Below are 55,272 nucleotides of genomic sequence, written 5' to 3' on the forward strand. Positions count from 1 at the left end.
GTTGTTTTTATTATTCATGATCTGCTCCGATCACATTGGCTAATGGGGCGGCAGCCCTTCCGGCATAGCGGACAAATGTTCGTGACAGGCCAGCCACAGGCCTTGTTGTTCTGCGCCAGACCCTTGCCGTTTGAAGACAATGGTCTCGCGTTCCTGGCTATGAAATTGCTCCCCGTTCATGCGCAACTCGGTGGCCACGTCATGAATAAATATCGCCACGTCACCCTGCAGGCTGACGAAGGCATTGCTCGAGGTGCAGGACAGCACCTCGAATCCCTCGTCCCGACGCCAGCTGTCCCACAACGCCTGGTAGGCATCGCGACTGAGCAGCGGCTGGGGGAGGGTGTAGAACACAAAGCTGGCATCGTGGGTGAACGCGCCGAAATAGGCCTCGCGGTCATTGCGCGCGAAGGCCGCCACCAGATCGGCGGCGGCAGTCAGTACCTCGGCTTGCGCGCTCATCAGCGGTGCGCCACGCCGGGCAGTACGCAGAGCATCTCGTACAGCAGGTTGGCGCCCAGCAACGAGGTGTTGCCGGTGGTGTCGTAGGGCGGCGAAACTTCTACCAGATCGCAACCAATCAGGTCGAGGCCCTGGCAGCCACGGATGATCTCGATGGCCTGGATGGTGGTCAGCCCGCCGATTTCCGGGGTGCCGGTGCCGGGCGCCCAGGCCGGGTCGATGCCGTCGATATCGAAGCTCAGGTACACCGGGCCGCCGCCGACTTTCTCACGCACTTCGGCCATCAATGGCGCGAGGGAGTGGTGCCAGCATTCTTCGGCCTGGACCACACGGAAGCCCTGTTTGCGGCTCCAGTTGAAGTCTTCGGCGGTGTAGCCCTGGGCACGCAGGCCGATCTGCACCACGCGGTCGCAATCGAGCAGGCCTTCTTCCACGGCGCGGCGGAAAGTGGTGCCGTGGGCGATTTTCTCGCCGAACATATGGTCGTTGACGTCCGCGTGGGCATCGATATGCACCAGCCCGACCTTGCCGTGTTTCTTGTGGATCGCCCGCAGGATCGGCAGGGTGATGGTGTGGTCGCCGCCCAGCGTCAGCGGGATCACGTCGTGCTCGAGGATCTCATCGTAGGCTTCTTCGATGATGCGCACGGCGTCGAGCAGGTTGAAGGTGTTGATCGCCACATCACCGATATCCGCCACCGACAGCGAGTCGAACGGTGCGGCGCCGGTGGCCATGTTGTACGGGCGGATCATCACGGACTCGGCGCGGATTTCACGCGGCCCGAAGCGGGTGCCGGCGCGCAGCGAGGTGCCGATGTCCAGGGGCACGCCAACGAAGGCGGCATCCAGGCCCTTGGCCGTTTGCAGGTGGGGAAGACGCATCATGGTGGCGATGCCGGCGAAGCGCGGCATTTCGTTGCCGCCCAGTGGTTGGTGGAAAATCTTGTCCACGGGATTGCCTCATCGTTGTTTTGTTTATTAGAGACCGATTCTGCGAAAAGCCCGGGACGGGAAGAATCGGCAGGGGCAAATACTTAGTTCAGATTTTTCTAAACTAATGCCAGCAGGTAGACTGTGATGAACGGGTTCCCTGTGGTGAGCAGGCTTTCTATGGTGATCAGGTTTTCTGTGGTGAGCAGGCTTGTTGTGGTGAGCAGGCTTGCCCTGCGTTGGGGTGCGAAGCAGCCCCCAAAACACACTGCGGTTTTCCAGAAGTAATGAGTCGTCAGGTTTCGGGGCCGCTGCGCGGCCCAACGCAGGGCAAGCCTGCTCGCCACAACAAGCCTGTGCAACACAGCAAGCTTCTGTAACCAGCAGGCTTGTGCAACACAACAAGCCTCTGCAACCAGCAGGCTTGTGCAACACAGCAAGCCTCTGTAACCAGCAGGCTTGTGCAACACAGCAAGCCTCTGCAACCTGCAGGCTTGCGCAACACAAACAAACCTCTGCAACACGACAAGCCTGTGCACCACAACTAGCCCGCTTGCCACGAAACACCCGGAGACCCGATGGCCAACGCCTTGCCCGACCTGAAACTCCTGCGCATCTTTGTCAGCGTCGTGCGCCACCAGGGGTTTGCCAACGCGCAGCACGAACTCAACCTGTCCACCTCGGCCATCTCGACGTATATGAGCCAGTTGGAAAGCGCACTGGGCCTGGTGCTGTGCCATCGCGGCCGGGGCGGGTTCAGCCTGACCAGCAAAGGCGAGTTGTTTCATCAGGAAACCTTGCGTCTATTGGGCGAGCTGGAAGGCTTCGAGCAATACGCCGCCGCGCTCAAGGGCGAGCTGCGCGGTACGCTCAAGCTGGGCGTGCTCGACTCCACCGTCAGCGACAAGGCCTTGCCGTTCGCCGAAGTGATCGGCGCCTACAGCCTCGAGCACCCGGCGGTGCACCTGCACCTGTCGGTGATGAGCCCGTACGAACTGCAGCTCGGCGTGCAGGACAACCGCCTGGACCTGGCCATCGGCGCCTTTTCCAACCGCATGAGCGGGCTGATCTACATGCCGCTGTACCGTGAGCAGCACTGGTTGTATTGCAGTACCCGGCATCCGCTGTTCAACGAGCGACGCATCCCGGAACAGGTGATCACCCAGCAACGCATGGTCGGACGCGGCTACTGGAGTCAGGCCGAGCTGGCGCGCCATGGCTTCAAGCACAGCGCGGCGACCGTGGAAAGTATGGAGGCGCAACTGATCCTGGTGCTGTCCGGTGCCTACATCGGCTACCTGCCCGAGCACTACGCGCAGGCCTGGGCCGACAAGGGCGACCTGCGCGTCCTGTTGCCGGCCACCTTCGGCTACCAGGCGCCGTTCTCGATGATCATGCGCCGCGGTCGCAGCCGCGAACCGCTGATCCAGACTTTCCGCGATCTGCTCAAAGCTCAGCTCAACCAGGCCTGATAATCATGTCCAGACCCCAATGCCCCCGCTGCCTGAGGCCCGCCACTCACTGCCTGTGTGCGCTGATCCCGAGCCTCGACAGCCGCACGCGGGTGTTGCTTTTGCAGCATCCGAGTGAGGTCAACCACGCGCTGAACACTGCGCGACTGGCTGCTTTGGGGTTGAACAACGCGCAGTTGGTCGTGGGTGAGGTATTCGACGACCTGCCGACATTATTGAACCCGCCCGGCTATCAGGCGCGGTTGCTGTTTCCGGCTGACGATGCCCGGCCGTTGCACGCCTACGCGTCTGGGGATCAACCGCTGTTGCTGGTAGTTCCCGACGGCACGTGGCGCAAGGCGCGCAAGCTGCTGCACCTCAATCCGTTGCTGGCGGCGTTGCCACGGGTGACGCTGGCCGAAGGCGCGGTTTCCCGCTATCGATTGCGCAAGGCGCCGGGGCCGGGTGCGCTGTCGACGGTCGAGGCGATTGTGCGGGCGTTACAGGTACTGGAGGCGCCGACTTCCTTCGAGCCGTTGCTCAAACCTTTTGAAGCATTGATCGAGGGGCAGATTGCGGCGATGGGGGAGGAGGTGTTTCGCAAGAATCATGGCGACGGACAGGTCGGGTAGGCTATTGACCGGGGGGCGGCCATCGCCGGCAAGCCCGCACATTTCCTGTAGGCGCGCGTCCACACAGTGCGTGCTTATTCCTTTACGCCATAAGCACCGCACTTTGCGTGATATGGCCCGCCAGCCTTTCCCGGTATGATGTTCGCCCCCGCAGTCTGGATTGCGAATACGCCATGACCTTGCAGTACCCTACAATCGCCGATTGCGTCGGCAACACGCCCCTGGTCCGCTTGCAACGCATGGCGGGTGAAACCAGCAATACCCTGTTGCTCAAGCTCGAAGGCAACAACCCGGCCGGGTCGGTAAAAGACCGCCCGGCGCTGTCGATGATCACCCGCGCCGAGTTGCGTGGGCAGATCCAGCCCGGCGACACCCTGATCGAAGCCACTTCCGGCAACACCGGGATCGCCTTGGCCATGGCCGCTGCGATCAAGGGCTACAAGATGGTCCTGATCATGCCCGACAACGGCAGCGCGGAGCGCAAGGCAGCGATGACCGCCTATGGCGCCGAGCTGATCCTGGTCACCCAGGAAGAAGGCATGGAAGGCGCGCGTGACCTCGCCGAGCGCATGGCCGCCGAAGGCCGTGGCCTGGTGCTGGACCAGTTTGCCAACGGCGATAACCCCGAGGCGCACTACACCACCACCGGTCCGGAAATCTGGCGCCAGACCCAGGGCACCATCACCCATTTCGTCAGTTCGATGGGCACCACCGGCACCATCATGGGCAATTCGCGCTACCTCAAGGAGCAGAACCCCGACATCCAGATCATCGGCCTGCAACCGATGGAAGGCTCGGCCATCCCCGGCATCCGCCGCTGGCCCGAAGAGTACCTGCCGAAGATCTACAACTCGACGCGCGTGGATCGCATCATCGACATGGCCCAGCGTGAAGCCGAAGACACCACCCGCCGCCTGGCGCGTGAAGAAGGCATCTTCTGCGGCGTGTCCTCCGGTGGCGCAGTGGCGGGCATGTTGCGCCTGTCCAGGGAAGTGGAAAACGCGGTGATCGTCGCGATCATCTGTGACCGAGGCGACCGCTACCTGTCGACCGGCATCTTCGACGCGCCCAACTGATGGCCAAGCACGAGAGAGGCCTGCGCTTCCAACCGACGGGCGGCAGCCGGGCCCCACAGATTCCCGTGGGCAAGAAACAGCGCCTGACCATTGAGCGCCTGGCCAACGATGGCCGTGGCATCGTGTTCTTTGAAGGTCGCACCTGGTTCGTCAACGGCGCGCTCGCCGGTGAAGAGGTTGAAGCGCGGGTGTTGGGCGCCCATGGCAAAGTGGTCGAGGCGCGCACCGAAAGAGTCTTCAAGGCCAGCGAACTGCGCCGCCCTGCGCCGTGCGCGCACTTCGGCCGCTGCGGTGGCTGCAGCGTGCAGCACCTGCCCCATGACGAACAACTTGCCCTGAAACAGCGCATGCTCGCCGAGCAGCTGTCCCGCGTGGCGGCGGTCGAACCGCTGGAGTGGGCAGCCCCGTTGAGCGGGCCGGAATTCGGCTACCGGCGCCGCGCCCGTGTGGCTGTGCGCTGGGATGCCAAGGCGAAAAAACTCGAAGTGGGTTTTCGCGCCGTGGCCAGCCAGGACATCATTGCCATCGATGATTGCCCGGTGCTGGTACAGGCCTTGCAACCGATCATGCAGCGCCTGCCCAACATGCTGCGCCGCCTGAGCAAGCCACAGGCCCTGGGCCATGTGGAGCTGTTCAGTGGCTCGTCCGTCGCCGTGCTGCTGCGGCATATGGCGCCGTTGTCGGATGCGGATCTGCTGATCCTGAAAGAATTCTGCGCGTTCCATGAAGCCCAATTGTGGCTGCATGGCGCGGGCCAGCCGGAACCCGTCGAGGCTGATCTGCCACTAGGTTTTCGACTCGACGCATGGGACTTGGAGCTGGCGTACCGGCCAGGGGATTTTGTCCAGGTCAACGCCGGCGTCAACGAGGCGATGGTCGCCCAGGCCCTGGAATGGCTGGCGCCACAACCCGACGAGCGGGTGCTGGATCTGTTTTGCGGCCTGGGCAACTTCGCCCTGCCACTGGCGCGCCAGGTGCGTGAAGTGGTGGCGGTGGAAGGCGTGCAGACCATGGTGGACCGCGCGGCTCTAAACGCCGTCAGCAACAATTTGCATAATGTGCAGTTTTTTCAGGCCGATTTGTCCCAGCCTTTGACTGACGCGGAATGGGCCAAACAGGGCTTTTCTGCGGTACTCTTGGACCCACCCCGTGACGGTGCCCTGGAGGTTGTGCGCAAGCTCGCCACCCTCGGGGCCAAGCGCCTGGTGTATGTGTCCTGCAACCCGGCCACGCTGGCGCGGGACACGGTTGAGTTGGTCAAGCAAGGCTACCGGCTAAAACGTGCCGGGATCCTCGACATGTTTCCGCAAACAGCGCATGTCGAGGCCATGGCGTTATTTGAAGCGGGCTAGGATGCCCGTTTAATCCGACTGGCCTGCATTCTCCAAGGCCTGTGATCTGCCAGGGAGTCTGCAGTAAAAGGTCGGCGATGATATTGGCGCACCGAAGGTGCGTCGTAGGGAAGGTAAGCAAGATGGTACAGGTGAGAGCACACCAGCCGATCAACACCGACGGCAGTATCAATCTCGAGGCATGGCTGGATCATGCCATCAGTGTCGACCCGGCACTGGACCGTGAAGCCTTGAAAGCAGCCTGCGAGTTCGCTCGTGAGTCTGAACAGCAAGACAATGCGGCCAAGAACCTGTGGGCCGAAGGCACTTCAAGCTTTCGCACCGGGTTGGAAATCGCCGAGATCCTCGCCGATCTCAAGCTGGACCAGGATTCGCTGATCGCCGCCGTGCTCTATCGCGGCGTGCGTGAAGGGCACATTCCGTTGCCGACGGTCAGCCAGCGCTTCGGCGCGGTGGTGGCCAAACTGATCGACGGCGTGCTGCGCATGGCTGCCATCAGTGCCAGCCTGAGCCCGCGCCAGTCGATGGTGCTGGGCACCCAGGGCCAGGTCGAAAACCTGCGCAAGATGCTGGTGGCGATGGTCGACGACGTGCGCGTCGCCCTGATCAAGCTGGCTGAACGCACCTGCGCGATCCGTGCGGTAAAGACCGCTGACGACGAAAAGCGCAACCGTGTGGCCCGCGAGGTGTTCGACATCTACGCGCCGCTGGCGCACCGCCTGGGCATCGGCCATATCAAGTGGGAGCTGGAGGACCTGTCCTTCCGCTACCTCGAACCCGATCAATACAAACAGATCGCCACCCTGCTGCACGAGCGGCGCCTCGACCGTGAGCGCTTCATCACCGACGTGATGGGCCAGCTGCGTTCCGAGCTGCAGGCCACCGGTGTGGATGCCGACATCAGCGGCCGCGCCAAACACATCTATTCCATCTGGCGCAAAATGCAGCGCAAGGGCCTGGCCTTCAGCCAGATCTACGACGTGCGTGCGGTGCGCGTGCTGGTGCCGGAAATGCGCGATTGCTACACCGCGCTCGGCATCGTCCACACCCTGTGGCGGCACATTCCCAAGGAATTCGACGACTACATCGCCAACCCCAAGGAAAACGGCTATCGCTCGCTGCACACGGCGGTGATCGGCCCCGAGGGCAAGGTGCTGGAAGTGCAGATCCGCACCCACGCCATGCACGAAGAGGCGGAGCTGGGGGTGTGCGCGCACTGGCGCTACAAGGGCACCGACGTCAAGGCCGGGTCCAACCAGTACGAAGAGAAAATCTCCTGGCTGCGCCAGGTGCTGGAATGGCACGAAGAGCTTGGCGACATCGGCGGCCTGGCGGAACAGCTGCGGGTGGATATCGAGCCGGACCGGGTCTACATCTTCACTCCCGACGGCCACGCCATCGACCTGCCCAAGGGCGCCACGCCGCTGGACTTTGCGTACCGCGTACACACCGAGATCGGCCACAACTGCCGTGGCGCCAAGATCAACGGGCGTATCGTGCCGCTCAACTACAGCCTGCAGACCGGCGAACAGGTCGAGATCATCACCAGCAAGCATGGCACGCCGAGCCGCGACTGGTTGAACCCGAACCTGGGCTACATCACCACGTCGCGGGCGCGGGCGAAGATCGTCCACTGGTTTAAGCTGCAGGCGCGCGACCAGAACGTCGCCGCCGGCAAGACCCTGCTCGAACGCGAACTGGCGCGCCTGGGCCTGCCGCAGGTGGACTTCGACAAGTTGGCCGAAAAAGCCAACATGAAGATCGCCGAAGACATGTTCGCCGCCCTCGGTGCCGGCGACCTGCGCCTGGCGCAGCTGGTCAACCTGGCCCAGCAACTGGTCGAGCCGGAACGCGGCAACGAGCAGCTGGAGCTGATCCCGCGCAAGGCCACGGGCTACAAGCCGGGCAAGCGCGGCGATATCCAGATCCAGGGCGTGGGCAACCTGCTGACCCAGATGGCCGGCTGCTGCCAGCCTCTGCCAGGCGATGCCATTGTCGGCTACATCACCCAGGGCCGTGGCGTGAGCATTCACCGCCAGGACTGCGCCTCGGTGCTGCAGTTGGGCGGGCGCGAGCCGGAGCGGATCATCCAGGTCAGCTGGGGCCCGGTGCCGGTGCTCACCTACCCGGTGGACATCGTCATCCGCGCCTACGACCGGTCCGGCCTGCTGCGTGACGTCTCGCAAGTGCTGCTCAACGAGCGGATCAACGTATTGGCCGTCAACACCCGCTCGAATAAAGAGGACAACACCGCGTTGATGTCCCTGACCATCGAGATCCCGGGACTGGATGCGCTGGGGCGGTTGCTGGGGCGGATTTCCCAGTTGCCGAACATCATTGAAACCCGGCGGAATCGCACCCCGTGATGCGGTCTGAAAATGTATAAGGGCTGCTTTCTGTGGGAGCCGGGCTTGCCCGCGATGCAGGCGACTCGGTCTGACTGACAGACCGAGTGGAGGCCATCGCAGGCAAGCCAGCTCCCACATTAGATTTTCAGCGGTTCCAGACAATGGGCAGAGATTGACTGATGTATTCACTTGAAGACCTGCTGCACCTCATGAAGCGCCTGCGGGACCCGCAATACGGCTGCCCGTGGGACCTCAAGCAAACCTACGCGACCATCGTCCCGCACACCCTGGAAGAAGCTTACGAAGTCGCCGACGCCATCGAGCGCGGGGATTTCGATCACCTGCAGGGCGAGCTGGGCGACCTGTTGTTCCAGGTGGTGTATTACAGCCAGCTGGCGCGCGAAGAAGGGCGCTTCGAATTTGCCGGGGTGATCGACAGCATCACCCGCAAGTTGATCCGTCGCCATCCGCATGTGTTCCCGACCGGTGATTTGTACGCGCCGCTGGATATTCCGCAGTTAAGCGAGGAGCAGGTCAAGGCGCGCTGGGAGCAGATCAAGGCCGAGGAGCGCGCGGAAAAATCCGACGCACCGGAGCAGCTCTCGCTGCTGGACGATGTGCCGACCGCGTTGCCATCGTTGTCGCGTGCCGCCAAATTGCAGAAGCGCGCCAGCCAGGTCGGGTTCGATTGGCCATCGGCCTTGCCGGTGGTCGACAACGTGCGCGAAGAGCTGGATGAAGTGCTCGAAGCCATGGCCGATAACGACCCGGTGGCTATCGCCGACGAGGTCGGTGACCTGCTGTTTGCGGCAGTCAACCTGGCCCGTCATCTCAAGGTCGACCCCGAAACCGCGCTGCGTGGCGCCAACGCCAAGTTCGAACGCCGTTTCCGATTTATCGAACAGGCATTGCGCGACACGCACCAACCCATAGAAGATTGCACCCTCGAAGAGTTGGACGCCCTGTGGGGCGAAGCCAAACGTCAGGAAAAGAATGTGTCCAGCTGCGGTTGAGCAGTTGCCTAAGTGAGTAAGCACCATGAGCCTTTCCCTTCGCGACCAGTTGCTCAAAGCAGGTCTGGTCAACCAAAAGCAGGCCAAGCAGGTCGGCAAAGAGAAACAGAAACAGCAGCGCCTGGTCCACAAGGGCCAGATCGAGGCCGATGATACCCAGGCTCGCCTGGCTGCCGAGGCGCAGGCCGAGAAGGTCAAGCGCGACCAGGAGCTGAACCGTCAGCAGCAGGAAAAAGCCGAGGCCAAGGCCCGCACGGCCCAGGTCAAGCAACTGATCGAGACCTCGCGCCTGCCCAAGCTGACCACCGAGGACTACTACAACTTCGTGGATGACAAGAAGGTCAAGCGCCTGTCGGTCAACACATTGATGCGCAACAAGCTGAGCAACGGTTCCCTGGCCATCGTGCACCACGGCGGCGGCTACGAGGTGATCCCGCGCGAGGCCGCCCTGAAGATCCAGGAACGCGCCCCGGAGCGTATCGTGCAGCTCAACATCCTCACCGAAAGCCAGGTGCCGGACGAGGATGATCCGTACGCCGCGTACCAGATCCCTGACGATCTGATGTGGTAAGGCGTCAAAGCATTGCAATGACCCGATTGTGAGGAGCAGCAGCGTCGCCGTGGCACACAGGCTTGTGAGAATGGCAGGTGTGTCGTGGCAAGCAGGCTTGTGAGGATGGCAGGTGTGTCGTGGCAAGCAGGCTTGTCAGGGTGACAGGTGTGTCGTGGCAAGCAGGCTTGTGAGGATGGCAGGCGTGTCGTGGCAAGCAGGCTTGTGAGGGTGACAGGTGTGTCGTGGCAAGCAGGCTTGTCAGAGTGACAGGTGTGTCGTGGCAAGCAGACTTGTCAGGGTGACAGGTGTGTCGTGGCAAGCAGGCTTGTGAGGATGGCAGGCGTGTCGTGGCAAGCAGGCTTGTCAGGGTGACAGGCGTGTCGTGGCGAGCAGGCTTGCCCTGCGTTGGGGTGCGAAGCGCCCCCAAAAAAACCAAGCCAACAAAACACAAACCCCGCTCAAAAGGCGGGGTTTTTGTTTATCGGCACCCCAGCTGCGTGGGGCTGGGATGCCTACCGGATTTCAGAGTCTCAGGAGCCTTGCGCCTGGCTTCTCATTTCAAGGGCTTCAAGCTCGTTTTTATAATTATGAGCGTCGCTCTCATTGTGAAACATGCCGACCAACATATCTTGTTGGTGTACATCCCAGATGTGAATCCCATGGCCCAGTGCTTCGTGGGACATATGTTCGTCGTCGCGTTCAGTTACTTTTACAGTCATCTGCTTGCTCCAATCTCTGGTGGATCTGCGGCAAGTCGTCGCAGGCCTTTGTTATATGTTTTGTTAGCTTGCTAAGTAAACCGATTTTGCACGCAACAAATCATTGCGCAAAACGCAACAGTGCTGCAGGCCGCGAAAACCGCGACATTGCGCCGCAGGGTGCTGAGTTATATGACAAAAGTTTCATGTTCGAGTAAGGCTTTTCAGCCCTGTATTGGCCTCTCCGGCGATGGCGTTCTACGAGCCGCCACACATCCAAGGCGAAAAAAAGCCCCGCATGCGCGAGGCTCTTTGTTCCATCTACCGATCAGCTACCTTTGACAGCCTTGCCGTCAACGGTACCGTCCTGCAGCATGATGTTGTATTCCTTGCCGTCGGTCTCGACCTGGCGCAGGGCAACGAGGATGCCGCCCTGGTCCTTGGCAAACCACATCTGGGTGATGCGCTTGCTCTGAGTCGGGTCACGCACGCGCTCGACCTTGATCGCGTCGATGGAGCCGACCTTGGTCTGGACCTTTTCCGGGCCGATCACGCGGAAGTCGTAGGTGTCGACGTCAGTGCCTTCCACCACGTTGTAGCTCATGCTCTTCTTGCCCGCAGCCACGTCGCGCTGCAGCGCCAACTGGTAGGTGGACTTGTCGAGCATGCCGCTTTGCAGGGGCACATTGACCGGGTCCTTGTTTTCGAAACCGGTGACTTTCTTGGCCGCCTGGTCGAAGTCCAGGTTGATCTTCTTGGCCTTGCCCAGGCCGCCGCGCTCGAAGGTGTAGCTCTTCGGTTGCAGGGCATCCTTGTCAAACTGGATCACGCTGGTTTCGGTCAGGCTGGCGATCATCATGGAAGCCTTGAAATTCAAGGTCCAGGTGCCGTCGCCGTTCTTGGTCAGGCTGCGCTCAGCCGAACCACTCATGGGCAACTGTTTCCAGTCGGCGGTGTAGCTCGCGGAGAAAGGGTGAAGGTCTGCTGCTTGCACGGCAGGCAAGGCGAACAGCGCAAAAGCGAAGAGCAAGGCGCGACGCATAAAATCTCCTAGGTTCGAATCAAGTGGCCGCTGGCCGCAAGTAACTGACCGTCCAATAATGCACCCTGGTCGCCAAGAATCAACCGCCCCTCGGCAAACCAGCGAACCGCCAGCGGGTAAATCCTGTGTTCCTGGGTGTGAACCCGTTGCGCAAGCGTCTGCGCCGAGTCGTCAGACTCTACCGGAACCACTGCCTGTACGACCAGAGGCCCGCCATCGAGTTCCTCGGTGACGAAGTGCACACTGCAGCCATGCTCGCTGTCACCGGCGTCGAGTGCGCGCTGGTGCGTGTGCATGCCTTTGTACTTGGGGAGCAGGGAAGGGTGGATATTGAGCAGGCGCCCTTCGTAGTGCCGCACGAAATTCGCGCTGAGGATGCGCATGAAGCCGGCGAGTACCACAAGTTTGGGGTTGAAAGCGTCGATCAGGTCGACCAGGGCACTGTCGAAGGCCTCGCGGCCTTCGAAAGCCTTGTGATCCAGGGAGCGGGTTTCGATGCCCGCGTCCCTGGCGCGTTGCAGGCCGTAGGCGTCGCTGCGGTTGGAGATCACCGCAGCGATGCGCACCGGGCTGTCGCCGGTGCGCGTGCTGTCGATCAGGGCCTGCAAGTTACTGCCGGTGCCGGAAAGCAGCACCACGACATCACAGGTCTGGGACATCAATGCGCCTTGAGGTTCTTCAGTTCAACCTGGGCTGCGCCTTCCGGGGCAGTGGCGATCTGGCCGATGACCCATGGCTGCTCGCCGGCTTCACGCAGTACATTCAGCGCGGTTTCCACGTGCTCTTGCGCCACGCAGATGACCATGCCTACGCCGCAGTTCAGCACGCGGTGCATTTCGGTTTCGTTGACGTTGCCTTTCTCTTGCAGCCAGTCGAACACTGCAGGACGCTGCCAGCTGGCCACGTCGACGATTGCCTGGGCACCTTTTGGCAGCACGCGCGGGATGTTGTCCAGCAGGCCGCCGCCGGTGATGTGGGCCATGGCCTTGACCGCGCCAGTGTCCTTGATCAGCTTGAGCAGTGGCTTGACGTAGATGCGCGTCGGGGCCATCAGCAGGTCGGTCAGTGGCTTGCCGTCGAGCTGGATGTTCTCGATATCGGCGCCGGACACTTCGATGATCTTGCGGATCAGCGAGTAGCCGTTGGAGTGCGGGCCGGAAGAAGGCAGGGCGAGCAGGGCGTCACCCGCGGCGACTTTGGAGCCGTCGATGATCTCGGCTTTTTCCACGACGCCGACGCAGAAGCCGGCCAGGTCGTAGTCTTCGCCTTCGTACATGCCTGGCATTTCAGCGGTTTCGCCGCCGACCAGGGAGCAACCCGACAGTTCGCAGCCGGCGCCGATGCCGGTGACTACCTGGGTGGCGGTCTCGACGTTGAGCTTGCCGGTGGCGTAGTAGTCCAGGAAGAACAACGGCTCGGCGCCGCACACCACCAGGTCGTTGACGCACATGGCCACCAGGTCGATGCCGATGCTGTCGTGCTTGTTCAGGTTCAGCGCCAGGCGCAGCTTGGTGCCCACGCCGTCGGTGCCGGAAACCAGCACAGGCTGCTTGTAGCCGGCCGGGATTTCGCAGAGGGCGCCAAAACCGCCCAGGCCGCCCATGACTTCGGGGCGCGCAGTGCGCTTGGCGACGCTCTTGATGCGTTCGACCAATGCTTCACCGGCGTCGATGTCTACACCGGCGTCCTTGTAGCTCAGGGAGGGTTGCTTGCTCATGATCCAGGCCTTTAGGGGGGATTTCTGGGTAACGACCGAGCGGGCAGGGGCTTTTGAACAGCGGCCCAGCCGTTGACGGTCTGCGAAGGCGCGCGATTTTATCAGGCTTGAGGGGCAGCGGCCATCCTCGGGCCGACGGGCAGGGCTGCATATCTGAAAAAAGCCGGTTAAAAAAATGCTAATCGGGTCTGCCATGGCGCGTATTAAGGTATAGCCTTTAATCCGCTATCGTTATGACAGTACGAAAACTTACCGAGACCCTGTGAATGTTTTACCGGTCGCTGTGGTCACAGCCTTGCCAAGCCGAGTTCACGCGGTCTGTTCCAGCCGCTAAATTTGTCGTTCGGGAATCTTCCATGCGTCTGTGTAAATTCTTTTTTGTGGGCTGCCTGTCTTGGGTCAGCCTGGCGAGTCATGCCGAAACCCTCAATGGTCTTTATCAAGTACTTGAACCGGTCAGCAGTCAGTCCCCGCAGGAGCGCGACCAAGCCACCCAGCGCGCCGTGCAGACGCTGGTGATCCGCCTCACCGGCGATGCCAAGGCCGCCGATGGCCCGGGCCTGGCGGCGGTGCGCAAGGATCCGCAGCAAATCATCAGTCAATACGGCTACGACGCCGGCCCGCCGGAAAGCCTGCAAGTGGATTTCGATCCAGTCAGCACCGATCGCGCCCTGCGTGACGCCGGCTTGTCGATCTGGGGCAGCAACCGGCCGTCGATCCTCGGTTGGTGGCTGAACGACTCCACCGAAGGCAGCAGCCTGGTGGGCGATGGTCAGACCGTCGCCCAGGCGCTGCGCCGTGCGGCACAACACCGTGGCTTGCCGTTGCGCCTGCCGCTGGGTGATCTGGATGAACAGGTCGTTGCTACCGCGCCGAACCTTGAAAACGCCGATGCCACGCCATTGCGCGCCGCTTCCGAACGCTACGGCGCCGATGCCTTGCTCGCCGTGCACGCGCGCCAGGAAGGAAGCCAGTGGCAGGCCAAATGGCGCCTGTGGCTGGGCGACAAGAGCGATCAGGGCACCGCGCAAGGCGCCGACACTGCCGCCGTGGCCGATGCGGTGATGTTGGCCGTCAGCCAGAAGCTGGCGCCGCGTTTTGCGGTCAAGCCCGGTGCGAGCGCCGAACAACTGCTGGAAGTGCAGGGCATGAACCTGGAGCGCTACGCGGCACTGGGGCATCTGCTCGAGCCGTTTGGTGGCCATCCGCTGCGGGTGGATGGCAATCGCATTGTGTATCGCGTCAACGGCAGCGCCGACCAGTTGCGTACCCAGTTGAGCCTGGCCAAGTTGCAGGAGGTGCCGGCCGGCGAGGCGCCTGTCCAGCAGCCAGTGGGTGATGGCACCCAGCCGGCGCCCACTCCTGAGCCGCAGGCGCAGCTGCGTTTTCGCTGGTAAACGTTCTTCCTTTATATAGAAGCAAAGACAGATGGAGTGGTTTATGGCGGATACGCGTCGTTGGGTGTGGCTTGGCGGACTTGTCCTGCTGTGCGCTTTTGTATTCTTGCTGCATTCGATCCTGACGCCGTTCCTGGTGGCGTTGCTGCTCGCCTATCTGTTCGATCCCGTGGTGGATCGCCTGGAAAAAGCCGGACTGTCGCGGACCCTGGGCGTGGTGACGGTGTTTGCCCTGTTCACGTTGATCATCACTGCATTGGTGCTGGTGCTGGTGCCGATGCTGGCCAAGCAACTGTTTCGCTTGTACGAGCTGGCGCCGCAAATGCTTGACTGGCTGCAACACACGGCGATGCCGTGGGTGCAGACCAAGCTGGGGTTGGCGGATGGCTTCTGGAAGTTCGACAAGGTCAAGGCTGCGATCAGCGAGCACATGGGCCAGACCACCGACATTGTCGGGGTGGTGCTCAGTCAGGCCACCGCATCCAGCCTGGCGCTGATCGGCTGGCTGACCAACCTGGTGTTGATCCCGGTGGTGGCGTTCTACCTGCTGCGCGACTGGGACATCATGATGGCCAAGATCCGCAGCCTGCTGCCACGCAACCGCGAAGAGCGCATCGTGGCCCTGGCTGGCGAATGCCATGAGGTGCTGGGCGCCTTCGTGCGGGGGCAGTTGCTGGTGATGCTGGCCCTGGGGATCATCTACGCGGCAGGCTTGATGGCGATCGGCCTGGAGCTGGGCCTGTTGATCGGCCTGATCGCCGGCCTGGCGGCTATCGTGCCGTACATGGGCTTTGTGATCGGGATCGGCGCGGCGCTGGTTGCCGGGTTGTTCCAGTTTGGCGGCGACCTGTACCCGATGCTGGGGATTGTCGCGGTGTTCATGGTTGGCCAGGCCCTGGAAGGCATGGTGCTCACGCCGTTGCTGGTGGGCGACCGGATCGGCCTGCACCCGGTGGCGGTGATCTTTGCGATCCTGGCGGGCGGTGAGCTGTTCGGCTTTACCGGCATCCTGCTGGCGCTGCCGGTGGCGGCGGTGATCATGGTGCTGGTGCGCCATGTGCACGATCTGTACAAGGATTCGGATGCGTATACCGGGGTCGAAGACCCGGACCTGTAACCGTTTCATCACAAACCCGGCCTGAGCCGGGTTTGTTGTTTCTGGGGGCGGGGCGTCAAACAATCTGCGAAAAACCGCCAAGTTAACGCAAACCTTTGATTTTGCTTGTGGTCTGCTGCATTGTGCGCCCGGCGTCACGGGTATAAACTTTGCAAACTTTACACAGAGGCCACTAACGGTTCGTTTGGAGCCGTTCAGTCAGCATGAAACCGATTCAGCTGCCCTTGGGTGTGCGTCTGCGTGATGACGCCACCTTTATCAACTACTACCCAGGCGCCAATGCCGCTGCACTCGGCTATGTCGAGCGGCTCTGCGAAGCCGACGCCGGGTGGACCGAAAGCCTGATCTATCTGTGGGGCAAGCACGGCGTAGGGCGTACCCACCTGTTGCAGGCCGCATGCCTGCGTTTCGAGCAGATGGGCGAGCCGGCGGTGTACCTGCCATTGGCGGAGTTGATGGACCGCGGTATCGGCATCTTCGATCACCTCGAGCAATACGAGCTGGTGTGCCTGGACGACTTGCAGGCGATTGCCGGCAAGGCGGAGTGGGAAGAGGCGCTGTTTCATCTGTTCAACCGCCTGCGCGACAGTGGCCGGCGCCTGCTGATCGCCGCCTCCACGTCGCCGCGTGAATTGCCGGTGAAGCTGGCAGACCTCAAATCGCGCCTGACCCTGGCGTTGATCTTCCAGATGCGCCCCCTGTCCGACGAAGACAAATTGCGTGCCCTGCAGTTGCGCGCATCCCGTCGCGGCCTGCACCTGACCGACGAGGTCGGACACTTCATTCTGACTCGCGGTACGCGCAGCATGAGCGCGTTGTTCGATTTGCTCGAACAGCTCGACCAGGCCTCTTTGCAAGCCCAGCGCAAGCTGACCATTCCCTTCCTCAAGGAAACCCTTGGCTGGTAGCCGGCCCTTTGTTTTCAGGACTTTCGGCAATTTCCAGGCGTCAGAAAACCCGCGTTTGGGCCGTTTTGGCCACGCGAAAGGCGGGTAAGGGGTGTTAAGGGCTTAGATGTCATAGTCCAAACAAGAAGTCACATAGATCACGATTGAATTTGCAAATCGATGTGATAGAAGGCATAGTCTCGACTTCTTTACATATCAGCCACGGTCGTGCCCATGCTAAATCGCTTCGCACCCCTCGTGCCTCTCGCACTCGTTACCCTGTTGTTTGGTTGCGCCTCCCACCCTCAACAGGTGGCAGAACAGCAAAAACCACAGGTTCAAAATCAGGCAAAATTCGTTGCTGCACAGTCTTCCACTGTTTATGAGGAAGAAGTGGCAACAGAAAAGGAACTGGCCGACTTCGCCGGCAACAAGCCTTACCAGCTTCCAGTCCTCGCCGACAGCATCCTCGAACGCGGCATGTCCCTGATCGGTACCCGTTACCGTTTCGGCGGTACTTCTGAAGCCGGTTTCGACTGCAGCGGCTTCATCGGTTATCTGTTTCGTGAAGAAGCGGGCATGAACCTGCCACGCTCCACGCGCGAAATGATCAACGTGAATGCACCGTTGGTCGCACGCAACAACCTCAAGCCCGGTGATCTGCTTTTCTTCAGTACAGCGGGTCGTGGTCGCGTCAGCCATGCCGGTATCTACCTGGGCGATAACCAGTTTATCCACTCCAGCAGCCGTCGCAGTGGCGGTGTTCGAGTCGACAACCTGGGTGACAGCTACTGGAGCAAAACCTTCATCGAAGCCAAGCGCGCACTCGCCATGGCCCCGACGACGGTTACCGCTAGCAAGTAAACTTAAAGTGATACTTGAAGTTTGACGTGTAAGCGCTAGAATCCCTGGATATTGTTGGAATCCGTTCGCGCGAGCTTTGCTTGCGCGTTCTGGTTTTCAGCGTTCGGCAGCGAAAGCCGCATCCAGACCAGGATTGTTCTGCACATGTCGACCTCGGCCCGCCTGATTCTCATTGTTTGCGCCGCGCTGCTCAGCGCCTGCGCCAGCCGTCCACCGCCGCCCGCTCCCGTAGCGGTGAAACCCAAGCCGGTGTTCAACTACTCCACACAGAATTTTTCGCCTGCTGCCGAAGATGTGCTCTTCCGTGCCTTGGGCCTGGTTGGCACGCCTTATCGATGGGGCGGCAACACGCCGGACTCAGGGTTTGACTGCAGTGGCTTGATCGGCTTTGTGTTTCGCGATGCGGCCGGTATTTCCCTGCCGCGTACCACCCGTGAGCTGATCGTGATGCGTGCGCAGGATGTCAGCGAGCAGAACCTGCAAACCGGCGACCTGTTGTTCTTCGCCACCGGTGGCGGTTCCCAGGTCAGCCACGCCGGGATCTATGTGGGAGAGGGCCGCTTCGTGCACGCGCCACAGACCGGCGGTACGGTAAAGCTGGATACCTTGTCCAAGGCGTATTGGCAGAATGCCTACCTGAGTGCCAAGCGCGTATTGCCAGGCAATCTGGCGCGTAACCCCTGACGCACAGTATCCCTGTAGGAGCCGGCAAGCCGGCTCCTACCCATCATTTTGCGGCCGACACCCGCCACACCTTGTTCCCCACATCATCTGCCACCAGCAAATCCCCCTGCTGATCAATCACCACGCCCACCGGCCGGCCCATGGCCTTCTCATCCTTGTCGAGGAAACCGGTCAGCACGTCCACGGGCTGCCCCTTCGGCTGGCCAGCCTCGAACGGGACGAAGATCACCTTGTAGCCACTGTGCGGCTTGCGGTTCCACGACCCATGCTGGCCGATGAACGCGCCGTTGCTGAACTGGGCGGGCAGTTTGCTGCCCTCGGCAAACGTCAATCCCAGGGAGGCGGTGTGCGGGCCCACTGCATAATCCGGCGCGATCGCCTTGGCGACCAGGTCCAGGTTCTGCGGGCTGACGCGCACGTCCACATGCTGCCCGTAGTAGCTGAAGGGCCAGCCATAGAATGCGCCGTCCTTGACTGAGGTGATGTAGTCCGGCACCAGGTCGCTGCCGATTTCATCGCGTTCGTTCACTGCCGTCCACAGCTTGCCGCTTTGTGGTTCCCAGGCCATGCCGTTGGGATTGCGCAGGCCGGAGGCGAAGATGCGGTGCTCGCCGCTGGCACGATCGACTTCCCAGATGGCCGCCCGGCCTTGTTCCGCGTCCAGGCCGTTTTCACCGACATTGCTGTTGGAACCGACGCTCACATACAGTTTGCTGCCGTCCTTGCTCGCCACCACGTTCTTGGTCCAGTGGTGATTGATGCTGCCGCCCGGCAGGTCGACGACTTTGGTGCCGGCCTCCTTGATCGCGGTTTCACCCGGTTGATAGGGGAAGCGCAACAGCTTGTCCGAGTCGGCCACGTACAGATCATTACGGACCAGAGTCATGCCAAACGGCGAATTGAGGTTTTCCAGGAACACCGTGCGCGTTTCGGCGACGCCATCGTGGTCGGCGTCACGCAGCAAGGTGATGCGGTTCGGGCTCGGCACAGCGGCGCCGGCACGGCCCATGACTTTCTCCATGACCCAGCCGCGAATACCCTTGGCGTCATCCGGCTTGGGTGGCGCGTTGGTTTCCGCCACCAGCACGTCGCCATTGGGCAATACATACAGCCAGCGCGGATGGTCCAGGCCTTCGGCGAACGCCGCCACCTGGGTGCCGGCAGCGGCGGTGGGCTTGGCGCCGTCCGGCCAGCCAATCGCCGGGGCGATATTCACGGTCGGGATCAGGGTCTTGTTCGGCTCCGGCAACTTGGGCGACGGCCCGGTGCCATCGGAGACCTGCAAGGTAGAGCTTTCCCCGCAGGCAGCGAGGGTGCCGGCGAGCATGATAAGCAGGGCGAGTCTGGTTTTGTGCATGGTGTTCTCCTTAATACCTGTAAGGGTAGAGGAGGCCGGTCGTAGGATGGTTCAAGTGCAAGGCCAGCTTTAATTGACGCTCCACCCCCAACCCACTAACCTTCGCGGCTTGTTCCAGGTGCTCTGTGACCCATGGGTCGACGGAGTGAAACAGGGAAGCCGGTGAGTGAGCGCACTTGTACACAGTGCTGCCGCGATTCCGGCGCTGCCCCCGCAACGGTAAATGAGTCAAGACGGTGCTTTTTGCCACTGTATCGCGTGCGATATGGGAAGGCGCGCTGTCGGCCTGTCCGAGTGCTCTCTTTATAAAGAGCCAGGGCGCCACTCATGAGTCCGGAGACCGGCCTGGTTCATCCAACAGCATCACGGTGGGCGATGCTTGGCTGTCTGTTTATCCTTTTTCCTGCCCGCCGTTTTTGTCCAGCCCCAACGGAGAGCTGCCATGACCGATTCCCCCGACCGCGACGAACGCCACCTGGCGCGCATGCTGCGCAAAAAAGCCGTGATCGATGAGCGCATCGCCAACTCCCCAAACGAATGCGGCCTGCTGCTGGTGCTCACCGGCAACGGCAAAGGCAAGAGCAGTTCGGCATTCGGCATGCTCGCCCGCGCCATGGGCCACGGCATGCAGTGCGGGGTGGTGCAGTTCATCAAGGGGCGCAACAGCACCGGTGAAGAGTTGTTCTTCCGCCGCTTTCCCGAGCAGGTGCGTTTTCATGTGATGGGCGAAGGCTTTACCTGGGAAACCCAGGACCGCCAGCGCGATATCGCCGCCGCCGAAGCCGCGTGGGCGGTGTCGCGCGAGTTGCTGCAAGACCCGTCCATCGGCCTGGTGGTGCTGGACGAGCTGAACATCGCCCTCAAGCACGGCTATCTCGACCTCGACCAGGTACTCAGCGACCTGCAAGCGCGCCCGCCAATGCAACACGTGGTGGTGACTGGCCGTGGCGCTAAGCCCGAGTTGATCGAAATGGGCGATACCGTCACCGAGATGGGCATGCTCAAGCACGCGTTCCAGGCCGGTATCAAGGCACAGAAGGGCGTCGAACTTTGAATCAGCCCCGTCATTGCCCGGCTGTCTTGATCGCCGCACCGGCGTCCGGCCAGGGCAAAACCACCGTCACCGCCGCGCTCGCCCGTTTGCACCGCAATCTGGGGCGCAAAGTCCGCGTGTTCAAATGCGGCCCGGACTTTCTTGATCCGATGATCCACGAGCGCGCCAGTGGTGCGCCGGTGTATCAATTGGACATGTGGATGGTGGGCGAGCAGGAAAGTCGCCGCCTGTTGTGGGAAGCCGCCGCTGAGGCCGACCTGATCCTCATCGAAGGGGTGATGGGGCTGTTCGACGGCACGCCGTCCAGCGCCGACCTGGCACGGCATTTCGGCGTGCCGGTATTGGGCGTGATCGACGGCACTGCGATGGCGCAGACGTTTGGCGCCCTGGCCTTGGGCCTCGCGCGTTATCAGCCGGATTTACCGTTCGCGGGCGTGCTGGCCAATCGCGTCGGCACCTTGCGCCATGCGCAACTCCTCGAAGGCAGTCTCACCGAAGGCCTGCGCTGGTATGGCGCGCTGTCCCGCGAAACCGGGATCGAACTGCCGAGCCGCCACCTGGGCCTGGTGCAAGCCAGTGAGCTGAACGACCTCGACCTGCGCCTGGATGCTGCTGCCCAGGCACTGGGCAGCAGTTGTGAAGTTGCCTTGCCGCCGCCGGTGACCTTTGCCGCCCCCGAAGTGATCGAGGCCGAGCCGTTGCTGGTCGGCGTGCGCATTGCGGTTGCCCGTGACGAAGCGTTTGCCTTCACCTACGGCGCCAGCCTTGACCTGTTGCGGGCGATGGGCGCCGAGCTGCGCTTTTTCTCGCCGATCCATGACCGCGAATTGCCTGACGCCGACAGTCTGTATCTGCCCGGCGGCTACCCGGAACTGCACCACCAGGCGCTGTCGGAAAATACCTCGATGCTCAATGCCATCCGCGCCCATCACGCGGCCGGCAAACCCTTGCTCGCTGAATGTGGCGGCATGCTCTACCTGCTGGACTCGCTGACCGACGTCGACGGCACCCGCGCCGAACTGGTCGGCCTGCTGCAGGGCGATGCGGTGATGCAAAAGAAACTTGCGGCCCTGGCCCTGCAAAACGTTGAGCTGCCGGAAGGCGTGCTGCGTGGGCACACTTATCACCATTCCCTGACCAGCACCGAGTGGCAGCCGATTGCCCGTGGCGTCAGCCCCAATGGTGGGCGCGGCGCCGAGGCGGTATTCCGACAAGGGCGTATGACCGCGTCCTACGTGCACTTCTATTTCCCGTCCAACCCGAGGGCGGTGGCGGCCTTGTTTGCGCCCGACCCTGAGGTCGCCAGCGCCGGCAAGCCGGCTCCCACCATTGACCGCGTTGAATCCCCATCCACTGTGGGAGCGGGCTTGCCCCCGATGCGCCCATGACCGACAACGCCTTCCCCCAGGCCGACCGCGACGCCGTCTACCGCGCCATCGCCGAGCGCCGCGACATGCGCCACTTCAGCGGCGGCAGCGTGGCCCCCGAGTTGCTGCACCGCTTGCTCCAGGCTGCACACCAGGCGCCGAGTGTCGGCCTGATGCAGCCGTGGCGCTTTATCCGCATCAGCGACCGCCAACTGCGTGGGCAGATCCAGCAATTGGTGGAAGAAGAGCGCGTGCGCACTGCCGAGGCGTTGGGCGAGCGTTCCGATGCGTTCATGAAACTCAAGGTCGAAGGCATCCATGACTGCGCCGAAGTGCTGGTGGCAGCGCTGATGGATGATCGCGAGCGGCATATCTTCGGCCGGCGCACCTTGCCGGAAATGGACATGGCCTCGCTGTCCTGTGCGATCCAGAACCTGTGGCTGGCGGCTCGCGTCGAAGGGCTGGGCATGGGCTGGGTCTCGCTGTTCGAGCCCCAGGCCCTGGCCGACCTGCTGGGCCTGCCGCCCGGCGCGAAACCCCTGGCGGTGTTGTGCCTGGGGCCGGTGGCCGAGTTCTATCCGGCACCGATGTTGCAGCTCGAAGGCTGGACCGAACCACGGCCGCTGAGTGAGATGTTGTATGAGAATGTGTGGGGAGTGAGTCAATGAGTGTGGCCTTGCTGTGTGTCGCCGCAGTGGCGCTGGATGCGCTGCTGGGTGAACCCAGGCGCTGGCATCCGCTGGTGGCGTTCGGCAATTTTGCCGGGCGCATCGAGCAACGTTTCAACAGCGGTGGCCGTGGCTGGCGCAGCCATGGGGTGACCGCGTGGTTTATCGCGGTGGTGCCGCTGACCCTGCTGGCGACCGCCCTGTCGTGGGCGCCGTATATCGGCTGGGTGCTGGAGATCCTCGCGCTGTACTGTGCCCTCGGCATGCGCAGCCTTGGCGAACACGTGATGCCGGTGGCCCAGGCGCTGCGCAGCGATGACCTGGAAGAAGCCCGCAAGCGCGTGAGCTACCTGGTCAGCCGCCAGACCAGTGAACTGGATCGTACCGAAGTCGCCCGCGCCGCCACTGAGTCGGTACTCGAAAACGGCAGCGATGCGGTGTTTGCCGCGCTGTTCTGGTTCGTCGTCGCCGGCGTGCCGGGCGTGGTGCTTTACCGCCTGAGCAACACCCTCGACGCGATGTGGGGCTATCGCAACGAACGCTTCGAGCGCTTCGGCTGGGCTGCGGCGAAAATCGACGATCTGCTGAACTACATTCCGGCGCGCCTGGTGGCGTTGACCTACGCAGTGCTGGGCAAAACCCGCCTGGCGCTCAAATGCTGGCGAACCCAGGGCCCGACATGGGACAGCCCCAACGCTGGCCCGGTGATGGCCGCCGGTGCTGGCGCCTTGGGCGTGGAGCTGGGCGGCGCGGCGATCTACCACGGCGAGGTGCATCAACGGCCGCCACTGGGCGAAGGCCCGGCGGCGGATGCCGATTCCATCGACCGGGGCTGGCAACTGGTGCAGCGCGGCGTATGGTTATGGCTGCTGATCCTATGTGCGGGGGCGCAATTCTATGCTTGAACACGGTGGCCGGCTGCGCAAGGCGGCGATGCAGTACGGGATTGCCGAGGCTGATTGGCTCGACCTCTCCAGCGGCCTGGCGCCGTGGCCCTGGCCGATCCCCGAAATCCCGCTGCGAGCCTGGGCGCGCCTGCCGGAAACCGACGACGGCCTGGAGCAGGCCGCCAGCGAGTACTACGGCGCTGCGCATCTGTTGCCGGTGGCCGGTTCCCAGGCGGCGATCCAACTGCTGCCGCGCTTGCGCCGTGCGGGCAAGGTCGGCGTGTTGTCGCCGTGCTATGCCGAACACGCCGAAGCCTGGCGCCGCGCCGGTTATGTGGTGCGCGAGGTGCAGGAGCAGGAAGTCGACTTCTTCCTTGATGGCCTCGACGTGCTGGTGGTGGTCAATCCCAACAACCCCACCGGCCTGAGCCTGGCGCCGCAACGCCTGCTCGACTGGCACACCCGGCTGGCGCAGCGCGGCGGTTGGCTGGTGGTGGACGAAGCGTTCATGGATGTCACCCCGCAACTGAGCCTGGCCAGCCAGGCCCATCAGGTCGGTTTGATCGTGCTGCGCTCATTCGGCAAGTTTTTCGGCCTGGCCGGTGTGCGCCTGGGCTTCGTGCTGGCCGAACGCAAACTGCTCAAGCTGCTCGCCGAACAGGTCGGGCCCTGGGCCGTCAGCGGGCCGACACGCGTGCTGGGCCAGGCCTGCCTGCGCGACACCGCCGGGCATGCGCGACAACGTGCGCGCTGCATCGAGGCCGGCCAGCGCCTCTACGCCTTGCTCAAGCGCCATGGTTTCCAGCCCCAGGGCGGCTGCGCGTTGTTTCAATGGCTGATCACACCGCATGCCGAACGCATGCACGAATTCATGGCCCAGCGCGGCATTCTGCTGCGCCTGTTTGTCCACGACAGCAGCCTGCGCTTTGGCTTGCCCGACACCGAGGCGGACTGGCTGCGCCTCAACGAGGCCCTGGGCGCCTACAAGGAAGCTGCATGACTACGCTGATGGTGCAAGGCACCACCTCCGACGCCGGTAAAAGTACCCTGGTGACCGCGCTGTGCCGTTGGCTGGTGCGCCAAGGCGTGGCGGTGGCGCCGTTCAAGCCGCAGAACATGGCGCTCAACAGTGCCGTGACCGCCGAGGGTGGCGAAATCGGCCGCGCCCAGGCGGTGCAGGCGCAGGCTGCCAACCTCGCACCCCACACCGACATGAACCCGGTGCTGCTCAAACCCAACAGCGACACCGGCTCCCAGGTGATCATCCACGGCCGCGCCTTGACCAGCATGAACGCCGTGGCCTACCACGACTACAAAGCCATCGCGATGCAAGCGGTGCTGGCCTCCCACGCGCGGTTGAGCGAACGCTTCCCGGTGGTGATGGTCGAGGGCGCAGGCTCCCCGGCGGAAATCAACCTGCGTGCCAATGACATCGCCAACATGGGGTTCGCCGAGGCGGTGGACTGCCCGGTGCTGCTGATCGCCGACATCAATCGCGGCGGCGTGTTCGCCCATCTGGTCGGCACCCTGGAGCTGCTGTCTCCGAGCGAACAGGCGCGGGTCAAGGGTTTCATCATCAACCGTTTTCGCGGCGACATCGCGCTGTTGCAACCGGGCCTGGATTGGCTCGAAGCGCGCACCGGCAAACCGGTGGTGGGCGTGTTGCCCTACGTGATGGACCTGCACCTGGAAGCCGAAGACGGCATCGACCAGCGCCAGATCGACAAGGCCGCACAAGTGCTCAAAGTGGTGGTGCCGGTACTACCGCGCATCAGCAATCACACGGATTTCGACCCGTTGCGCCTGCACCCCCAGGTGGATTTGCAGTTCATCGGGTCGGGCCAGCCGATCCCGGCCGCCGACCTGATCATCCTGCCAGGCTCGAAAAGCGTGCGCAGTGACCTTGCCTACCTGCGCGCCAATGGTTGGGACAGCGCCGTGGCTCGGCATTTGCGCTACGGCGGCAAAGTGCTGGGGATTTGCGGTGGCCTGCAGATGCTCGGGGAGCAGGTGCATGACCCGCTGGGCCTCGAAGGGCCGGCCGGCTCCAGCCCTGGCCTGGGGCTGCTGGCATTCAGCACGACGTTGGAAGAAGAGAAGCAATTGCGCAATGTGCGCGGGCGTTTGTTGCTGGAGAACGCCGAGGTCAGTGGCTATGAAATTCACGCGGGCGTGACGTCCGGCGACGCGCTGTCGACCGCCGCGGTCCTGCTCGATGACGGCCGCAGTGATGGCGCGCAAAGTGCCGACGGGCAGATTCTTGGCACTTACCTGCATGGCCTGTTCGAGACGCCGGCGGCGTGCAGCGCCTTGCTGCGCTGGGCCGGCTTGCAGGATGTGCAGGAGGTGGATTACCACGCCCTGCGCGAGCGCGATATCGAGCGGTTGGCCGACTTGGTGGAAAACCATCTGGATACCGAACTGCTGCGCACGCTATGTGGGATTTGACGATGCGCACGCACTCTCCCTGTCGGCGCTGGCTAGACACCTCGTTGAATCAGCAAACCCCGGTTGACGCCATCGCAGGCAAACCCGTGCCCACAGTTGAGCGGGTGGTAAATAGAGGGAGTGTCCCATGCACCAACTGATTCTCGGCGGCGCTCGCTCCGGCAAAAGCCGCCTGGCGGAAAAGCTCGCCGCTGACAGCGCGTTGCCCGTCATCTACATTGCCACCAGCCAGCCGCTGGACGGCGAAATGAACGCGCGCGTGGCCCTGCATCGCCAGCGCCGCCCCGACCACTGGGGCTTGATCGAAGAGCCCGTCGAACTGGCGCGGGTGCTGCGCGAAAACGCCGCGCCGGATCGTTGCCTGCTGGTGGATTGCCTGACGCTGTGGCTGACCAATCTACTGATGCTCGAAGACGCCGACCGCCTGGCGTTCGAGCGCGATCAATTGCTGGAAACCCTGGCCGCGCTGCCGGGGCAGATCATTTTTGTCAGCAACGAGACCGGACTGGGTGTCGTGCCGCTGGGCGAATTGACTCGCCGCTATGTGGATGAAGCCGGTTGGCTGCATCAAGCTTTGGCCGAGCGGTGTCAGCGTGTGGTCCTGACGGTTGCCGGCCTGCCCCTGACTTTGAAAGGTACTGCGATATGACTGACACCTGGTGGCTCAACCCCTGTAAGGCGATTGACGCTCAAGCGCATGAACAAGCCTTGGCACGCCAGCAACAATTGACCAAGCCGGCCGGCTCCCTTGGCCAGCTCGAAGCGCTGGCGGTGCAATTGGCCGGCCTGCAGGGCCAGGTCAAACCCTCGGTCGAACAGTTATGGATTGCGATCTTTGCCGGTGATCACGGTGTGGTAGCCGAAGGCGTGTCGGCGTTTCCCCAGGAAGTGACCGGGCAGATGCTGCTCAATTTCGTCAGCGGCGGCGCGGCGATCAGCGTATTGGCGCGGCAGTTGGAGGCGCAACTGGAAGTGGTCGACCTCGGCACCGTCACGCCGTCGCTGGATTTGCCCGGGGTTCGTCACTTGAACCTCGGCGCGGGCACGGCCAACTTCGTCAACGGCCCCGCGATGACCGCAGCCCAAGGGCGCCTGGCCTTGCACGCCGGGCGTGAGAGTGTGCTGCGCGCGCGCGAAAGCGGCGCACAGCTGTTTATCGGCGGCGAGATGGGCATCGGCAACACCACTGCCGCCAGTGCACTGGCGTGTGCCTTGCTCGATTGCCAGGTCAGTGACCTGACCGGACCAGGCACCGGGCTGAATGCCCAGGGCGTCAGTCGCAAGGTGGCGGTGATCGAGCGCGCGCTGGCCGTGCATGCCGGGCAGCGCGGTGATGCGTTGCAAACCCTGTTCAACCTGGGCGGCTTTGAGATCGCGGCGCTGGTGGGCGCCTATCTGGCCTGTGCCCAGGAAGGCATCGTGGTGCTGGTCGACGGGTTTATCTGCAGCGTCGCTGCGCTGGTTGCCACGCGGTTGAATCCGGCCTGTCGCGAGTGGTTGCTGTTTGGCCATCGTGGCGCCGAGCCGGGTCATCGTCATGTGCTGCAGAGCCTCGACGCGCAGCCCTTGCTGGAACTCGGCCTGCGCTTGGGCGAGGGCAGTGGGGCGGCGCTGGCGGTGCCGTTGCTGCGCCTGGCGTGTGCGTTGCACGGGCAGATGGCGACTTTCGCCGAAGCGGCCGTGGCAGACCGCCCCGCATGAATCTGCACCTGGACCTGTTGCGTCACGGCGAAACCGAACTGGGCGGCGGCCTGCGCGGCAGCCTGGACGATGCATTGACTGCCCAGGGGTGGGAGCAGATGCGCGCCGCCGTCGAGGCGCGCGGGCCGTGGGACCGCTTGATCAGCTCGCCGCTGCAACGCTGTGCGCGCTTTGCCGATGAGCTGGGCGCGCGCCTCAATGTGCCGGTCAGCCTCGAAAAAGATCTGCAGGAGCTGCACTTCGGTGCCTGGGAAGGCCAGAGCGCGGCGGCGTTGATGGAAACCGATGCCGAAGGATTGGGGCTGTTCTGGGCCGATCCCTACAGCTTCACACCGCCGGAGGGGGAGCGTGTCAGCGACTTTTCCGACCGTGTCCTGGGCGCCGTCTCACGCTTGCATCAAGCCTATGCTGGCCAACGGGTGCTATTGATCAGCCACGGTGGTGTGATGCGCCTGCTGTTGGCCAGGGCGCGGGGATTGCCCCGGGAGCAGTTGCTGAACGTCGAGGTCGGGCACGGTGGATTGTTCAGTCTGCAGGTCGCGGCTGACGTCGTATTGAAGGAAGTGGATTGAGTATGTTGCCCTTCTGGATTGCCCTGCAATTTCTCAGCAGCCTGCCGATTCGCCTGCCGGGCATGCCGCAACCTCAGGAGCTGGGACGTTCGCTGCTGTTTTATCCGCTGGTTGGCCTGTTATTCGGCGTGCTGTTGTGGGCGCTGAATACGGCGCTGATGGGCGCACCGCTGTTGCTGCACGCCGCGTTGCTGCTGACTGCTTGGGTGTTGCTCAGTGGCGGCCTGCACCTGGACGGCCTGGCGGACAGCGCCGACGCCTGGCTGGGTGGCTTCGGCGATCGCGAGCGTACCCTTGCCATCATGAAAGACCCGCGCAGCGGACCGATTGCCGTGGTCACTCTCGGCCTGGTGTTGCTGCTCAAGTTCACTGCGCTGGTGGCCTTGATTGAACAGCACAATGGCGCGGCGCTGATCCTGGCACCCCTGATCGGCCGGGCGTCGATGCTGGCGTTGTTCCTCACTACGCGTTACGTGCGTGCCGGAGGATTGGGCCAGGCGCTGTCGGATCACTTGCCGCGCATCGTCGGCCAGCAGGTGCTGATCCTGAGTGGCTTGGCATGCCTCGTGGTCGGGGGTTTCAGTGGCGGGATTGCGGTGTTGCTGGCGACCCTGTGCTTTATCGGCCTGCGCCAGCTGATGATCAACCGCCTGGGCGGCACCACCGGTGACACGGCGGGCGCGTTGCTGGAGCTGCTGGAAGTCGCGGTATTGGTCGGCCTGGCGCTGTAACACTTTCTTGCATTTCCTTAATCGCGGGTATATACACGTTCCATGCTTGCCTCCCAATGTTTATGTACCAACCTGCGACGTGCCGCCCGTGGCGTCAGCAGGCATTACGACGGCGCTCTCGACGGCTTCGGGATCAACGTCGCCCAGTATTCTCTGCTGTGCAACCTGCAGCGCCTTGATCAACCGAGCATTTCCAGCCTGGCGGAAGCCATGGGCCTGGATCGCAGTACGTTGGGGCGCAACCTGCGGGTGCTGGAAGGCGAGGGCCTGGTGCAGTTGGTCGAGGGCGATGACCTGCGCAACCGCCTGGTGCTGTTGACCACAGCCGGTGAGGAGCGACTGGCCGCAGCGTTACCCGCCTGGGAAGCGGCGCAACAGAAATTGATCAATCAACTCGGCGCGGAAAAACGCGAAACCTTGTTGGCCTTGCTGGATGAACTCGCCTGACGGCGAGTTTGTTCGACTACAAGCGGGTATATACCCGCGAACGGAGAATAAGAAATGACCTCGATGTGGCGCACCAGTGGCTGGATTCTTGTAGGGAGTGCGCTGATCCTGGCGTTGTCATTGGGTGTGCGGCACGGTTTCGGCCTGTTCCTGGCGCCGATGAGCAGCGAATTTGGCTGGGGCCGTGAGACCTTTGCCTTTGCCATCGCCTTGCAGAACCTGATCTGGGGTCTGGCGCAGCCGTTCACCGGCGCGCTGGCCGACCGCTTCGGCGCGACCAAGGCAGTGTTTGTCGGCGGTGTACTGTACGCCGCGGGCCTGGTGCTGATGGGCATGTCGGATTCGGCGTGGTCGTTGTCGCTGAGTGCCGGCCTGTTGATTGGTATCGGCCTGTCCGGCACCTCGTTCTCGGTGATCCTGGGTGTGGTCGGGCGCGCCGTGGCGCCGGAAAAACGCAGCATGGCCATGGGCATTGCCAGCGCTGCCGGCTCGTTCGGCCAGTTCGCCATGGTACCAGGCACCTTGGGCCTGATCAGTTGGTTGGGCTGGTCGGCAGCGCTGCTGGCGCTGGGCTTGATGGTGGCGTTGATCCTGCCGCTGGTGGCGATGCTCAAGGACCGCCCGCTGCCGGTAGTGGCCGGCCAGCAAACCCTGCGTGAAGCGCTCAAGGAAGCCTGCTCGCACTCGGGTTTCTGGCTGCTGGCCTTCGGCTTTTTCGTCTGCGGTTTCCAGGTGGTATTTATTGGTGTGCACCTGCCGGCCTATCTGGTCGACCAGCACTTGCCGGCCACGGTGGGCACCACGGTGCTGGCACTGATCGGCCTGTTCAATATCTTCGGCACCTACACCGCCGGCTGGTTGGGCGGGCGCATGTCCAAGCCTCGCCTGCTGACGGGCCTGTACTTGCTGCGCGCCGTGGTGATCGTGTGGTTCCTGTGGGCGCCGGTCACTGAAGTCACGGCTTACCTGTTCGGCATGGCCATGGGCTTTTTGTGGTTGTCCACGGTGCCACTGACCAATGGTACGGTCGCCACGCTGTTTGGGGTGCGCAACCTCTCGATGCTCGGCGGGATCGTATTCCTGTTCCACCAGCTCGGCTCGTTCCTCGGCGGCTGGTTGGGCGGGGTGGTCTATGATCGAACCGGCAACTACGATTTGATCTGGCAGGTAGCAATTCTCTTGAGCCTGCTCGCCGCGGCCCTCAACTGGCCGGTGCGTGAGCGACCCGTGGCGCGCTTGCAGGCGCAGATGGAGGCGGCATGAGTTTCAACGGGTATTGGCTCGTCGGGGCAGGGACGGTGGCACTGCTGTTGCTGCTGGCGTGGTGGGGCTGGCAACGCGGTGGCCTGGCGTTGATGCAACTGGGTATGTCGATCTGTTAAGTTCGTGGTCTGAACTCTTTAAAGGACTTTTCGACATGCAGATGCGCTGGCTTGCAGTTCCCGTGCTGATGGCTGCTTTTGGCGGTGTGGCGATGGCCGCCGATTGCCCACCGTTGCTCGAAGGCCAATTACCCAAGTTGCGCGCCAAGGAATCCATCGACCTGTGCCAGCGCTTTGCCGGCAAGCCCTTGGTGATCGTCAATACCGCGAGTTTCTGTGGGTTTGCCCCGCAATTCAAAGGCCTTGAGGCCTTGTACCAGCGTTACAAGGGTGAAGGGCTGGAGGTCATTGGCGTACCGTCCGATGACTTCAAGCAGGAGGCCAAGACCGGCGAGGAAACCGCCAAGGTCTGCTATGTGAATTACGGCGTGACTTTCACCATGACCGAGCCACAGAAGGTCAAGGGGCCGGACGCGGTGCACTTGTTCAAGGTGCTGGCACAGCAGACCGACGCGCCGCCGAAGTGGAATTTCTACAAATATGTGGTCGATCGCCAAGGCAAGGTGATTGCCAATTTCTCCAGTCTGACCAAGCCGGACAGTCCGGAGCTGATCAAGGCAGTCGAGCAGGCGATCGCCTCTAAACCTTGATCGAAGCCCACTAAAAAGCCCCGCCTCCTTTGCAGGAGAGCGGGGCTTTTTTATGCGGCGTTGAATCAGAACTTGTACGTTACACCCAAGCCGAAACCGTTGGCGCTGTTTTCGTACTTGGAAGCGTAGGTCTGGCCCAGCGCGTTCTCTTTGTTAACTTTGACAGGCTCTTCCTTCAGGTAGGAATAAGCCAGGTCGACGGTCATGTTGTCCATTACCGCGTAGCCCAAGCCGACACTGAAAATGGTCCGGTCACCGGTAGGAATACGTGGCGAACGGTCAGTGTTGTTGGTTGGCGACTGGTCGAATGTCAGACCGGTACGCAGTACCACTTGCTTGGTGATCTGGTACGAAGTACCCACGGCGTAGGCCCAGGTGTCGTGCCAGTTCTGTGGCTCGGTGATCTGGCCGACGATCCGAGGCGCCAAGGCACCACCGCTAGCTGCCGTGACACCTTCGTTGTTGACAGTGATGTCTTTCAGGCGGCTCCAGCGAGTCCAGGTAGCACCGCCATACACCTTCCAGGCATCGCTCAGGTCTTGGGTGACCGAGGCATCCCAGGATTCAGGGGTGTCAACTTTCAGCGAGGCATCGTAACGGGCGCCAATCAGGTAGGGCGCTGGAACTCGCGCTCCTGGCGTGACTTCGGTGTGGCCTTCGAGCTTGTATTTCACTTTCGAGTGGTAAGTCAGACCTACACGAGTGGTGTCGGTGGCTTGCACGAGGATACCGGCGTTGAAGCCGATAGCGGTGTCGTCGCCCTTGACTTTGATTTTGGCGTCGCCGGTGCCAGCCAGGCCTGGCAGTGGCAACAAGCCCAGGTTTGGCCGCGATTCCAGGGTGCCGTCGATACGGTTAATAGTCGGGCCGAAACCGATCGAGACTTTGTCATTGAAGGCGTAGCTGACGGTCGGCTGGAAGGTGATAACCGACACTTCGCTCTTGCTGCCAAACGCACGACCTTGGAAACCACTTTCGTAGTCGGTCTTCAGGCCGAACGGCGCGTAGACACCGAAGCCGATTGCCCACTGGTCATTGAGTTTGTTGGTGTAGAAACCAAAGGGGACTGCGGTGAAAGGCACCATATCGCCTTTGTTACTGCCGCTGGAGCGGCCGCTGGCATCTTTGATATCAGTCGACGCATCAATCGCTGCAACGCCACCCGTAATCTGCTGGCCTTCAAGGCGAGCCATACCGGCAGGGTTACCATAAACGGTGCTTGCGTTATCGGCAGAAGAAGAGCGACCTGCGAAACCTGTACCCATCCCGGCGACATCTTGTTCGTTAAGGGCGAAGCCGCTTGCGAAGATGCTGGAAGAGGCCATGGCAACGGCGAGGCTAAGTGTGGTCTTGAGCATTACTTTTTTCATTATTAGAACTCCGTGGTGATCACCGCTGCGGAAAGTAACAATAATTTTAAGATCGCGCTATAGGCTGAAATGCAGGAGATAGAGCGGTTTTGTAGGACAATCCGACCAAAATTCGTGATTTTTGGCGAATCTTGCAAAATGCCCGGTCAGCAAACCACGTGATTCATGGGTGAAACACAGGTTTGCCAGGCTTGAGTGAAATCACGCAGCCGTCCTTGTGGATGAAAAATTTCTTTCCAGATACGCGCCATGGCCAAGACGTCACCCGGTTCCGGCAGTGCCGGACGGTGCTGTTCCACCAGTAGCCAGGCGATGGCCGTGGCGTAACGCAGGTTGACCGTCAACTCAAGCTGGGGCGCGCTGAGAAACGCGTGTTGGCTGGCCAGCCCGCGTACCAGGCTGGCGCGTTCCGGGTCCAGCGCCAGGTAGTTGTCCCATAAGGCGCGGTGACGGGGTTCGGTGATGCTGTACAGGCCGTGGCCGCGGCGATCGTGCAAGGCGGAGCCGAGCTCCGATTGACTGGCGGCGATGCCCAGCAGCAGGGACTCAGCCGTTTGATCGTGTCGGCCCAGGTACATCAACGTCGGCCGGATCACATAACGACACAATTCGCTGGCGGCGATACCCATACAAGCCTCAATCCGTGGAAGTGGGCGACGGGCCTGAGAAGGGTGGGGGCTTGGCAGCAGTGGATCGGATCTCAGGCGCGTCGCAAGCGGATCATGCCGCTTGAGTTGAAGTGTAGTGTCATATTTGTGATGTAAAGGACTGTTTTTAAAACATCTTCGCTATGCAGTTATAACGGTTATATCTATTTGAACTTAGTGCAAAAGCTCAATGGTCGAATTCCAGGCAATAAAAAACCCTGTTTTTCAGACAGGGTTTTTGGTGTTTCAGCGACTCGGGTCGATCAGGCAACCAGTGCCTGACGGGTACGCTCGATCACGGCCTGCAGCGGTTCTGCGCTGGAGTATTGATCGGGGTACAGGCGTTCGCTGTGACGAGCGATGCCGTGTTCGTTGACCAGGGTGAAGCTGAAGCAGCCTTTGCGAGCGGCCATGATCAGGCAGTTCATTGGAGCAAAAGCGTTGGTGAGGGTGCGAATGGCATCCTGAGTGTGGATAGTCGACATATTATTGGTGTTCCTACAAATGACACGGTTAAGAACCGTGCAACGTTAAAACGTTCCAGTGACGTTGATCACCATTGATCGAACGAAGAACCCGACTGGAACAAAGCAGCCAGTTTGAAGCGCTGATAAGTTAGGCGCGCTTGGGCTGGCAGGTAGGTACTTAGGAGGGCAGGCAACACAACAGGGGCAAAGGTTCTGGGCCCGGGGTGAAGATCCTGATCAATTTGCAGGTTGGTTCGGTCAGAGTATTGAGACTTCGCGGCACCCTTTGCTTGTTCAAAGGCGGTGTCGTCGCAAGTGATACCTGGAAACCATCGAGGTGGTCGATCCCGTGTTGTTCAGGGGAGTTGTTCGACCAGAATTGACTTTCAGCTTGGTACTAACGCCGCGGATAGTAACGGATTGAAACAGGGAAGGGAAGTGTGCTAGCCAAAAAACTTCAATCAGGCGCTCAGCAGGCCACGGTAGACCAGCACCGTGATCGCCGCCGCCAGCGAGCAACCCAGGGCATAGGCCGCCAATGTCAGGTGCACGCACCGACCGGTCTCGATCACGTTGATCACATCGCCCATGTCATTGATGCGACCTTCACCCAGTTCGATGCACAGGCACACGGCCGTGAAGGCGGCCGACAGCAGAATGGCAATAGCAAACAAGGCGCCGTCCGGCGACGGCAGGGCCGCGTTGATTCCCAGGGAAAGGGCGCAGATCGCCAGTAACAGCAGCGCGAACAGCAGAATGCCTTTCATCGACCCACCCACTGTTGTGCTGTCGGTCGGGCAGTGTGGCGAGCGCGCAAAGTTTTGAAAAGTCCCGACCTGGCCTGTCGGTAACATTTTTGGCGGCGGTCGCTTCAAAAAACGCCGGCGATATAACCAATGGGTGGGTACTTGTGCACATTAGTTGCCGCATGTGTAACCGCGCTGTCAACTGCTCCGCTCAGCCGCCATTTGCCTGCAATGGAAATTTAAGTCAATGAAAAATCTGGCTTTTTTTTATTGGTGAAAAAATCGTCAGTTTGACTGCGGCCCCCATTCCATGGGGCTTTGCGCGAGTTAAAGGGGGGTTGTCCACTGAGTTATCCACAGCTTCTGTGGATTGTCCCGAGCGCTTGCTCTAGAACGGGCGTGCAGGGTTTTTTCAGCTTTACCTGTGCGAAAAAAAGAGTAGAGTGGCGCGCCTTCCGTTCTGTCCCACAGTGCTTTATGAAGTTTCGCTCAGTATCACCTTCTGTTACCGATACCCCTCAGACTGTTACCGCACCCAAGCGTTTCTCTATGAAAGTCGCCTTGTGGTTGCTCGACAGTCCACGCCTGGGTCACAACACCAACGTCAAACACTTTGCCGGACGTTTGCTCAAGCAGCCTGCCCGTGAAGGTGTGGTCGCCGCACAGAGCCGCCTGGGCCAATTGATGTGCCGTGAATGCGGCAATGCCCGCGACCGTCGCATCGGCCATGACCTGTTGCGCCTGGCCGCCCGCGCGGGCGACCGCCGCGCCCAACGCGAACTCGGCCAGGTCGAAGACTGAGCTGTCCTCCAGCCCTGTGCTTGGTTAACCTTGCTCTTTTTCGGTAATGGCAGAAATGGCTATGGTTTTTGACTGGACCAGTATCGCCCTGGGCCTGGCGGGTGCCGCAGTGCCTTTATTGGCGGTGTGCTGGCAGATTCAGCGACGACTGACTGCGCGCATGGCCGGTTGGGAGCTGCTCGAAGAGCGCCTGGCCACTGCGCAACTGGCCCAGGAAGGCCTCGCCGCCCAGCTGGATGCCAGTCGCGACGAGATCAGCGACTTGAGCCAGGCCAACGCCGCCAAGCAGGCCGACCTGGCCGCCGTCCGCCGCGAAGTCGAGCTGCTGCAGATCGACCGCGACAACGCTCGCGATGCGGCCCACGCCTGGAACCTCGACCGCAGCGCCAAGGAAACCGAATTGCGTCGCCTCGATGCGCTGGCAGCGGCCTTGCGCGCCGAACTGCGCGAGCAACAGGACAGCCATCAGCAGCGCCTCGCCGACCTTCAGGGCTCGCGCGACGAGCTGCGTGCACAGTTCGCCGAGCTGGCCGGCAAGATCTTCGATGAACGCGAGCAGCGCTTTGCCGAAACCAGCCAGGAGCGCCTGGGCCAATTGCTCGACCCGCTCAAGGAGCGCATCCAGTCGTTCGAAAAACGCGTGGAAGAAAGCTATCAGAACGAGGCGCGCGAGCGCTTTTCCCTGGCCAAGGAGCTTGAGCGCCTGCAGCAATTGAACCTGCGTCTGTCAGACGAAGCCACCAACCTGACCCGCGCACTCAAGGGCCAGAAAACCCAGGGCAACTGGGGCGAACTGATTCTTGAGCGGGTGCTGGAGCACGCCGGCCTGGAGAAGGGCCGCGAGTACCAGACCCAGGTCAGCCTCAAGGGCCCGGATGGCGAGCGTTTCCAGCCTGATGTACTGATCATGTTGCCCGGTGACAAGCAGGTGGTGGTCGATTCCAAGGTCAGCCTGACCGCGTATCAGCAATTCGTCGCCGCCGATGATGAAGTAATCGGCCAGGCAGCGCTGAAGCAGCACGTGCTGTCGCTGCGCAATCATGTCAAAGGCTTGGCCGGCAAGGATTACAAACGCCTGGAGGGCCTGCACAGCCTGGACTTTGTCCTGCTGTTCGTGCCCATCGAAGCGGCGTTTTCGGCGGCGCTGCAGGCCGAGCCCAACCTGTTCCAGGAAGCTTTCGACCGGCATATCGTCATTGTCAGCCCGACGACGTTGCTCGCCACCCTGCGGGTGATCGATAGCCTGTGGAAGCAGGAACGCCAAAGCCAGAATGCCCGGGAGATCGCCGAGCGTGCGGGGTGGCTGTACGACAAGTTTGTACTGTTTATCCAGGACCTGGATGAAGTGGGCAACCGTCTGCAGCAGTTGGACAAGGCTTACAGTGCTGCGCGGAACAAGCTGACAGATGGACGCGGAAACCTGGTCAGCCGCACCGAGCAATTAAGACTGCTCGGTGCGCGTGCCAGTAAAAGCCTGCCGGCCGATCTGCTGGAGCGGGCGATGACCGACTCCGACGGTGTGGCGCACCTGCCCGAATGATTGCTGGCGATGGCGTCGGTAAAATCGGCGCCATGCTCGAGGCCCGCTTCGCCGGCAAGCCGGCTCCTAGAGGGGACCGAGTCGGGTCGGTTACAGCGGTACGTGCCGGCTCAGCAGCGCCCGCAGCGCCGCAGGCTTGACCGGCTTGGCCAGGTAATCCAACCCTGCCGCATGCACCTGGGCGACCATCTCCGGGCGGCCATCGGCGCTGATCACCACGCCTGGAATCGGCTCTGCCAGTTGCGCTCGCAGCCATCCCATCAGTTCGGTGCCGGTTTCGCCGTGGTCGAGGTGATAGTCCACCAAGGCCAGTTGCGGGCGCACGCCCTCGGCGAGCAGCGCTGCGCATTGTGCCTGGTCGGTGGCGGTCCACACCTCGCAGCCCCAGCGCGTCAGCAGGCTGCGCATGCCGATCAGGATGCTTTCTTCATTATCCACGCACAGTACCTGCGCGCCGCTCAGCGGCAGGCCGTTTTCCGGCGCAGCCTTGATCTGCGGACTGGCCTGGTTGCGCGCCAGCGGCACGCGCACACTGAACACGCTGCCCTTGCCTGGCCAGGAGCGCACGCTCAATCGGTGATTGAGCACCCGGCACAGGCCGTCGGCGATCGCCAGGCCCAGGCCCAGGCCTTTTTCTGCACGGGTCTGGTGGCTGTCCAGGCGTTTGAATTCTTCGAAGATCACTTTCTGTTTGTCCAGCGGGATGCCGGGCCCTCGGTCCCACACCTCCAGGCACAGTTCGCCCTTGCGACGGCGTAAGCCAAGCAGCACCGGGCCGTCGGCATAGCGGAAGGCGTTGGTCAGGAAATTCTGCAAAATCCGCCGCAGCAACTTGATATCACTGTCCACCCGCAATCGGCTGCCACGCAGTCGGAAGCGCAAGCCCTGCTCGTGGGCCAGCGCCTTGAATTCGGCGCCGAGGGTATCGAACAGCTCGTTGAGCACGAACGGCTGGCGTTGTGGATTGATCTTGCCGTTTTCCAGGCGCGAAATATCCAGCAAATCGCTGATCAAGTCTTCGGCGGAGCGCAGCGAACTGTCCAGGTGTTGCACCAGTTGCCGCGCTTCACTCGACAGGCCGTCGTGCTGGTGGGAGAGGGCGGCGGAGAACAGGCGCGCGGCGTTCAACGGCTGCATCAAGTCATGACTGACGGCGGCAAGAAAGCGTGTCTTCGACTGGCTGGCAGACTCGGCGACACCCTTGGCGTCGGTGAGTGCCACATTCAGTTGCGACAGCTCATGGGTACGCTCGGTGACCCGTTGCTCCAGGCCCTCGTTGGCTTCAGTGAGGGCCTGTTCGGCTTCGCGGAACGCAGTAATGTCGGTAAAACTCATGACGAAACCGCCACCGGGCATCGGGTTGCCAATCAGCTCGATCACCCGCCCGTTCGGGAACAAGCGTTCGGACGTGTGCGCGCGGCCCTGGCGCATCCAGTGCAGACGGCGCGCCACATGCACCTCGGCCTCGCCTGGGCCACACAAACCGCGCTCGGCGTTGTAGCGGATGATGTCGGCAATCGGCCGCCCCACGCTGATCAGCCCGTCCGGGTAGTTGAACAGCTCCAGGTAGCGACGGTTCCAGGCCACCAGCTTGAGGGACTGGTCCACCACGCTGATGCCCTGGGTGATGTTCTCGATGGCGCCCTGCAGCAGGGCCCGGTTGAATTGCAGCACTTCGGAGGCTTCGTCGGCGATCCGTACCACGTCCTCCAGTTGCATTTCGCGCCCTTCGATGGCGGCTTTCACCACCGCCCGCGTCGACGATGCACCGAGTACACCGGCCAGCAATCGCTCGGTGTGAGCGATCCAGTCGTTGTCGGCATTCTGGTTGGGGTTGAAGCCTTTGCCCTGCCGGTAGGCAAAGCGGATAAAGCTCTGCTGGGCCCGCTCATCCCCGACGAAGCGCGCGGCCAAACTGAGCAGGTCGCTGATTTGTACCGAGAGCATCGAACGGGCGCTGGCACGTTGGCTGATTTCCTGGCCAATGAAGCGCCCGGCCTGCCAGTGTTCCGACACGCGCGTGCGCGACAGCATCGACACCCACACAAACAGCGTGAAGTTACCCGCCAGCGAGAACACGGTGCCCAAGGTCAATGACGTCACGGACAAACCCAGCGGGTGCGAATGCATCCACGTCAGCCCAGGGAAAAGGCTGAGGGACCAGCCCAGGCTTTTCGCCGTAACCGGTAGGACCAGGGTGTAGAACCACAGGAAGGTGCCCGCCGCCAATCCGGCAAATACGCCGCGCCGGTTCGCCTGTTTCCAATACAGCGCACCGAGCATCGCCGGCGCCAATTGGGTCACGGCGGCAAAGGCGATCTGGCCGATGGTCGCTAGGCTGGCACTCGAGCCGAGCAAGCGGTAGCTGACATACGCCAGCAGCAGGATGATCACGATGCTGACCCGGCGCACCGACAGCATCCAATGGCGGAACACTTCGAACGGCCGCTCGGCACTGGAGCGACGCAGCAACCACGGCAGCAGCATGTCGTTGGAGACCATGGTCGACAGCGCGATGCTCGCCACGATCACCATGCCGGTGGCCGCCGACGCACCGCCGATAAACGCCAGTACGGCGAGGGCCGGATGGGCTTCGGCGAGTGGCAGGCTGATGACATAGGAGTCCGGCATCACCGAGCCGGGCAGCATCATTTTGCCTCCCAGGGCGATAGGGATCACAAACAAGGCGGCGAGAATCAGGTAGGCCGGGAACACCCATTTGGCCAGGCGCAGGTCCTGCGGGTCGATATTCTCGACCACGGTGACGTGGAATTGTCGCGGCAAGCAGATGATCGCCATCATCGCCACGCCGGTCTGTACCACCATCGATGGCCAGTTGACGGTTTCTTTCCAGTATTCCTCCAGCCTCGGCGCGAGCATGGCCTGGCTGAACAAGTCGCCGAAACCGTCGTACAGGCCGTAGGTCACGAACGCGCCGACGGCGAGAAACGCGAACAGCTTGACCAGCGATTCAAAGGCAATCGCCAGCACCATGCCACGGTGGTGCTCCGTGGCGTCGAGGTTGCGCGTACCGAAGACGATGGTGAACAGCGCGAGCACCAGCGACACGATCAGTGCCGTGTCCTGGGCGCGGGTGCCCGTGGTGTCGGCACCCGCACCGATCAGCAGGTTGACGCCCAGCACGATGCCTTTGAGTTGCAGGGCGATATAGGGCAGCACGCCAACCAGGCAGATCAGTGCCACGACCACGGCCAGCGATTGGGATTTCCCGTAGCGTGCGGCGATAAAGTCGGCGATCGAGGTAATGTTTTCTTGCTTGCTGATCAGAATCATCTTCTGCAGCACCCAGGGTGCCAACACCAGCAGCAGCACGGGTCCCAGGTAGATCGGTAAAAACGCCCACAACTGTTCGGCGGCCTGGCCTACGGCGCCGAAGAACGTCCAGCTGGTGCAGTAGACCGCCAGCGACAGGCTATACACCCACGCGCGCATGCGCGGTGGCAGCGGCGCACGGCGGCGGTCACCGTAGAAGGCGATGGCAAACATAATGGCCATATAGGCCAGGGCAACGGCGGCGATCAGCCCGCTGGACAGCGTCATGGTAACTCCGAGCATAAGAACACCCAGGCATTCCAGGCCCGGTTGGACAGTCTCGCATGATGCCTGGGGTTAGTCAGTGTCGACCAAGGTCGTGTGGGCGCTAATGTCGCAGGCAGTGATCAACGTGGCGGCAGGGTTTTCTGGCGCAGGATGTAGATCGTCACCAGCACGGCGCTGGTCAGCATGAAACCACGGGCCCACGGCAGCGGCACCAGGTAGCAGGAGACACCGATGCTCAGCCACATCAAGCCAATGGCGTAGACCTTGCCTTTGAGCGGGATGCCATTGCCGTCCAGGTAGTCCTTGATCCACGGACCCAGGCGCGGGTGTTCCACCAGCCAGTGGTAGAAACGCGGGGAGCTTCGGGCGAAGCAGGCGGCGGCGAGCAGCAGGAAGGGCGTAGTCGGCAGTACCGGCAGGAAGATGCCGATGACGCCCAACGCTACGCTGAGCCAGCCGATGGCCAGCAGCAGGTAGCGCAGGAGCAGCGAGCGATTGCCCATGGGTGTCACGGGCAACTGACTCAGTGGTGACGTGGCTTGAGGATCGCCGGTTTTTCGTCAGGGGCGTTGCACAGCAGGTACAGCGCGGTCAGTGCTTCGGGGATCTGTACGATCATGTCGTCCATCAGGTTGGCGTCGGCGGCGATGTCGGAGAATTCCGGCTGATCGTCGAACAGGCCCGAACCGACCATGATCGGCAGCAGCATTTCGCTGACTTCTTCCTCGGCGGTTTCGAACCAGGCGGCTTCGCGCAGGAACACACCTTCCATGAAACCGATGCACCAGCCGCGCAGGTCGGAGTCATCCGGCTCTTCGCCCAGGTCCAGGTCGCACGGCAACTCGAATTCCTCGTCGGAGGCCAGCTGGCGACCGATATGGGCCTTGAGGGCGAGCAGGGTCGATTCGATTTCTTCACGCTGGGCCGCGTCGGTGTAGTGCGGCTCTTCGGCGAACAAGGCGTCGATCCACTCACGGTCCGGCACGGCCTCGGAGCAGATGGACAGGGCGGTCAGGTAGCCGTGGGCGGCCACGTAGTCCAGCGCCTCGTCATGCAGCTCATCGGCGTCGAGGAAGGCTTGCAGGCGGGTTAGTTGCTCAGCGAAGGACATTGAAGGGCTACCTTGGGAATAAACGATGCTGAATTCTAGGCTTTCTTGAGCGCCCAGGCCAGCTGCAAGGCATATTTGCCGGGTTTTAGAGACGGGCGTCTATTCGTCAGTCGCGCCCTTTGCCGAGTGTCGCTCGGGTATACTGCCGCGTTTTGTGATGCCCCTGCAGGTTAGGCGCCCGTCCGCGAAAACTTCGCTTACGGATTATTCTCCGTGAAAACGTATTTTTTCGGCCAGCCTGTACAGAGGGATTTCGGCACTATTTGGAGTTTTACATGCTCGAGCAGGCTCAACGCGTCCTCAAGGACATCTTCGGCTACGACAGTTTTCGTGGCCGCCAGGGTGCGATCATTGAGCGCGTGGCCAGTGGCGGTGACGCGCTGGTCCTGATGCCTACCGGCGGCGGCAAATCGTTGTGCTTCCAGGTACCGGCGCTGTTGCGCAACGGCCTGGCCGTGGTGGTGTCGCCGCTGATCGCGTTGATGGACGACCAGGTGGCGACCCTCGAAGAACTCGGCGTCGCCGCCGCCTCCCTGAACTCCACCCTCAGCGCCGAGCAGCAGCGCGACCTGGCCGCCCGCATCAAGCGCGGTGAAGTCAAGATGCTCTACCTGGCCCCCGAGCGCCTGGTGCAGCCGCGCATGCTGGCGTTTTTGCAGAGCCTGGAAATCGCGCTGTTTGCCATCGATGAAGCCCACTGCGTGTCGCAATGGGGGCATGATTTCCGTCGCGAGTATCTGCAGCTGGGCCAATTGGCGGAGCTGTTTCCTGACGTACCGCGCATCGCGCTGACCGCCACCGCCGACAAGCGCACCCGCGAAGAGATCGTCGAGCGCCTGCATTTGCAGAATGCCGAGCGCTTCCTGTCGAGCTTCGACCGCCCGAACATCTTCTACCGCATCGTACCCAAGGAGCAGCCGCGCAAGCAGTTGCTGGCGTTCCTCTCCGAGCGGCGCAGCGATGCAGGTATCGTGTACTGCCTGTCGCGCAAGAAGGTCGATGAGGTCGCCGCGTTCCTCTGCGAACAAGGTTACCCGGCGCTGCCCTATCACGCCGGCCTGCCGAATGATTTGCGTGCCTACCACCAGAAGCGCTTCCTCAACGAGGAAGGCCTGATCATGGTGGCGACCATCGCGTTCGGCATGGGCATCGATAAATCCAACGTGCGCTTCGTGGCACACATGGATCTGCCCAAGTCCCTCGAGGCGTATTACCAGGAAACCGGACGTGCCGGCCGTGATGGCCTGCCGGCCGATGCCTGGATGGTCTATGGCCTGCAAGATGTGGTGATGCTCAAGCAGATGCTGCAGAACTCCGAAGGCGATGAGCGCCACAAGCGCCTGGAGCAGCACAAGCTCGACGCCATGCTCTCGCTGTGTGAAGAAACCCGCTGCCGTCGCCAGACGCTGCTGGCGTACTTCGACGAGGATATGCCCGAGCCTTGCGGTCACTGCGACAACTGCGTCGACGGTGTGCAGACCTGGGACGCCACCGAGCCTGCGCGCCAGGCGTTGTCGGCGATCTACCGCACCGGCCAACGCTACGGCGTCGGTCACCTGGTGGATGTGCTGCTGGGCAAGGACAACGAAAAGGTGCGCAGCTTCGGCCACGAGAAACTGTCGGTCTACGGCGTCGGCAAGGCCCGCGCCGAGGGCGAGTGGCGCTCGCTGTTCCGGCAGATGGTCGCGCGCGGCCTGGTGGATATCGACCTGGAAGGCTATGGCGGGCTGCGCCTCAACGACAGTTGCCGGCCATTGCTCAAGGGCGAAGTGAGCCTGGAGCTGCGACGCGATCTCAAGCCGCAGACCACCGCCAAGAGCAGTACCAGCCAGGCCAGCCAACTGGTGCGCGGCGAAGAGCGCGAACAGTGGGAAGCCTTGCGCACCCTGCGGCGCAAACTGGCACAGGAACACAGTGTGCCGCCGTACGTTATTTTCCCCGACTCGACCCTGCTGGAAATGCTGCGCGAGCAGCCCACCACGATGGCCGAAATGGCGCGGGTCAGCGGTGTCGGCGCGCGCAAGCTGGAGCGTTACGGCCAGGCCTTCCTCGAAGTGCTCGGCGGCCAGGCCGAAGCACCCAAGGAAGTTGCCGATATTCGCCACGAACTGATCAGCCTGGCGCGCGCCGGGATGACTCCGATTCAGATCGCCGGCCAGCTGCAATGCTCGGAAAAAAATGTGTACACCTTGCTGGCCGAGTCCATCGGCAAGCAACAGTTGTCGCTGGAGCAGGCGCTGGATTTGCCGGAGGATCTGCTCGGTGAAATCCAGGATGCCTTCCTCGACGGAGAAGGCGAATTGCCACCGGTTGCCGAGATCGCGCCGCTGTTTACCGGGCGTGTTCCGGAGGGTGTTTTGTACTGCGTACGCGCTGCTTTGCAGTCTGAATTCGAAATTTAGTGCGTTGATTATGACAATGTAACGAATCAGTACATAGCAACTCTTGCCTACTGGCATGGCTCATGCTTAGCTGACTAATAATTAGCCACACTTTATTTTCAGTCTAAACCATGAGTTTTTTATGCCGTTAACCGATCAACACCGTTTTGGCATGCAGCTGGCGCAAATGTCCCGAGGTTGGCGCGCCGAGTTGGACCGCCGTCTGGCGGGGCTGGGCCTGTCCCAGGCGCGCTGGCTGGTGCTGCTGCACCTGGCCCGTTTCCAGGACGCGCCGACGCAACGCGAGCTGGCGCAAAGCGTCGGCGTCGAAGGGCCGACACTTGCACGCTTGCTCGACAGCCTGGAAGGCCAGGGTTTGGTGCAACGCCAAGCCGTCGTGGAAGATCGTCGTGCCAAACGCATTCTGCTGTGTGACACCGCCCGCCCCCTGATCGAACAGATCGAAACCATCGCCACCGCCCTGCGCCATGAGTTGTTTGTGGGTGTGGACGAAGCTGACTTGAGCGTGTGCATGCGCGTGCATGGGCACATCCTGGCAAACCTGGAAAAGTCCTGACCTCCAGAAACGACAGCCACCCGTAGGAGTCGGCTTGCCGGCGATGAGGCCCTGGAGCCATGCGGAGAATACCGCTGCCATCGCCGGCAAGCCGGGCGCCTGTGAAGCGCGTGTCAGAACGTCTGCCCCAGGTTCAGGTACACCGCTTTCTGATTGTCATCGTTGAACCCGTAGCTGAAATTCAGCGGCCCCAACGGTGTGTCAAAGCCGAGGAAAATACTCGCCGCGTTGATATAGCCACTGTCGAACTCATTGTCGTTGTTCCACGCCCGGCCGCGTTCCAGCGACGCGCCCAGGTACAGCGGGAAATCCAGCGGCAGGTACGAGCGTGGCGTCAGCCTGCGGTAGTACACGGCACGCATCAGGCTGATGTTCTGCCCCGAGATCGCATCCTGGCGAAAGCCCGATAGCTGCCGTGCACCGCCGAGCAGGAAGCTGGAAATCACCACGTCCGAATCATCCAGGGTGCGCCCGTAGCGACCGCCCAGCACCAGTGTGTCCGGGCCGTGGCTCATGGCCTTGTCCAGCTTGAATTCCCACTGGCGATAGCGCTGGTCCGAGCCCAGCCCCGGTTCGAATTCGCGGTAGGCCAGGCCGATGTCTTCGCCGGTATGCGGGAAGTACACGTTGTCCAGGGAGTCGAAGGAGTACTTCAGTTCATAGAAGCCTTCGCTGAAGCTTACGCTGGGCAAGCTGCGATCGCCGATGCGCACATCGGCCTTGCCCCAGGCTTCGCCGACGCCGAAGCGGATCTCGCCGCTGTTGCCGATCTGGCGCCCCACGTTCAGGCCGAAGCCGTAGCGTTCCAGGCGGTATTCGGAGATCGGGTCGTTGTCCAGGATCAGTTCGACGTTCTGTGCCTGGGCACTCAGGTAGGGGGCGACGAAGTAGCGCGAACCGGTGTCCATCGGCTGGTAGAACTCGCTGTACAGCTCCTGGCGATCGCCGATCTGCACGCGCGTCAGCCATTCGGCGCCGAGGCGGTTGATGCCATTCATGCGGTAGCTGGCGCCGAGGTTGAAGGCGCTGTCGCCGCGCATGTCGTCCGACAGGTTCAGGCCCAGGCGCAGGTAGTCGGTGCCGCTGCGCTTGCCGCGTGCGCTGATCACCAGGGTGTTGTCCTGGCCTTTCTTGACCACGCGGTATTGCACCTGCTCGAAGTAATCCAGGCCGTACAGGGTGCCCATGTCGGTTTGCAGGCGGCCCAGGTTCAGCGGCTCGCCCAGCGGTTGGCGGATGTAGTAGCGGATCACGTCGTCGCTGACTTTCGAGTCGTTCTCCACGTTGATCGCGGTGATGACCGGGGTGCGCTCGCCCGGCGTGCGCGCGGCCACCAGCTGCGGGTCGATCGGCTCGGCCGGGCGCAGGTGCGCCAGGCGCACATCGAGGGCACGGGTGGCGCGGTAGCCGGCGTCGATCATGTCCTTGGCCCGGCCGAAGTCGGTCACGCCATAGGCGGCCAGCGGCGGCTGGATCAGCACATCCTTGGGGTGCAGGGCCTTGAGTTGTTCTTCGGAGTTGCGTCGGGTCATCAGGGTGATGGACTGGTTGAGCACGTCCACCACCGTGGCCAGTTGCTTGCGCGAGCGCAGCGGGGTGCCGATGTCCACGACGATGGCGATGTCCACGCCCATTTCCCGTGCCACGTCCAGCGGGATGTTGTCAGTCATGCCGCCGTCCACCAGCAGCCGGCCGTCCAGTTCCACCGGGGCGAACACCGCCGGGATCGACATGCTGGCGCGGATCACCTGGGGCAGATGGCCTTTGCTGAACACCACCTTTTCACCGGTGGTGATGTCGGTGGCCACGGCGCGAAAGGGGATCGGCAGCTTGTCGAAATTACGCGTATTGCTGCTGTGGGCGAACATGCTTTCCAGCAGCAGCGCCAGGTTCTGGCCCTGGATCACCCCGAGGGGCAGGCCGAGGCTACCGTCATCGCGAAAGCTCAGTTTCTGCTTGACCAGGAAATCGCGGTCATCCTGCTTGCGCCGGAACGGCACGTCTTCACGCGGTGGCGCGTCGGACAGGGCCTGCTGCCAGTCGATGCCGAGCGCGAGTTTTTCCAGCTCGTCGATCTTGTAGCCCGATGCATACAGGCCGCCGATGACGGCACCCATGCTGGTGCCGGCAATCGCATCGATATGGATGCCCTGTTCTTCCAGTGCCTTGAGCACGCCGATGTGGGCGAGGCCACGGGCGGCGCCGCCGGACAGCACCAGGCCGATTTTCGGGCGTGGCGTTTCGAGGGCGTCGGCGAGAAGAGGGAGCAGGCACAGGAACAGGCAGGACAACAGGCGGCGCATCATGAATCTCGAGGCTGGGCGATAAAGGCCGGTATTATAGCCACCCGATCCGCCGAGCCCGTTACGTCAGGAGCCTCTCAAATTATGTCCGCTGATAAACCCGAGATCGTCATCACCTATTGCACCCAGTGCCAGTGGCTGCTGCGTGCCGCATGGCTGGCGCAGGAACTGTTGAGTACGTTCGCCGATGACTTGGGCAAAGTGTCGCTGGAACCGGCCACGGGCGGGGCGTTTCGCATCACCTGCGAGGGCGTGCAGATCTGGGAGCGCAAGGCCGATGGGGGCTTCCCCGAGGCCAAGGTGCTCAAGCAGCGCGTGCGCGACCAGATCGACCCACAGCGTGACCTGGGGCACAACGAGCGCAAGCCCTGACAGTCACCGCCACTGCAGGGCGGTGACTGGTGCCGGCAGCTATTTGGCGGCCATTTTGCTCTTGATGAAGCCTACGACCCAAGTCAACACCAGGCCGCCGATACCGCCACCGAGGATATTGCCGCCGACTGCCGCGACATCCAGCGCTTCGCCGCTGCTGGTGCCGGTCAGTGCCGCGACTATCTGGCCCAGTACCAGTCCGCCCACGCCGCCGATCAGTGTATTGAGCCCGGTGCCCAGGCCCTCTTTGGTCATGCCGGCGATGTTGCCGCCGATGGCGCCGCTGATGATCTGCACCAGCAAGCTGATGAACATTTCCATGATGAAACCCCTGCATAGCGTTAATCGAGTGACCTCTCGCTTGCAGCAACTTCAAGCATCAGGGCTGTCGTCGAGGAGTCTTTATCCGTTGAACGACGACAAACTGTTGCGGATGACCAGAGTATAGATCAGGCACTCGCTGCGGGCTGTTTGGCCTGGCTGGCGCTGCCCATCAACCCGGACAGCACGATGGCGACGATGATCAGCGCGCCGCCCATCAGCATGCGCAGTGTCGGGGTTTCGGCGAACAGCAGCCAGGCCACAGTGATGCCGTACACCGGCTCCATGGCAAATACCACGGAGGCGGTGCGCGCCTTGATCACCGCGAGGCTGGCGACGAACAGGCTGTGGGCCAGGCCGGTGCAGAACACGCCGAGCAGGCCGATCCATAGCCAGTCCAGCGCGCGAACCTCGGCCAACCCCGGCGCCGCCACGGGCAGCAGGCAGGCCGCGACTACCAGGTTCTGGCACAGCGCCGCCTGCACCGCCGGAATCCGCCCGGAGCTGGCGCGGTTGTTCAGCGACAGCAACGAGAACAGCAACCCCGAGACGATCCCCCAGAGCAGGCCGCCGGTGGCTTCGCTGGCGAGATTGAAATCCGGTGTCACCAGCACCAGGCCGACGGTGACCAGCGCCACCAGCAGCACTTCATTGGCGCGAATGCGCTCGCGGAAGATCAGCCCCTCGAGGATCACGGTAAACGCCGGGAACGCGGTGAACCCAAGGGTTGCCACCGCCACGCCAGCCACCTTCACCGCGATGAAAAACGTCACCCAATGCGCGGCCAGCAGCACGCCGCTGATCACCAGCCGGCGCCAGTCGCGCAACGCCAGGCGCTTCCAGGTGGTGTTGCTGGCAAAGCGCGCAAACACTGCCAACGCCAACACCGCAAACGCGGCACGGCCGAACACGATGATGGCGGGTGATGCGGCCGCCAGTTTGCCGAATACGCCGGTGAGGCCAAACATCAATGCGCCGATATGCAGGGCGCCGAGGGCTGAGCGGGGAGTCATTGCGATCCTTGAAACCAACGGGAGTGACAGGTTCGCAGTCTAGAGGGTTGCGGGCGAAGGTGTCTGTCGTGGGGCTCGCGATTTATAGCGCAGGACTCTCGCCCACGCGCAAGGCGGTGGGGGAAGCGCCAAATTCACGCAGCATCGCCGCCGCGAATGCACTTTGCGACGCATAGCCGACGCGCGCGGCAATCTCGCCGATCGCCAGTGGCGTCTCGCGCAGCAGGCCCAGGGCCTTGTGCAGGCGGCGGCTGCGGATGTAGTCCATCGGCGTCTGCCCACACTCGGCGACGAATCGCGCATGCAGGCGCGCCACCGACAGCTCGGCGATACGGGCCAGATCGGCGACTTGCAGCGGGTGCGCCACGTGTCGCTCGATATGCGCATTGAACGCCGCATACGGCAGGCGCCGGCCCGGCAGCGGTGGCGCAAGGGAATGATTGAGGCTGGCCAGCAGCAACACCGCGCCTTGCTGGACGATCAGCGGATCGTCCACCGGGCTGTGCGCCAGCCATTGCACCAGTTGATGTTGCCGCGAGTCGAGGGCCAGGCGCGCGGGCTGGTCGAGCAGGCGGCGGCTGGCGTCCGCATGCTCGCCCAGGGATTGCAGCAGCCAATGTTCGGTGGGCACATCCAGCACCAGGCACCGGCTGCCATCACGGCTGCCGCACGCGTGGTGGGCGGAGAAGGGCAGCACCATCACGCTGCTTTCGCGCACCTGGCTGCCACGGCCATCCACTTCCAGGTCCAGGTGCCCGGACAGGCCGAACACCAACTGCGCGTGGTCATGGCTGTGGGCGAGCGGTGCTTCGAGGTAGTGGCGCAGCGTGAGGGCGGCTCTCATCGTGGTCTCCAGGGTTGCAGCGTGCCAGTCTACAACGCTTTGCGGCGCGCCGGCGCTGTCATCAGAGTGACGCACGACTGTCATGGGCTATTAATCGCCAGGGCGCAAGCTCGCGAAAACACCGTCGAGGGATGCCCATGACCAGTGCCGAGTTCGCCAAGCCCAGCCGCAAGCAACGGGTTCGTACCCTGTGGATTTCTGATGTGCACCTGGGCACTCGGGATTGCCAGGCCGAACATTTGTCGCAGTTCCTCAAGGGGTATCACGCCGACAAGGTGTACCTGGTCGGCGATATCATCGATGGCTGGAAAATGCGCGGTGGCATGTATTGGCCACAGGCTCATACCAACGTGATCCGCCGCCTGTTGACCATGGCCAAGCGCGGTACCGAAGTGATCTACGTCACCGGCAACCATGACGAATTCCTGCGCCGCTATTCCAAGCTGATCCTGGGCAACATCCAACTGGTGGACGAGGCCGTGCATGTCACCGCCGATGGTCGTCATTTGCTGGTGATCCACGGCGACCAGTTCGATGTGATCACTCGGTATCACCGCTGGCTGGCGTTCCTCGGCGACTCGGCCTACGAGTTCACCCTCACCCTGAACCGCTGGCTCAATCACTGGCGTGCGCGTTATGGCTATGGCTACTGGTCGTTGTCGGCGTACCTCAAGCACAAGGTCAAGACCGCGGTGAGTTTCATCAGCGATTTCGAAGAAGCCATCGCCCATGAAGTGACCAAGCGCGAGCTGCACGGCGTGGTGTGTGGGCATATCCACCATGCGGAGATTCGCAAGGTGGGCGAGGTGGACTACCTCAACTGTGGGGATTGGGTGGAGTCGTGCACGGCGTTGATCGAGCACTGGGATGGGAGTATCGAGTTGTATCGGTTGGCGGATGCGCAGGCGAAAGAGGCACAGCTCAAGGCTGAAATGGTGGCGGGCTAAGGGCCCGACACCTTCCACCTGTGGGCGCTGGCGTGCCGGCGATAGCGGTGTTCAGTCAGCTTGTTCAGTGACTGATACACCGCCATCGCAGGCACGCCAGCTCCTACAGTTTGAGTCGGTTTCGTCAGTTGGAGACGTCGGCGATGGCTTCGGCCAGCAGCGTCAGGCGCGTGGCATCGATGCCCGCGACGTTAGCCCGGCCCGAACTCACCATGTACACGCTGTGTTTCTCCCGCAGCTGTTTCACCTGCTCGGCACTCAGGCCGGTATAGGAAAACATCCCGCGCTGTGTGCCGATGTGCGCAAACCGCGCCGACAGGCCATGGGGCGCCAATGCTTCCACCAGCCCGGAACGCAGGTGTGCAATGCGTGAACGCATGGCTTCGACCTCGTCGCTCCAGCGTTTTTTCAGCTCGGCATCCCCCAGGATCGTCGCGACCACCGCCGCGCCATGATCCGGCGGCGTCGACCAGAGGTTGCGTGCGATATTCGCCAGTTGGCTGCGCACATCCGTCAGTTTCTCGGCATCCGCCGCGCACACGATCAACGCGCCGACGCGGTCGCTGTACAGGCCGAAGTTCTTCGAGCAGGAGCTGGTAACCAGGACTTCCGGCAACTCGGCCGCAAACAGGCGCACCGCCCAGGCATCCTGCTCCAGGCCGTCGCCGAAGCCCTGGTAGGCGAAGTCGATCAGCGGCAGCAGCTGGCGCTCGCGCACGATCTGCAGGACCTGGCGCCAGTCATCCTGGGACAGGTCGAAACCCGTCGGGTTGTGGCAGCAGGCGTGCAGCAGCACCACGTCGCCCTTGGGGATGGTAGCGAGGGTCGCCAGCATCGCCGCCACATCCAGGCGGTTGTCGGTGCCCACGTAAGGGTAATGACTGACCTTGAGGCCGGCCTTGGCGAAGATGGTTTCGTGGATCGGCCAGGTCGGGTTGCTCAGCCACACGCCACGGCCGGGCAGGCTGTGGGCGATGAAGTCGGCACTCAGGCGCAGGGCGCCGGTGCCGCCCGGCGTCTGGGTCGCACCGGCGCGGCGGGCTTGGATCAGGGCCGAATCGGCGCCGAGCACCAGGGCGCTGATCAGCGTGCCGAAGGCCGCGTTGCCGTGGCCGCCGATGTAGGTCTTGGTGGTCTGGGTGTCGACCAGGCGCTGCTCGGCGAGCTTCACCGAATGGGGAATCGGTGTCAGGCCCTGGTCGTCCTTGTACACGCCCACGCCGAGGTCGAATTTGTTCGGGTTGGGGTCCTGGGCGTACAGGTCCATCAGCCCGAGGATCGGGTCGCCGGGCACACGGCCAATGGCATCGAAATGCATTACTTGCGGCCCTCGGCGTCCTTGGCCACTTCGTCGGTGCGCGCGGCCATGATGAAATCGTTGCGGTGCAGGCCCTTGATGGAGTGGCTCCACCAGGTCACGGTGACCTTGCCCCATTCGGTCAGCAGGCCTGGGTGATGGCCTTCGGCTTCGGAGATTTCACCCATGGCGTTGGTGAAGGCCAGGGCAAACTTGAAGTTCTTGAACAGGAAGACCTTCTCCAGTTGCATCACGCCGTCGCGCACTTCGATGTTCCAGTCGGGAATCTGCTTGAGCAGCACCGGCAGTTCTTCATCGCTGACTTGTGGAGCGTCGGCGCGGCAGGCTTCGCAATGGGCTTGGTTCAAGGTGGTCATGGGGGTGTCCTGAATTCGAATGTATGAAGGTCAGTAGCGTTACCCTAAAGCAACGCGCGGCCAGGGAACAGACTCACCTGGCCTCAAGATGTAAGGTTCAAGCAGCCTTGGGCTTTGGCGGGAATTTCGGTGCATGCAGACCCAGCTGCATCCCGCGTTCGACCATGCCCATGATGTCTTCCTGCGCCACGTCGAACAGGCGCTTCAGGTCCGGCAGCACGAAGTACAACGGCTGCAGGATGTCGATGCGGTACGGCGTGCGCATCGCTTCCAGTGGGTCGAAGGCTTGGTGCTCGGGCTCGGACGACAGGCTGTACACCGTCTCCTTGGGCGACGACAAAATGCCGCCACCGTAGATGCGCAGGCCGGTGGGCGTATCTACCAGGCCGAACTCGATGGTCATCCAGTACAGGCGCGCCAGGTACACGCGCTGCTCTTTGGTGGCCGCCAGGCCGAGCTTGCCGTAAGTGTGGGTGAATTCGGCGAACCAGGGGTTGGTCAGCAACGGGCAGTGACCAAAGATCTCGTGGAAAATATCCGGCTCTTGCAGATAGTCCAGCTCTTCACGGGTACGAATAAAGGTCGCCACCGGGAACTGCTTGTTGGCGAGCAATTCGAAAAAGGTCTGGAAGGGGATCAGTGCGGGGACACGGGCGACTTGCCAGCCTGTAGTCTCGGCCAGCACTTTATTGATCTCGCCCAATTGCGGAATGCGGTCCAGTGGCAGGCCGAGCTTGTCGATGCCGTCCAGGTATTCCTGGCAGGCACGGCCTTCGATCACTTTCAACTGGCGCGTGATCAGGGTGTTCCACACCGCGTGTTCTTCCGGCGGGTAGTGGATAAAACCTTGCGCATCGGGCTCGCGGGCCACGTATTGCGTCTGCTTCATACGGCTCTCCTGCTAGGCATTCGTTCTTGTTATGTCCTGCGATGCCTCTATTGATACCGAGGCGCGGCGCCGATGCCATCCACCCGCGGCAGCTATCTGTAGGAAAATTTACCGAATTGTGTAAAGTATTCGTTACGCTTGTGGGCCGGTGGCGTCGGCGGGCTGTAAAAAGGCCGGTGACTGTCACATAATCTTGACGACTATCTGCGCCCAGCGGCAAAAAGACGCGGCGCCTCCCCACTCTTCGGGCCTTTTCATGCGTATCAAAGTGCACTGCCAGAACCGCATCGGCATCCTGCGGGACATCCTCAACCTGCTGGTGGAATATGGCGTCAACGTCGCCAAGGGCGAGGTCGGCGGCGAGCATGGCAACGCCATCTACCTGTATTGCCCGAACCTGGTGAACATGCAGTTCCAGGCGTTGCGCCCGCAGTTCGAGGCGATTGCCGGGGTGTTTGGCGTCAAGCGGGTCGGGCTGATGCCCAGCGAGCGGCGGCATATGGAGCTCAATGCCTTGCTCGGCGCCCTGGAATTTCCGGTGCTGTCGATCGACATGGGCGGTTCCATCGTCGCCGCCAACCGCGCGGCGGCGCAGTTGCTCGGGGTGCGGGTGGATGAGGTGCCGGGGATTCCACTGTCGCGCTACGCCGAAGACTTCGACTTGCCCGAGCTGGTGCGCGCGAGCAAGTCGCGGATCAATGGCCTGCGGGTCAAGGTCAAGGGTGACGTGTTCCTGGCGGATATCGCGCCGCTGCAATCTTCCGAGCACGATGACAGCGAAGCCATGGCCGGGGCCGTGCTGACCCTGCACCGCGCCGACCGCGTGGGCGAGCGTATCTACAATGTGCGCAAGCAAGAGCTGCGCGGCTTCGACAGTATTTTCCAAAGCTCCAAGGTCATGGCCGCGGTGGTGCGTGAAGCCCGGCGTATGGCGCCGCTGGATGCGCCTCTATTAATAGAAGGCGAAACCGGCACCGGCAAAGAGCTGCTGGCGCGTGCCTGTCACCTGGCCAGTCCACGCGGGCAGTCGCCGCTGATGGCGCTCAATTGCGCCGGTCTGCCGGAGTCCATGGCCGAGACCGAACTGTTCGGCTACGGTCCCGGTGCGTTTGAAGGTGCGCGGGCCGAGGGCAAGCTCGGGCTGTTGGAGCTGACGGCGGGCGGTACGTTGTTTCTCGATGGTGTCGGTGAAATGAGCGCGCGGTTGCAGGTGAAATTGCTGCGCTTTCTGCAGGACGGTTGCTTTCGCCGGGTCGGCAGTGATGAAGAGGTGTACCTGGATGTGCGCGTGATCTGCGCCACCCAGGTGGATTTGTCCGAGCTGTGTGCCCGGGGCGAATTCCGCCAGGACCTGTATCACCGCCTCAATGTGCTGTCCCTGCATATCCCGCCGCTGCGCGAATGCCTGGATGGCCTGGCGCCGCTGGTCGAGCACTTTCTCGATCAGGCCAGCCGCCAGATTGGCTGCCCGCTGCCCAAGCTGGCGCCTGCCGCGATGGATCGCCTGAGCCACTACCACTGGCCGGGCAACGTGCGGCAGCTGGAAAACGTGCTGTTCCAGGCGGTGTCGTTGTGCGAGGGCGGCACGGTCAAGGCTGAGCATATTCGCTTGCCGGATTACGGCGTGCGTCAGCCGCTTGGCGATTTCTCCCTCGAGGGCGGCCTGGAAGAGATCGTAGGACGCTTTGAGAAGGCGGTACTGGAAAGCCTGTATGCCGAGCATTCCAGCAGCCGGCAACTGGGCAAGCGCCTGGGGGTGTCGCACACCACCATCGCCAATAAGTTACGCGATTACGAAATTCTCAAGGCCGACAAGTAACTACCTGACATAACTGGGTCAAAATGTGGGAGCGGGCTTGCTCGCGAATGCGGTGGATCAGTCACCTTATGTGCTGGCTGACACAGCGCCTTCGCGAGCAAGCCCGCTCCCACATTTGATTGTGTCGTTGCCGTAAGCGGCATAAGTCCGCCGTTTTTTCGACTCCTACTCACCGCCCATTTCCCGTCACCCAGCCGCAAACCCTTGCCCCGCCTGGTCTTTCCCTCATTTTAAAAAGTTGGTTCGCAAATTGCTTAAGCCTCATCAGTACAGCGGTGGGCGGCAAGCGTCCGTCAGAAAGAGGAAAGAGCGTGGACAAGTACCTTTATGTGGCAATGACCGGCGCCAGCCAGAATGCTCTGGCGCAGAAGGCCCATGCCAACAACCTGGCGAACATTTCCACCAACGGTTTTCAGCGCGACCTGGAGCAGGCGCGTTCGATGCCGGTGTTTGGCGACAGCTT

The 55,272-nt window shown here is 62.2% G+C and carries 56 protein-coding genes and 1 riboswitch (2 of these 57 running past the window's edge); of the genes, 34 read left to right on the forward strand and 22 right to left on the reverse strand.

The window, feature by feature from the left end; all coding sequences use genetic code 11:
- The 3 genes in view from C9990_RS08325 to speB are tightly spaced (at most 21 nt apart) and all read right to left on the reverse strand, a layout consistent with a single transcriptional unit that may run on beyond the window.
- Positions 1-18 carry the 5' portion of a cytosine permease gene (locus tag C9990_RS08325; RefSeq protein WP_106803007.1) on the reverse strand. The gene continues 1,497 nt to the left of window position 1, outside the view, so only the first 18 of its 1,515 coding nucleotides appear in the window; the start codon lies at positions 16-18; its stop codon lies off the left edge, out of view.
- Positions 19-39: 21 nt separating this feature from the next.
- Positions 40-462, reverse strand: coding sequence for a nuclear transport factor 2 family protein (locus C9990_RS08330; protein ID WP_106803008.1), 423 nt, complete (start codon positions 460-462; stop codon positions 40-42).
- Complete coding sequence (gene speB, locus C9990_RS08335) at positions 462-1,412, reverse strand: agmatinase (RefSeq protein ID WP_065909690.1); 951 nt, start codon at positions 1,410-1,412, stop codon at positions 462-464. Before speB ends, C9990_RS08330 begins: the two co-directional genes overlap by 1 nt.
- Before the next feature lie 557 nt (positions 1,413-1,969).
- Here speB and C9990_RS08340 point away from each other — a divergent pair.
- From C9990_RS08340 to C9990_RS08370, 7 genes are all read left to right on the forward strand, one after another.
- Entirely contained in the window at positions 1,970-2,863 is an 894-nt protein-coding gene (locus tag C9990_RS08340; protein WP_017134867.1) for a LysR family transcriptional regulator, read from the forward strand.
- 5 nt (positions 2,864-2,868) lie between these two features.
- Positions 2,869-3,474: a tRNA-uridine aminocarboxypropyltransferase gene (locus C9990_RS08345; RefSeq protein ID WP_106803009.1), complete on the forward strand. Its 606-nt coding sequence runs from the start codon at positions 2,869-2,871 to the stop codon at positions 3,472-3,474.
- 173 nt (positions 3,475-3,647) lie between these two features.
- Positions 3,648-4,550 carry a cysteine synthase CysM gene (gene cysM / locus C9990_RS08350; protein WP_106803010.1) on the forward strand — a complete coding sequence of 301 codons (903 nt, stop codon included), beginning with the start codon at positions 3,648-3,650 and terminating at the stop codon, positions 4,548-4,550.
- Positions 4,550-5,902 carry a 23S rRNA (uracil(1939)-C(5))-methyltransferase RlmD gene (gene rlmD, locus C9990_RS08355; protein ID WP_106803011.1) on the forward strand — a complete coding sequence of 451 codons (1,353 nt, stop codon included), beginning with the start codon at positions 4,550-4,552 and terminating at the stop codon, positions 5,900-5,902. Before cysM ends, rlmD begins: the two co-directional genes overlap by 1 nt.
- Positions 5,903-6,024: 122 nt before the next feature.
- Positions 6,025-8,268, forward strand: coding sequence for a GTP diphosphokinase (gene relA, locus C9990_RS08360; protein WP_065909697.1), 2,244 nt, complete (start codon positions 6,025-6,027; stop codon positions 8,266-8,268).
- A gap of 161 nt (positions 8,269-8,429) precedes the next feature.
- Positions 8,430-9,263, forward strand: coding sequence for a nucleoside triphosphate pyrophosphohydrolase (gene mazG / locus C9990_RS08365; protein WP_065909700.1), 834 nt, complete (start codon positions 8,430-8,432; stop codon positions 9,261-9,263).
- A gap of 25 nt (positions 9,264-9,288) precedes the next feature.
- Positions 9,289-9,834 carry a DUF2058 domain-containing protein gene (locus C9990_RS08370; RefSeq protein ID WP_010208656.1) on the forward strand — a complete coding sequence of 182 codons (546 nt, stop codon included), beginning with the start codon at positions 9,289-9,291 and terminating at the stop codon, positions 9,832-9,834.
- A gap of 512 nt (positions 9,835-10,346) precedes the next feature.
- Here the strand turns inward: C9990_RS08370 and C9990_RS08375 are convergent.
- The 4 genes from C9990_RS08375 to purM form a co-directional block, all read right to left on the reverse strand.
- The gene (locus C9990_RS08375) at positions 10,347-10,535 is read right to left on the reverse strand and encodes a hypothetical protein (protein WP_065909702.1); all 189 of its coding nucleotides are present in this window, start codon (positions 10,533-10,535) and stop codon (positions 10,347-10,349) included.
- Between the two features lie 307 nt (positions 10,536-10,842).
- Entirely contained in the window at positions 10,843-11,556 is a 714-nt protein-coding gene (locus C9990_RS08380; protein WP_065909705.1) for a DUF3108 domain-containing protein, read from the reverse strand.
- 8 nt (positions 11,557-11,564) lie between these two features.
- Entirely contained in the window at positions 11,565-12,215 is a 651-nt protein-coding gene (gene purN / locus C9990_RS08385) for a phosphoribosylglycinamide formyltransferase (RefSeq protein ID WP_106803012.1), read from the reverse strand.
- The gene (gene purM / locus C9990_RS08390) at positions 12,215-13,273 is read right to left on the reverse strand and encodes a phosphoribosylformylglycinamidine cyclo-ligase (RefSeq protein WP_005790182.1); all 1,059 of its coding nucleotides are present in this window, start codon (positions 13,271-13,273) and stop codon (positions 12,215-12,217) included. Before purM ends, purN begins: the two co-directional genes overlap by 1 nt.
- A 356-nt stretch (positions 13,274-13,629) precedes the next feature.
- Between purM and C9990_RS08395 the strand changes: the two genes are divergently transcribed.
- From C9990_RS08395 to C9990_RS08415, 5 genes are all read left to right on the forward strand, one after another.
- Positions 13,630-14,670 carry a DUF2066 domain-containing protein gene (locus tag C9990_RS08395; RefSeq protein WP_106803013.1) on the forward strand — a complete coding sequence of 347 codons (1,041 nt, stop codon included), beginning with the start codon at positions 13,630-13,632 and terminating at the stop codon, positions 14,668-14,670.
- A gap of 43 nt (positions 14,671-14,713) precedes the next feature.
- Positions 14,714-15,787 (forward strand): AI-2E family transporter, encoded by a 1,074-nt coding sequence (locus C9990_RS08400; RefSeq protein WP_065909713.1) that lies wholly within the window; start codon positions 14,714-14,716, stop codon positions 15,785-15,787.
- Between the two features lie 203 nt (positions 15,788-15,990).
- Positions 15,991-16,695 carry a DnaA regulatory inactivator Hda gene (hda, locus tag C9990_RS08405; RefSeq protein WP_058422138.1) on the forward strand — a complete coding sequence of 235 codons (705 nt, stop codon included), beginning with the start codon at positions 15,991-15,993 and terminating at the stop codon, positions 16,693-16,695.
- Positions 16,696-16,908: 213 nt separating this feature from the next.
- Complete coding sequence (locus C9990_RS08410) at positions 16,909-17,538, forward strand: C40 family peptidase (RefSeq protein WP_065909715.1); 630 nt, start codon at positions 16,909-16,911, stop codon at positions 17,536-17,538.
- 144 nt (positions 17,539-17,682) lie between these two features.
- On the forward strand, positions 17,683-18,222 hold the full coding sequence (locus C9990_RS08415) for a C40 family peptidase (protein ID WP_025855819.1): 540 nt from the start codon (positions 17,683-17,685) through the stop codon (positions 18,220-18,222).
- Between the two features lie 43 nt (positions 18,223-18,265).
- Here C9990_RS08415 and C9990_RS08420 read toward each other — a convergent pair whose 3' ends face one another.
- Positions 18,266-19,579, reverse strand: coding sequence for a sorbosone dehydrogenase family protein (locus C9990_RS08420; protein ID WP_106803014.1), 1,314 nt, complete (start codon positions 19,577-19,579; stop codon positions 18,266-18,268).
- Between the two features lie 99 nt (positions 19,580-19,678).
- Positions 19,679-19,943: riboswitch (cobalamin riboswitch) on the forward strand.
- Positions 19,944-20,021: 78 nt separating this feature from the next.
- Here C9990_RS08420 and cobO point away from each other — a divergent pair.
- The 14 genes from cobO to C9990_RS08485 all read left to right on the forward strand — a co-directional run bounded on the left by cobO (position 20,022) and on the right by C9990_RS08485 (position 31,426).
- The gene (gene cobO / locus C9990_RS08425) at positions 20,022-20,633 is read left to right on the forward strand and encodes a cob(I)yrinic acid a,c-diamide adenosyltransferase (RefSeq protein WP_010208674.1); all 612 of its coding nucleotides are present in this window, start codon (positions 20,022-20,024) and stop codon (positions 20,631-20,633) included.
- Positions 20,630-22,021: a cobyrinate a,c-diamide synthase gene (locus C9990_RS08430; RefSeq protein WP_106803015.1), complete on the forward strand. Its 1,392-nt coding sequence runs from the start codon at positions 20,630-20,632 to the stop codon at positions 22,019-22,021. The genes cobO and C9990_RS08430 overlap by 4 nt, the downstream gene beginning before the upstream one ends.
- Positions 22,018-22,668 (forward strand): 5,6-dimethylbenzimidazole synthase, encoded by a 651-nt coding sequence (gene bluB, locus C9990_RS08435; RefSeq protein ID WP_106803016.1) that lies wholly within the window; start codon positions 22,018-22,020, stop codon positions 22,666-22,668. Before C9990_RS08430 ends, bluB begins: the two co-directional genes overlap by 4 nt.
- Entirely contained in the window at positions 22,665-23,573 is a 909-nt protein-coding gene (gene cbiB, locus C9990_RS08440; protein ID WP_106803017.1) for an adenosylcobinamide-phosphate synthase CbiB, read from the forward strand. Before bluB ends, cbiB begins: the two co-directional genes overlap by 4 nt.
- Positions 23,566-24,555, forward strand: coding sequence for a threonine-phosphate decarboxylase CobD (gene cobD / locus C9990_RS08445; RefSeq protein WP_106803018.1), 990 nt, complete (start codon positions 23,566-23,568; stop codon positions 24,553-24,555). Before cbiB ends, cobD begins: the two co-directional genes overlap by 8 nt.
- On the forward strand, positions 24,552-26,003 hold the full coding sequence (locus C9990_RS08450; protein WP_106803019.1) for a cobyric acid synthase: 1,452 nt from the start codon (positions 24,552-24,554) through the stop codon (positions 26,001-26,003). Before cobD ends, C9990_RS08450 begins: the two co-directional genes overlap by 4 nt.
- Positions 26,004-26,130: 127 nt before the next feature.
- Complete coding sequence (gene cobU / locus C9990_RS08455) at positions 26,131-26,652, forward strand: bifunctional adenosylcobinamide kinase/adenosylcobinamide-phosphate guanylyltransferase (RefSeq protein WP_106803020.1); 522 nt, start codon at positions 26,131-26,133, stop codon at positions 26,650-26,652.
- A complete protein-coding gene (cobT, locus tag C9990_RS08460) occupies positions 26,649-27,704 on the forward strand; it encodes a nicotinate-nucleotide--dimethylbenzimidazole phosphoribosyltransferase (protein ID WP_106803021.1) in 1,056 nt (351 codons plus the stop codon). The genes cobU and cobT overlap by 4 nt, the downstream gene beginning before the upstream one ends.
- Positions 27,701-28,276, forward strand: a complete 576-nt coding sequence (gene cobC / locus C9990_RS08465) for an alpha-ribazole phosphatase family protein (RefSeq protein WP_106803022.1) — start codon at positions 27,701-27,703, stop codon at positions 28,274-28,276. Before cobT ends, cobC begins: the two co-directional genes overlap by 4 nt.
- Before the next feature lie 2 nt (positions 28,277-28,278).
- On the forward strand, positions 28,279-29,007 hold the full coding sequence (locus tag C9990_RS08470) for an adenosylcobinamide-GDP ribazoletransferase (protein ID WP_106803023.1): 729 nt from the start codon (positions 28,279-28,281) through the stop codon (positions 29,005-29,007).
- A 42-nt stretch (positions 29,008-29,049) separates the two neighbouring features.
- Positions 29,050-29,454 (forward strand): MarR family winged helix-turn-helix transcriptional regulator, encoded by a 405-nt coding sequence (locus C9990_RS08475; protein WP_065909733.1) that lies wholly within the window; start codon positions 29,050-29,052, stop codon positions 29,452-29,454.
- A gap of 63 nt (positions 29,455-29,517) precedes the next feature.
- Positions 29,518-30,717: an MFS transporter gene (locus C9990_RS08480; RefSeq protein WP_162946160.1), complete on the forward strand. Its 1,200-nt coding sequence runs from the start codon at positions 29,518-29,520 to the stop codon at positions 30,715-30,717.
- Positions 30,714-30,836, forward strand: a complete 123-nt coding sequence (locus C9990_RS32705) for a hypothetical protein (RefSeq protein ID WP_256595067.1) — start codon at positions 30,714-30,716, stop codon at positions 30,834-30,836. Before C9990_RS08480 ends, C9990_RS32705 begins: the two co-directional genes overlap by 4 nt.
- A gap of 35 nt (positions 30,837-30,871) precedes the next feature.
- Complete coding sequence (locus C9990_RS08485) at positions 30,872-31,426, forward strand: glutathione peroxidase (RefSeq protein WP_065909737.1); 555 nt, start codon at positions 30,872-30,874, stop codon at positions 31,424-31,426.
- A gap of 65 nt (positions 31,427-31,491) precedes the next feature.
- Here C9990_RS08485 and C9990_RS08490 read toward each other — a convergent pair whose 3' ends face one another.
- The 4 genes from C9990_RS08490 to C9990_RS08510 form a co-directional block, all read right to left on the reverse strand.
- Positions 31,492-32,796 (reverse strand): OmpP1/FadL family transporter, encoded by a 1,305-nt coding sequence (locus C9990_RS08490; protein WP_065909739.1) that lies wholly within the window; start codon positions 32,794-32,796, stop codon positions 31,492-31,494.
- A 146-nt stretch (positions 32,797-32,942) separates the two neighbouring features.
- Positions 32,943-33,425: a hypothetical protein gene (locus C9990_RS08495; protein ID WP_065909741.1), complete on the reverse strand. Its 483-nt coding sequence runs from the start codon at positions 33,423-33,425 to the stop codon at positions 32,943-32,945.
- 281 nt (positions 33,426-33,706) lie between these two features.
- Positions 33,707-33,928, reverse strand: coding sequence for a hypothetical protein (locus C9990_RS08500; RefSeq protein WP_024076751.1), 222 nt, complete (start codon positions 33,926-33,928; stop codon positions 33,707-33,709).
- Between the two features lie 443 nt (positions 33,929-34,371).
- A complete protein-coding gene (locus C9990_RS08510; protein WP_106803024.1) occupies positions 34,372-34,677 on the reverse strand; it encodes a hypothetical protein in 306 nt (101 codons plus the stop codon).
- A 456-nt stretch (positions 34,678-35,133) separates the two neighbouring features.
- Here C9990_RS08510 and C9990_RS08515 point away from each other — a divergent pair, with 456 nt between their 5' ends.
- Complete coding sequence (locus C9990_RS08515; protein ID WP_065909744.1) at positions 35,134-35,457, forward strand: hypothetical protein; 324 nt, start codon at positions 35,134-35,136, stop codon at positions 35,455-35,457.
- Between the two features lie 175 nt (positions 35,458-35,632).
- Positions 35,633-36,997 carry a DNA recombination protein RmuC gene (rmuC, locus tag C9990_RS08520; RefSeq protein ID WP_177343968.1) on the forward strand — a complete coding sequence of 455 codons (1,365 nt, stop codon included), beginning with the start codon at positions 35,633-35,635 and terminating at the stop codon, positions 36,995-36,997.
- Between the two features lie 90 nt (positions 36,998-37,087).
- On the opposite strand, the gene C9990_RS08525 is transcribed toward rmuC, so the two are convergent.
- The 3 genes from C9990_RS08525 to C9990_RS08535 form a co-directional block, all read right to left on the reverse strand.
- Positions 37,088-40,558, reverse strand: coding sequence for a PAS domain-containing hybrid sensor histidine kinase/response regulator (locus C9990_RS08525; protein ID WP_106803025.1), 3,471 nt, complete (start codon positions 40,556-40,558; stop codon positions 37,088-37,090).
- 119 nt (positions 40,559-40,677) lie between these two features.
- Positions 40,678-41,061 carry a YbaN family protein gene (locus tag C9990_RS08530; RefSeq protein ID WP_065909749.1) on the reverse strand — a complete coding sequence of 128 codons (384 nt, stop codon included), beginning with the start codon at positions 41,059-41,061 and terminating at the stop codon, positions 40,678-40,680.
- A gap of 20 nt (positions 41,062-41,081) precedes the next feature.
- Entirely contained in the window at positions 41,082-41,669 is a 588-nt protein-coding gene (locus C9990_RS08535; protein WP_065909751.1) for a YecA family protein, read from the reverse strand.
- 275 nt (positions 41,670-41,944) lie between these two features.
- On the opposite strand from C9990_RS08535, the gene recQ reads away from it, so the two are divergent.
- Together recQ and C9990_RS08545 are read left to right on the forward strand one after the other, a co-directional pair.
- Complete coding sequence (gene recQ, locus C9990_RS08540; RefSeq protein ID WP_065909753.1) at positions 41,945-44,071, forward strand: DNA helicase RecQ; 2,127 nt, start codon at positions 41,945-41,947, stop codon at positions 44,069-44,071.
- Between the two features lie 121 nt (positions 44,072-44,192).
- Positions 44,193-44,627 (forward strand): MarR family transcriptional regulator, encoded by a 435-nt coding sequence (locus C9990_RS08545; protein WP_065909756.1) that lies wholly within the window; start codon positions 44,193-44,195, stop codon positions 44,625-44,627.
- Positions 44,628-44,740: 113 nt separating this feature from the next.
- Here C9990_RS08545 and C9990_RS08550 read toward each other — a convergent pair whose 3' ends face one another.
- Positions 44,741-46,930 (reverse strand): patatin-like phospholipase family protein, encoded by a 2,190-nt coding sequence (locus C9990_RS08550; protein ID WP_106803026.1) that lies wholly within the window; start codon positions 46,928-46,930, stop codon positions 44,741-44,743.
- An 84-nt stretch (positions 46,931-47,014) separates the two neighbouring features.
- On the opposite strand from C9990_RS08550, the gene C9990_RS08555 reads away from it, so the two are divergent.
- Positions 47,015-47,302 carry a SelT/SelW/SelH family protein gene (locus C9990_RS08555; protein ID WP_065909760.1) on the forward strand — a complete coding sequence of 96 codons (288 nt, stop codon included), beginning with the start codon at positions 47,015-47,017 and terminating at the stop codon, positions 47,300-47,302.
- A 39-nt stretch (positions 47,303-47,341) separates the two neighbouring features.
- On the opposite strand, the gene C9990_RS08560 is transcribed toward C9990_RS08555, so the two are convergent.
- The 3 genes from C9990_RS08560 to C9990_RS08570 form a co-directional block, all read right to left on the reverse strand.
- Positions 47,342-47,623, reverse strand: a complete 282-nt coding sequence (locus C9990_RS08560) for a hypothetical protein (RefSeq protein WP_106803027.1) — start codon at positions 47,621-47,623, stop codon at positions 47,342-47,344.
- Between the two features lie 128 nt (positions 47,624-47,751).
- Complete coding sequence (locus C9990_RS08565; RefSeq protein WP_065909764.1) at positions 47,752-48,636, reverse strand: DMT family transporter; 885 nt, start codon at positions 48,634-48,636, stop codon at positions 47,752-47,754.
- A gap of 82 nt (positions 48,637-48,718) precedes the next feature.
- Positions 48,719-49,480: an AraC family transcriptional regulator gene (locus tag C9990_RS08570; RefSeq protein ID WP_065909766.1), complete on the reverse strand. Its 762-nt coding sequence runs from the start codon at positions 49,478-49,480 to the stop codon at positions 48,719-48,721.
- Positions 49,481-49,617: 137 nt separating this feature from the next.
- On the opposite strand from C9990_RS08570, the gene C9990_RS08575 reads away from it, so the two are divergent.
- Entirely contained in the window at positions 49,618-50,427 is an 810-nt protein-coding gene (locus tag C9990_RS08575) for a UDP-2,3-diacylglucosamine diphosphatase (protein WP_106803028.1), read from the forward strand.
- Positions 50,428-50,551: 124 nt separating this feature from the next.
- Here C9990_RS08575 and C9990_RS08580 read toward each other — a convergent pair whose 3' ends face one another.
- From C9990_RS08580 to phhA, 3 genes are all read right to left on the reverse strand, one after another.
- Positions 50,552-51,745, reverse strand: a complete 1,194-nt coding sequence (locus C9990_RS08580) for an amino acid aminotransferase (protein WP_106803029.1) — start codon at positions 51,743-51,745, stop codon at positions 50,552-50,554.
- Positions 51,745-52,101, reverse strand: coding sequence for a 4a-hydroxytetrahydrobiopterin dehydratase (locus tag C9990_RS08585; RefSeq protein WP_010208721.1), 357 nt, complete (start codon positions 52,099-52,101; stop codon positions 51,745-51,747). The genes C9990_RS08580 and C9990_RS08585 overlap by 1 nt, the downstream gene beginning before the upstream one ends.
- A gap of 97 nt (positions 52,102-52,198) precedes the next feature.
- Positions 52,199-52,990, reverse strand: a complete 792-nt coding sequence (phhA, locus tag C9990_RS08590; RefSeq protein ID WP_065909772.1) for a phenylalanine 4-monooxygenase — start codon at positions 52,988-52,990, stop codon at positions 52,199-52,201.
- A gap of 256 nt (positions 52,991-53,246) precedes the next feature.
- On the opposite strand from phhA, the gene C9990_RS08595 reads away from it, so the two are divergent.
- Positions 53,247-54,809 carry a sigma-54-dependent transcriptional regulator gene (locus C9990_RS08595; protein WP_106803030.1) on the forward strand — a complete coding sequence of 521 codons (1,563 nt, stop codon included), beginning with the start codon at positions 53,247-53,249 and terminating at the stop codon, positions 54,807-54,809.
- Between the two features lie 311 nt (positions 54,810-55,120).
- Positions 55,121-55,272 carry the start of a flagellar basal body rod protein FlgF gene (locus C9990_RS08600; RefSeq protein ID WP_065909780.1) on the forward strand. The gene runs 589 nt beyond the window's last position, so the window shows 152 of its 741 coding nt (coding positions 1-152); its start codon is at positions 55,121-55,123; its stop codon lies beyond the right edge, outside the window.

The sequence above is a fragment of the Pseudomonas sp. S5D5 genome (assembly GCF_003013355.1).
GTDB lineage: Bacteria > Pseudomonadota > Gammaproteobacteria > Pseudomonadales > Pseudomonadaceae > Aquipseudomonas > Aquipseudomonas aylmerensis.

What these genes read in the sequence shown, in the direction of transcription:
- C9990_RS08550 (WP_106803026.1), bottom strand. Translation starts at nt 46,930, where the DNA reads ATGCGCCGCCTGTTGTCCTGCCTGTTCCTGTGCCTGCTCCCTCTTCTC.
- C9990_RS08330 (WP_106803008.1), bottom strand. Translation starts at nt 462, where the DNA reads ATGAGCGCGCAAGCCGAGGTACTGACTGCCGCCGCCGATCTGGTGGCG.
- C9990_RS08490 (WP_065909739.1), bottom strand. Translation starts at nt 32,796, where the DNA reads ATGAAAAAAGTAATGCTCAAGACCACACTTAGCCTCGCCGTTGCCATG.
- cobT (WP_106803021.1), top strand. Translation starts at nt 26,649, where the DNA reads ATGACTGACACCTGGTGGCTCAACCCCTGTAAGGCGATTGACGCTCAA.
- relA (WP_065909697.1), top strand. Translation starts at nt 6,025, where the DNA reads ATGGTACAGGTGAGAGCACACCAGCCGATCAACACCGACGGCAGTATC.
- C9990_RS32705 (WP_256595067.1), top strand. Translation starts at nt 30,714, where the DNA reads ATGAGTTTCAACGGGTATTGGCTCGTCGGGGCAGGGACGGTGGCACTG.
- C9990_RS08415 (WP_025855819.1), top strand. Translation starts at nt 17,683, where the DNA reads ATGTCGACCTCGGCCCGCCTGATTCTCATTGTTTGCGCCGCGCTGCTC.
- C9990_RS08340 (WP_017134867.1), top strand. Translation starts at nt 1,970, where the DNA reads ATGGCCAACGCCTTGCCCGACCTGAAACTCCTGCGCATCTTTGTCAGC.
- C9990_RS08410 (WP_065909715.1), top strand. Translation starts at nt 16,909, where the DNA reads ATGCTAAATCGCTTCGCACCCCTCGTGCCTCTCGCACTCGTTACCCTG.
- C9990_RS08485 (WP_065909737.1), top strand. Translation starts at nt 30,872, where the DNA reads ATGCAGATGCGCTGGCTTGCAGTTCCCGTGCTGATGGCTGCTTTTGGC.
- cbiB (WP_106803017.1), top strand. Translation starts at nt 22,665, where the DNA reads ATGAGTGTGGCCTTGCTGTGTGTCGCCGCAGTGGCGCTGGATGCGCTG.
- hda (WP_058422138.1), top strand. Translation starts at nt 15,991, where the DNA reads ATGAAACCGATTCAGCTGCCCTTGGGTGTGCGTCTGCGTGATGACGCC.
- C9990_RS08510 (WP_106803024.1), bottom strand. Translation starts at nt 34,677, where the DNA reads ATGAAAGGCATTCTGCTGTTCGCGCTGCTGTTACTGGCGATCTGCGCC.
- C9990_RS08560 (WP_106803027.1), bottom strand. Translation starts at nt 47,623, where the DNA reads ATGGAAATGTTCATCAGCTTGCTGGTGCAGATCATCAGCGGCGCCATC.
- C9990_RS08345 (WP_106803009.1), top strand. Translation starts at nt 2,869, where the DNA reads ATGTCCAGACCCCAATGCCCCCGCTGCCTGAGGCCCGCCACTCACTGC.
- C9990_RS08395 (WP_106803013.1), top strand. Translation starts at nt 13,630, where the DNA reads ATGCGTCTGTGTAAATTCTTTTTTGTGGGCTGCCTGTCTTGGGTCAGC.
- C9990_RS08450 (WP_106803019.1), top strand. Translation starts at nt 24,552, where the DNA reads ATGACTACGCTGATGGTGCAAGGCACCACCTCCGACGCCGGTAAAAGT.
- C9990_RS08375 (WP_065909702.1), bottom strand. Translation starts at nt 10,535, where the DNA reads ATGACTGTAAAAGTAACTGAACGCGACGACGAACATATGTCCCACGAA.
- rlmD (WP_106803011.1), top strand. Translation starts at nt 4,550, where the DNA reads ATGGCCAAGCACGAGAGAGGCCTGCGCTTCCAACCGACGGGCGGCAGC.
- phhA (WP_065909772.1), bottom strand. Translation starts at nt 52,990, where the DNA reads ATGAAGCAGACGCAATACGTGGCCCGCGAGCCCGATGCGCAAGGTTTT.
- mazG (WP_065909700.1), top strand. Translation starts at nt 8,430, where the DNA reads ATGTATTCACTTGAAGACCTGCTGCACCTCATGAAGCGCCTGCGGGAC.
- C9990_RS08545 (WP_065909756.1), top strand. Translation starts at nt 44,193, where the DNA reads ATGCCGTTAACCGATCAACACCGTTTTGGCATGCAGCTGGCGCAAATG.
- purM (WP_005790182.1), bottom strand. Translation starts at nt 13,273, where the DNA reads ATGAGCAAGCAACCCTCCCTGAGCTACAAGGACGCCGGTGTAGACATC.
- C9990_RS08525 (WP_106803025.1), bottom strand. Translation starts at nt 40,558, where the DNA reads ATGACGCTGTCCAGCGGGCTGATCGCCGCCGTTGCCCTGGCCTATATG.
- bluB (WP_106803016.1), top strand. Translation starts at nt 22,018, where the DNA reads ATGACCGACAACGCCTTCCCCCAGGCCGACCGCGACGCCGTCTACCGC.
- C9990_RS08555 (WP_065909760.1), top strand. Translation starts at nt 47,015, where the DNA reads ATGTCCGCTGATAAACCCGAGATCGTCATCACCTATTGCACCCAGTGC.
- C9990_RS08380 (WP_065909705.1), bottom strand. Translation starts at nt 11,556, where the DNA reads ATGCGTCGCGCCTTGCTCTTCGCTTTTGCGCTGTTCGCCTTGCCTGCC.
- recQ (WP_065909753.1), top strand. Translation starts at nt 41,945, where the DNA reads ATGCTCGAGCAGGCTCAACGCGTCCTCAAGGACATCTTCGGCTACGAC.
- purN (WP_106803012.1), bottom strand. Translation starts at nt 12,215, where the DNA reads ATGTCCCAGACCTGTGATGTCGTGGTGCTGCTTTCCGGCACCGGCAGT.
- C9990_RS08370 (WP_010208656.1), top strand. Translation starts at nt 9,289, where the DNA reads ATGAGCCTTTCCCTTCGCGACCAGTTGCTCAAAGCAGGTCTGGTCAAC.
- C9990_RS08480 (WP_162946160.1), top strand. Translation starts at nt 29,518, where the DNA reads ATGTGGCGCACCAGTGGCTGGATTCTTGTAGGGAGTGCGCTGATCCTG.
- cobC (WP_106803022.1), top strand. Translation starts at nt 27,701, where the DNA reads ATGAATCTGCACCTGGACCTGTTGCGTCACGGCGAAACCGAACTGGGC.
- cobO (WP_010208674.1), top strand. Translation starts at nt 20,022, where the DNA reads ATGACCGATTCCCCCGACCGCGACGAACGCCACCTGGCGCGCATGCTG.
- C9990_RS08420 (WP_106803014.1), bottom strand. Translation starts at nt 19,579, where the DNA reads ATGCACAAAACCAGACTCGCCCTGCTTATCATGCTCGCCGGCACCCTC.
- C9990_RS08570 (WP_065909766.1), bottom strand. Translation starts at nt 49,480, where the DNA reads ATGAGAGCCGCCCTCACGCTGCGCCACTACCTCGAAGCACCGCTCGCC.
- C9990_RS08585 (WP_010208721.1), bottom strand. Translation starts at nt 52,101, where the DNA reads ATGACCACCTTGAACCAAGCCCATTGCGAAGCCTGCCGCGCCGACGCT.
- C9990_RS08500 (WP_024076751.1), bottom strand. Translation starts at nt 33,928, where the DNA reads ATGTCGACTATCCACACTCAGGATGCCATTCGCACCCTCACCAACGCT.
- cysM (WP_106803010.1), top strand. Translation starts at nt 3,648, where the DNA reads ATGACCTTGCAGTACCCTACAATCGCCGATTGCGTCGGCAACACGCCC.
- cobU (WP_106803020.1), top strand. Translation starts at nt 26,131, where the DNA reads ATGCACCAACTGATTCTCGGCGGCGCTCGCTCCGGCAAAAGCCGCCTG.
- cobD (WP_106803018.1), top strand. Translation starts at nt 23,566, where the DNA reads ATGCTTGAACACGGTGGCCGGCTGCGCAAGGCGGCGATGCAGTACGGG.
- C9990_RS08515 (WP_065909744.1), top strand. Translation starts at nt 35,134, where the DNA reads ATGAAGTTTCGCTCAGTATCACCTTCTGTTACCGATACCCCTCAGACT.
- C9990_RS08495 (WP_065909741.1), bottom strand. Translation starts at nt 33,425, where the DNA reads ATGGGTATCGCCGCCAGCGAATTGTGTCGTTATGTGATCCGGCCGACG.
- C9990_RS08565 (WP_065909764.1), bottom strand. Translation starts at nt 48,636, where the DNA reads ATGACTCCCCGCTCAGCCCTCGGCGCCCTGCATATCGGCGCATTGATG.
- C9990_RS08535 (WP_065909751.1), bottom strand. Translation starts at nt 41,669, where the DNA reads ATGTCCTTCGCTGAGCAACTAACCCGCCTGCAAGCCTTCCTCGACGCC.
- C9990_RS08475 (WP_065909733.1), top strand. Translation starts at nt 29,050, where the DNA reads ATGCTTGCCTCCCAATGTTTATGTACCAACCTGCGACGTGCCGCCCGT.
- C9990_RS08400 (WP_065909713.1), top strand. Translation starts at nt 14,714, where the DNA reads ATGGCGGATACGCGTCGTTGGGTGTGGCTTGGCGGACTTGTCCTGCTG.
- C9990_RS08580 (WP_106803029.1), bottom strand. Translation starts at nt 51,745, where the DNA reads ATGCATTTCGATGCCATTGGCCGTGTGCCCGGCGACCCGATCCTCGGG.
- C9990_RS08595 (WP_106803030.1), top strand. Translation starts at nt 53,247, where the DNA reads ATGCGTATCAAAGTGCACTGCCAGAACCGCATCGGCATCCTGCGGGAC.
- C9990_RS08470 (WP_106803023.1), top strand. Translation starts at nt 28,279, where the DNA reads ATGTTGCCCTTCTGGATTGCCCTGCAATTTCTCAGCAGCCTGCCGATT.
- C9990_RS08530 (WP_065909749.1), bottom strand. Translation starts at nt 41,061, where the DNA reads ATGGGCAATCGCTCGCTGCTCCTGCGCTACCTGCTGCTGGCCATCGGC.
- C9990_RS08575 (WP_106803028.1), top strand. Translation starts at nt 49,618, where the DNA reads ATGACCAGTGCCGAGTTCGCCAAGCCCAGCCGCAAGCAACGGGTTCGT.